Origin of the sequence: Tannerella forsythia, assembly GCF_003860135.1 — a bacterium.
In the GTDB taxonomy this organism is placed as follows: domain Bacteria; phylum Bacteroidota; class Bacteroidia; order Bacteroidales; family Tannerellaceae; genus Tannerella; species Tannerella forsythia_A.
This window is the reverse complement of sequence record NZ_RQYN01000002.1, coordinates 115343-172398: the sequence shown is the minus strand read 5'-3', so window position 1 is coordinate 172398 and position 57056 is coordinate 115343. Positions and strand designations below refer to the sequence as shown.

Below are 57056 nucleotides of genomic sequence, written 5' to 3'. Positions count from 1 at the left end.
ATATTAATGCCTACATGGCAGCAACAGCTTGGAATCTAAAGAAAATGCTGGAAAAGATTAAGGAAAATCTTTTGCGTTCTATTTTTCACGGGTTTCTGCCAAAGGAAAAAATATACTTTTATCCCTTTTTATTCAAGAAAATCAATTGTTAAGGAGGGACTATTTATCCACTTTTACGGGACAGTAGTAAAACCGACGAAATGATTACAGTATGTTTTACAACATGTTTTCCCGATTTTATAACACATACTAACGTCGATTCGTATAATCCCATACAAAAGCCATATCCGACTTCAATAATAATTGACTCAGATATGGCTTGTTTTACAACATTATTTTTTTCATTTTTATCAACGCAATATAACAATCCCTTTTCAATTTTTGTATCGACCTTCTTTCTTCAATTGATCGATAAATTTTTTCCATTCCGACGCGATGGATTGTCTGTTTTCGTTACGCAGTTTCTGTGCTTCCTGCGGGTCTGACAACACGGCCACTTCGGGATAACCATCCAACAAGTAATATTTGTTTTCCACCATATTGTAATAAAGCACCAGACTGTTAAATATCTGCGAATTGAGGCTGCTCACACAAATCATGGACGAAAACAAATATTCATTACCGATATAGATTTTTACCGATTGGTGAATGGAAATCACGTTTTTCATCGACACATTTTCTTGAAAACGAATTTCTTTTGTTGTTTCATTAAACCACAGGATATCGCTTCCCGTAAAAACGACCGATTCTCGTCCTTTATCTGCCACAAACGAACTTTTCATAAAAGTTTCCGCATGAGAAGCCCTTGCGATTATTTCGGATAATGTGGTATCCGGTTTGTCTTCCTCCAGCTCTTGTTCGCACCCACCGGATAAGAGGCAGATGACTGACAAGAACAATAAATACATCTTTTTCATACGATTGTTTTTTATTTATACGTTACGCGTTATACTATTATACCGTGCGAACGAGCCAATACCCTACCTCCCGGTTTTGAAAACGAAGTCTATCGTTCCGGCTTATGCAGCATCTTTATGGTTTTGTTTTCAACCGGTTCTTTTCTCGTTCCATGGTCAAAACGAAGACCGACTTTCAGCAGCAATGTCGGATGGTACGAAGATAAATCGGTCGTTGTTCTTTCTTTGTAGAGCGGTGTGTCCAGATATTTGATCCTGTCGTTTCTGACCCCGAACTCAATCGGCGGAATATAAGACAACATCACGGAGATACGATGATTCCACAGTTCTTTTCGTGCGGTAATACTCCAAAAATCCTTTCCCGACATGTAATAACCTTGCCAAAGAATATTCTTTTTCATATTTCGATAATATCCGAACTGTATCCCGGCCGCCCAATCCGGATGGTAGAAATTACCATCGGAATAAATCATCCATCCATTGACGGAATTCCGATTCGCCTCATATAACGCGTCCTGATGATAAAAGGTAAGGGTACTTTTCAAACGAAAATATCTTCCGAACGATTGATTATACGATACATTCAGGCTATATTCACGAAAATCGATCTGATTGAACGTACGGTAGAGTTTATATGCTTTTCTGTCATATACTTCACTGATACCATCGTTAATAAAAACAACTTGGGGCATAAGTTTCAATTTATCCCCCAGTGAAATCTCCATAAAACCATGGTGACGAACGGCAGAGGTTACATCAGGATTGCCAATCTGTGTCAAAAATGTATCGACGACAATACTCATCGGGCTAAGCTGGTAAAGAGACGGATAAAGGCTATTAGCCGTATATCCCGCAATAAGGCTTCCTTTTGAGGTGATTTTAACGTTCATCCATACATAAGGAAGTATCCGGGTAGTATGCTTTCCGGTTATTCCGTTATGTGAATATATATGCTCGAATGCGACACCGGCCCTCAAGCGCGTTCTATCTGAAAAGAGACGGGAAAAATAGACAGAAGCTCTATTCCTGTTTTCTTTATAGTTTAAAAAACCTATCCCCTGGCTGCTTTTAGACGCATATCGACGATATAGATTGGAATATCCTGCCTCTATCGACATGTTATGTGAAAGGCTGTATTTCCCTTCGAAATTCAATCCGGTCTGTTTCTTATATTCATTCCATAAGTCCGAATACCGGTAAACATCCTCTCCTCCCTGATGGTATTCATTCTTCATATCGTTATCGTAATAATTGTACGAAAAATCAGCGTAAACATGCAGACGATTGGCAAACTGACCTTTATAAAACAATGAACCTGTAAATGTATGTGCCTGTATGAGATTTTCCGTTTCGCTCGTAAAAGAGCGATCGTAATTATTCGACAGATCGGTTCGTCGCATCGTGTATTGTTGAAGCGTCTTAGTGCTCCCACGCGTATAATCGGACTGCATACCTAAGATTTGAAAAGGAGTCAGATGATAATTGATCCCTCCGTTTACGGTATGATGGTCGTACCGGTATCGATGCGCAGGATGAGAAACAGAATGAGAAACAAGTTTATATCGGTCGTATGTTAAAGATTTAGTCGCATGATAATTACTTTTTTCACGATCATATTCATACATTCCGAAAAAGTTCAGGCGATGAGTCGTATAGATAAATCCCAGAGAAGGATGATTTTCCGGCAAGCGACAGTTTTCGGCAGTCTTCGAAAGATTCATCCAGACAGCATTCGACGCATGCAAATCATATCCGGTATAATTTTTTTTAAGAACGAACTGAATAATTCCGGCATAATCGTCAGAAACAAACCGCCCCGACACGGCGTGAATCACCTCGATTGCTTCGATCCTGTCAGGAGAAAGATGTCGCAGATATGTCTCGGAATAGGGTACACCGTCTACTAACAACAAAATATTGGCATGATGATTCAACCAAACGGAGTTTGATGATTGATCAAAATATATGCCGGGGATTTTGTCCGACAGTTCCAGCGCATCATGTACCCCACGCAGCATCTGCGGAGTGATAACGTAAGTCGTATGGTGTATCTCCTTCGAAGTCTTTTCCGCTGCTACGACCACCTCACCCAATGGAATCATGCAATCATTCAGATGAATAACACCAAGATTTCCATCCACGTCGCGGATGTTTTCATATCGTGTTCGGTATCCCAGACTGCCGATTTTTATGCTTGCCGGAACACGTGATGTCTTGATTGCAAATTGCCCTTTATCGGTCGTAAAACCTGTTGCTATGGGAATACTGTCCGCATCCAATAAACTCACAATGGCATATTCCAACGGTTCACCGGTTGTTTGCGATACAACCGTTCCTTTAAAACTAAAAGGCCGAACTTCTATATTCCCGAAGACACGATCTGCAGGATTCTTTTTTTGATTATCGCACGGGATAATCACATATACATTTTTTATTCTCTCTACACGGAAAGGCTTGTCCTCGAGTAGCCACAATAATGCAGACTCGGGATTTTCAAACGATTTCGAGACCGATATATTATATTCCGACAACGTCCGATCATCAAACGACAACTCTAACTGCAGCCTGCTCAACACCTTGTTTAACGGCTCATTGTGCACATCCATTCTGACCGACTGCGAACAAACAGTCGCGGCCGTCACCCACAGGAATAACAAAATAATACCGGTCGGTCTCATTTATTCGATCCTGAATGTGATTCCAAAAGGCTTACCGATAATTTCGAGAATCTCTTCGGGCTTCTCGGTTTTCGAAAAGTTTCCCGAATAAATATGATGGGGATAAGACGCAGGAGTAACATGAATGTTGTATTGACGTTCTATTTCTGCAATAACATCTTGCAGTGGCATGGCGATAAATACGAATTTTCCTTGCATCCACCCAATCACGGTCGAGGATACGACATCACGATCAATACGGAAAGTCGAATCGTGAGTCGTTACCTGCATATTGGAATGAAGCACAACAGATTCTTTACCTGTATTTACCTTTACCTCTCCCGAAAGACAGGTCACACGATACATTCCGGAACGGGCATAGACATTGAATGCAGTACCTACTACTTTCACCGTGTGACGATCTGAATGTACGCTGAATTGACTGCCGGGTTTTACATCGAAATAGGCTTCACCTTCAAGGTCTACCTTTCTTGAAAAAAACCATGCAAGGGGTTTATATGATAATTTAGTCGCTGCATTCAACGTTACGGTTGAGTGATCCGGAAGTTTTACGGTCGAGTGCTCTCCTCTCTTTGCTTCTTCTGTCACTGTATAAAAATAACAAGCTAAAAGAACAGCCACTGCCAGACTCGCCACATAGCCCCATATAGGAATCCGTTTCAAGAATGTTTTCGGGAGCTCTTGTTCATCGATATTTTCAAAGACTTCATCCCAGATTTCTTCTTTACTTTTAGGCCAAGCGGGTTTCATCTTCATATTCTCCATCTTCATTTCACTTATAAAAGTCTCTTTTTTAAAAATCGTAATGCCGCACTTATGTACTTTTCGACAGCTTTTTTACTGACATTAAGACAATCTGCTATTTCCGCATACTTCATTCCGTCTTCCCGATTCATAAGAAAGACGATCCGCTGTCGTTCAGGCATCTGTTGCAATGCTTTGGCATATGTAACAGACAGCTCCCTGAACGATGCTTCATCTTCGGGCGAAAGCTCTCCATCTTTGTTGAATATCATCTCATGTTCAAAATTCATCCGGATTTGGTTCTTTCTGTAATAATCCGTACAACGATCCATAGCCATTTTATAAAGCAGGGATTTGACAGAATGGCTGTTCAACATACTTCTCTTTTCCCAGACCTTTAAAAACACATCCTGCGCAATATCCGAAGCCATCTCTATATCACCACACCGATAATAGATAAAATTTCGGATCGCATCAAAATGAACATAAAAAACTTCTTTAAATTCGTCCTTGTTCATCACGGCTCTTTTGTATTTTATGTGGGCACTTACAGTTGCAACGTAAAGATATGTATCGTTATTGTGTGTATGCTGTTCCGGTATTCCTTCCTTATTCTCTTCCGGCCATTCCATCAACCCACAAAGGCGTCCCGCCGAAACGGAACGCCTGTGGAAAGAGATCGTAAGATCGCGAAAATTAGCATCACTTTTCTCCTCTTTTTTTCGACGGTTGGGTTGCCGTATTGGCCTATGATCTTACGTCTTTTGCGAGATTTAAGCTATTTTACAGGCGACTTCTTCTTTCATCATGCCTGTCCGACCCATGACGAAAGGGCCGGGAGCGTCTGACTGATTGTCTCGAAATAGAAGCCGCTGTATTCTTTTACCGCCCAGACGCCGACGGCGCAAACGCCTACCAACGAGGCCAGCCAGACGAGAAGCAGAATCCATTTCACGGCCCCGGCCATCGGGCCTAAGTTCAACGAGCGTCTGAAGAGTCGGTACAACAACGCCATCAAAGGAATTCCGAGCAGTAAGATTCCGGAGATGCTTCCCCATACGGCGATATAGTTGGGCATCTCGGATACGAAGTACATATCCGAATCGACCCACGGCAGGTAACTGAATACGGCGCTCCACCCTCCGACAATCAGCGCAAAGACAACGATCAGCAGAATAAACAATACAAAGATACACACGGGAATCAGCAGGATGCCCAACAGCACGGCTCCTACTTTGAGCACGGCGGCAAAGAACGAAACGATAAAATCGGCGATCTTCTGCAACGGCGTGCGCGGCCCGTTTGTACGGATATAACTCCGCATATCGTCCGATACTTTCTCGAACCCGTCCGTCACCGTCCGCCCGATATTTTCGAGATTGACCGGTTCACCACGCATCACAAGTCGGTCGGTAGCCGTTCGCGCAAGCGGCAGTACGAGCCACAGTACGATGTATATAATCGTGATGGGAACCGTCATCGACACAATCAGGAGCAAGATCATGACCAGTCGCAGCAACGTCGTATCGAGTCCAAAATAAGCGGCAAGTCCGCTGGCTACTCCTCCGAGCATCTTATCGTCCGGGTCTCGCATCAGTCGCTTGCGGAACTTCCTGTCGGAAGCGCCGGACGTCGTTTCCGTAGCGGCAGACGATTCGCTTCCGGCATTTTTTTCTTCTCCGGCAAACAGTTCTTCGGGCTTCCCCATGCGCTGAATCACCTCTTCCACATGTTCAATCGTGATCACGCTAAAGCCAAGGCGTATCCGGTCGTTAAGCAATTCGGAAATACGCGCTTCGAAATCACTCATAATCTCGTCCGAGCCTTCTTCACGGCTGAAATGAATGCGAAGATTGGACAGATAGCTCTCCAATAATTGATATGCATCCTCGTCGATATGAAAGACGGTTCCGTTTAAATTCACGGTTAATGTTTTTTTCATTGTCTTATTATTTTATTCGTTATTTCTAATATGATTAATCGTATCGTTCAGCTCTTGCCACGAAAGCTCCAGCTCCTTCAGAAACGCCTCTCCCGCTTCCGTCAACCGGTAATATTTCCGGGGCGGCCCCTGCGTCGACTCGATCCATTGGTAACTTAACAGCCCGCTGTTTTTCAAACGCGTAAGCAATGGATACAATGTACCTTCCACAACAATCAATCGTGCCTCTTTCAACTTCTGAATCAGATCGGAAGTGTACGACGGCTCCTTTTTTAAGAGCAGGAGGATGCAATATTCCAAGATCCCCTTCCTCATCTGCGATTTTACATTTTCTGCATTCATATTGTTCTATGTTTTGGCACAAAAGTATGTATCGCAAATAACCAATGCAATACATAATACTGTATTTAAAATTATTTAACGCAATATTGATTCGCATCTTCGTGCTGTTTCGTTGTCTACCACCCTGTTTTTAGCTTTCGCCCGAATTTAAGGCCTGTGCCCGTCTGCCGTTTCAATTCTTTTATTTATCTTCGTCCGCTATTTCGGAGAACCGGAATAACCACGGACTAAGCGCCTTATAGAGAGCGCGTGTCCGAAACCGTCGAAAAAAAAGAAAAAGGAGAGACTGTCTGATGGAAATCTTGCGTTATACGTTTTTTCAAAATGCCCTCTGGGGCGGTTTATTCACGGCCATTGCCTGCGGTATCGTGGGGACCTACATCGTTTCGCGCCGACTGGTATTTATCAGCGGAGGCGTCACGCACGCTTCGTTCGGCGGTCTGGGGTTAGGTTTTTATTTAGGAGTTAATCCGTTTCTGACGGCACTCGGCTTTGCCGTGCTGTCGGCTTTCGGTGTGGAATGGATGAGTCGTTCACGGCGGGTGCGCGAAGATTCGGCCATCGCCGCCATCTGGTCGTTAGGCATGGCCATCGGCGCCATCTTTATCGTACTGACTCCCGGCTACGCCCCTAATCTCTCCTCTTATTTGTTCGGCAATATCCTGACCATCTCGCGAACCGACATTTACTGGACCGGCGGATTCGCAGCGATCCTGAGCCTGTTCTTTACCTTATATTATCGGGCAGTCCTGTATTCGGCCTTCGACCGTGATTTTGCCCGGACACAAGGGCTGCCGGTCAAAGCCATCGAATACGTGATGACGCTTTTTATATCGGTAACCATCGTACTGTCCATCCGGCTCGTGGGCATTATGTTGCTGATGAGCTTGCTCACCGTCCCGCAGATGACGATCAACCTCTTCACCTCCGATTTTCGCAAAATCATCTTCGGAAGCATCGGCTTAGGCTTTGCCTCGTGTGTTACCGGGCTGTACCTCTCGTATTTTCTCCAAATACCTTCGGGCGCTTTTATTATTGTCGTACTGATCGCGTGTTTTTTAGCGGCGAAACTCTTTCATCTCATCGCGCGTAAAAAATCCTCCGCGTCGGCAACATGTCCGGCTCCTCCTCCAACGCCTGCTGGTCGTTCGCGCTAAGAACCGGAGATGCCCAAGTCTCAACTTGCCGGAATTGAAAATTATCCCGTACATTTGTCCTAAAAAAAGCGAGAAAGAGAAGCATGGCCGAAAAAAACGAAACGGGAAAGACGGGCGAACACATCGCACGCACCTATCTGGAGCGGCATGGCCTGACGATTCTGCATACCAACTGGCGATTTCATCGATACGAACTCGATCTTATCGCCCGTACGCAGACGGAGCTGGTCGTGGTCGAGGTCAAGACCCGTTCGAAAGGCAGCCTGCTATCGCCTGAAGAAGCTGTCGACAGGAAGAAAATCCGTCGGATCGTCGCAGCAGCCGACGCCTACGTGCGACACTTTCAGATTTCTCTGCCCGTTCGTTTCGATATCGTCTGTCTGATCAAAAACGGCCATCGCTACGAGGTAGAACATATCGAAGACGCGTTCTACGCTCCCCTGAAACGCTAACCCTTTTTTCCGAAACGCAATGAATATAGAAGAAGTACGTGACTATTGCCTGACTCTGAAGCATACGACGGAATCGTTTCCGTTCGACGAGGTGACGCTCGTCTTCAAAGTCGAGAACAAGATGTATCTGCTGGTATCGCTGGACGCGGCGGAACCGCATATCGCCGTCAAGTGCGATCCGGATCAGGCCGAAGAGCTGCGAGCACATTACGCAGCTGTCGAACCGGCTTATCATCTTCACAAGAAATATTGGAACGGCATCTATCTGGAGCGGGATATGCCCGACGACGAAATCCGTCGCTGGATACGTCACTCCTACGAAGAGGTGCTCCGCAAACTGCCCAAACGAATCCGCGAAACGTATGGTCTCTGAAATACCTGCCCTCATCCGTCTGCGGGAGACACACTCGACGAACCGATACCTGCAGGAACAATTGCAGACGGGACACATACCGGCCGACGAGACGATCGTGATCACCGACTTTCAGACAGCCGGCCGCGGACAGACCGGCAACACGTGGGAGTCGGAAGCCGGACAGAATCTTACGTTCAGCCTACTCTATCATCCGGTATCGCTCCCGGCCAACGAATCGTTCCGGATCGCACAGATCGCCGCGCTGAGCGTAAAACGTACGCTCGATCGCTACGTTCAGGACATAACCGTCAAATGGCCGAACGACGTCTACCGGAGGGAGCAAAAAATCTGCGGCATCCTGATCGAGAACCTTCTATCCGGGAAATTCATCGCTCATTCCATCCTCGGCATCGGTCTCAATATCAACCAGCAGATTTTTCGCAGCGATGCCCCTAACCCGGTTTCGCTCGCGCAAATCACCGGGAGGACATACGATCGGATGACCATACTCGAAGCATGGCATACGGAATTCCGGGCATTGCGCCGACTGCTCGAGACGGGAGATGTCGCGGCCCTTCACGCCGAATACCTTCGTTCGCTCTACCGGCGCGACGGCTTTCATCGCTACCAAGACGCTTGCGGAGCCTTCGAAGCACGGATCGTCGATATCGAGCCGGACGGCCACTACGTACTCGAACGGCGCGACGGAACGCTCTCCCGCTATGCCTTCAAAGAGGTGAGCTTCATCTGACAACAACCGAATAGCGATCTGTCATATTTATAAAAGCGTTCCTTCCATGCAAAATTTCGAGGCGTGCTCTCCACAGAATCTCCGGCTTTTTCGCTAATTTTGCTCGCATGAAAAGCAGAAACAGCATGAAAAGCATGGCTTGTCGCGAGAAGTTACGCGCTCCGGCACCGTTCTTCTCCCGGATGATCGGTCTGGCATTCGGGGGCATAGTTTGTTTTTGCTGTATTACCTGCAAACAAAAGGAGCCGCCTCCAGCCGCGCAGACGGAGGGTGTGCAGATAAGGCTCGGTAGCGAGAAGCGCACGAACGACGTCACCCGATTCATCGACAGCGACGACCTCGAAAGCGATTTTCTTAATCCGCCCGCCTATGCGCAGCCACGTATCTGCTGGAGATGGCTCGAGGGCAACATCTCGAAAGAAGGGATCCGGCACGACTTGACGGAGATGAAGAGAGCCGGTATCCGCGGCGCGGTCATCTACGATACTGATTCCTCGTCGTACGTTCACGCAGGACGCACGGAACCGGGGGCCGGATTTATGAGTCAGGCGTGGCGGGATCTGTTTCGGTACGCCTGCGAAGTGGCAGACAGCCTCGATATGGAAATCAGCCTGAACCTCGGCAGCCGATGGCATAACGGTGGACCGTGGATTACTCCGGAGCTGTCGTCGAAAAAAATAGTCTGGAGCCAGGTCGATGTAGACGGAGGCAGACGCATCCAAACGAAACTGAGTCTTCCGGAAGGTCTGCTCACACGTCCCGGCTCGGACGAACTCTACTATATGCCGGTGGCGGTGCTGGCCGTCCGACTCGACGAGGAGAATATGTACACCGCTCCACTCGAGCGTTTTAAGATCAAGGCGCTCCATACGGTTCACGATATTCCCAAAATCAGCGGGCTGGGTTATCATTGGGAGGCTTTCGTAAAAGAAGAAGAATCGTACGACGATGATTTCAACACCCGCCTCAGCGATATTTACGACATCAGCCACAAGACGGATGCGGAAGGCAACCTCTCGTGGGAGGCGCCCGAAGGACGTTTCCGCATCTTCCGCTTTGTTTATACCGGGACGGGGCTCCAAGTTTCGTCGTCCGGATCAGGAGGACTGGCCATGGATTTTATGAGCGCCGAAGCGATGGACGTCCACTTCGACCATACCGCGACGATTTTGCTCCAAGACATGCAAGGCAGGCATTCCGACAGTTGGAAATACCTTCAGGATGACTGTTGGGAACCGGAGGCCGCGAACTGGACGGAATCGTTACCCCGGGAATTCAAAAAAGCCAACGGTTACGACATCACCAAATACTTGCCCGTCATCACGGGGCTGATTGTCGAAAACCGCGACGTGTCCAACCGTTTTCTGTACGACTTCCGGCGTACCGTCAGCGACCTGATCCGCAAAAATCACTACGGACGCTTCAAGGCGCTGGCGCGCCAATATCATCTGAGCATCCATCCCGAGAGCGGAGGGCCTCATCCGGCGCCGATCGACGGCCTGCAAAATCTCGGGCAGAACGACATCCCGATGGGGGAATTCTGGCTTCGCGCGACGACTCATCGCATCCGGCCCGAAGAGCGCTTCTTTGTCAAGCAGGCCGCTTCGGCCGCCCATATCTACAATCGCCGCTTCGTTGCGGCCCAAGGCCCGATGAGCATCGGCCCGATGTGGGAAGAAGACTTTCGTTACATGAAACCGACGTTCGACCGTGCGTACTGTGAAGGCATGAACCGTGTCGTGTTTCATGGCTTTACGCACTCGCCCGTGTCGGCGGGAAAGCCCGGCAACGCCTACTTCGCCGGCACCCACTTCAACACGAACGTGACGTGGTGGAAGCAGTCGAAAGCCTTTCTGACATGGACTGCCCGCAACTCGATGATGCTCGCGCAGGGCAAACCCGTCAGCGACGTCTGTATTTATTATGGTGACAACACTCCGAATCAGGCGTATCTCAAACACCTCATCCCCGGGCTGGGCAAAGGCTACGACTACGACGTCACCAACACCGAAGTGATCCTGAAGCGCATGAGCGTGCGAAACGGACGGATTGTCTTGCCCGACGGCGTCAGCTATCGAATCCTCGTGCTGCCCGACCGCAGAAGCATCAACGCCGAGGTGCTTGCGAAGATCAAGGAACTGGTAAAAGCCGGTGCGACAGTCGTCGGGCCGAAACCTCGAACGTCAGTCGGTTTACGCAATTATCCGGATGTCGTGAAGCAGATACAGGCCGACGCGGATTCGGTATGGGGCAAAGCATTCACCGGACAACATCGCTTCGGAAAAGGACGGGTAATCTGGGGCAAACCCCTGCGTGCCGTTCTGCAGGAGGCCGGCGTCGCTCCCGATATGGAGTACAAAAGCCGGCGTTACGGGACGCACATCGATTACATCCATCGCACACGTCAGGACGCGGAGATTTACTACGTGGTCAACCGCAAAGAGCAGGCCGAGTGGGTCAGCCTCACCTTCCGGGTGAAGAGAATGCAGCCCGAAATCTGGGACCCTGTCGACGGCTCTCTGACAACGCAACGTATTTTCACCGTCGAGAAAGACAAGCGCATCACTTTGCCCGTACTTCTCGAGCCGCACGGTTCACGATTCGTCGTGTTCCGCAAGCCTGTAACGGGCACTTATTTTACCGAGCTTTCGCGCAATGGCGTCTCGCTCTTTCCCCGTCTGCCGGCGCACACGCTCTCCGGCCCTCCGGTTGTTACGCTGCCGGATGGCTCCTTCTATTTCCTGTCGGGCAAAAAGTACGAGCTGAAAAAGCATACGGGACGAAGAATCACGCTCTACAATTATGAAACGGAGACGATGGTGATTCGCACTCCGTGGAACGTATCTTTCGATCCGGCCTGGGGAGGTCCTGAAAAGACAACGTTCGAACGGCTGATTTCATGGTCGCATCATCCCGATAAGGGGATCCGTTACTACTCCGGCACCGCCGTGTATGAGAATCGTTTTACACTGACGCCGCAACAGCGAAGAAGAAACCGGGTGATCCTTACGCTCGGTGAGGTGTACCACGTCGCCGAAGTGACGATCAACGGCCATGCTACGGGCATTTGGTGGAATGCTCCATTCGAAAAAGATGTGACCGAGTACGTCAAAAGCGGAGCGAATACCCTCGAGGTGAAGGTTGTCAACCTCTGGCCCAATCGTCTGATCGGCGATGTTCAGCTGCCGGAAGAGGAGCGGTTTACCCGTACAAACGTCCGCAAGTTCACGAAAGACGCTCCGTTGCTGCCATCCGGACTGCTCGGCCCGGTCGGATTAACCTTCCGACCGATTAAAAAAACATAAATACAAGGACTCCCGACAAAGACTTTATTTTCCATACAGCGTAATTCTTACGTTAAGATGATAGACTTCATCGGCGTGGGGGAGGAGGGAGGATAAAAAAAGAGTATGTCCGGATTTTCGACCGGACATACTCTAATCAACTTATTCCATGTTATGACGCTACGGTGCTTCTATTTCTTTTTTCGCACTGTCAGGCGTCGCCGTTTCTTCTTCCGTTGCCGGAGCTTTTTGCGTATCCGGCTCGGCGGGAGCGATCGGTTGCAGCACGACGGGAGCCGTCGTGTTTGTCTGCGGCGTGAGGATCGTCTGTAAGACATCCGCCGGAACGTTGGCGTTGTTCACTAATTGAAGCATCAGCAGTTTCTCGAGACGGTCCAAGCGTTGTTCCAGTCCGGCGTTGTATCTCCGGGCCAGCGCCTCGTCGATCAGTTTGCGCTTGAGCGCTTCCATTTTTGTACGCATCACCAGTTCGTCCAGCTCTCTCTGCCGGTCGATCGAATCGGCTTCGAGGGCTGCGGTGACCAGCTTGGTGACGAGTATTTCGGCCTGTTCGCGCGAGACCGGGATCAGCCGGTCTTTATCGCCGGCCGACAGAAGGCTCTGTCGACGCAGCGTATCCGGGCGCGAGGTCTCTCCTCCGTCTGTTTGCCGGGCTGTTGCCAACAGCGGTAACGAGAGGAAAAACGTTGCTATAATAAAAATCTTTTTCATCATCTAACGAAATTTACAGGGTTAGAATACGAAACGATAGCCTACCGAGAATTGATTGTTCTTGAAAAGATTGCGAATCGAATAGTCTACGAATAAGGCATTGTTTCCGAAGTTGAAATTCGTACCCACGATGATGTTCGAACCGGCTCTGAGCGTTTTGTACTGTTTGAACAGTCCGAGTCCCAAACCGACGTAGGGGTGAAGGGGAGCGTCTTTCTTGAGCTGGATGTTGTAGAGCACGTTTCCGGAGAGGCCGTATCCTGTTTTGCTTCCGAGAGCAAGGAAAAACTCGGGTACGAAGTCGAAATGCGTGTTGCTCACTTGCAGATAGCCTCTCAGACCGATGTTGGCCGTCACCTGTTCGCCGAAGTTCACGCCGAACATGGGCGCCAGTCTGTTATACTTCAGGAACGAGCCGCGGCCCGAGCCTGTACCGTCTTCTATTGCCATGACGCGCGAGTCGGCCACGTTACCGGCCTGATCGACCGTTACGACCGGCGTCTGCGTCGGCGTGATGATTTGCGTGCTCGGCTGCGAAGGAACGACTACGGTCGTAGTACCTCCCGCCGCCTGCGTCTGCGTGTTGGAGCGGAGCAGCGTTTCGTAGTTACGGTCCATTTTCGAGGCCAGCGCTTTGAGTTCGATCAGGAGCGCGTCGTTGGCCGGTGAAGTTGCGGCCACTCCTGCCGGTCTGTCCTGCCGAAGGGCTTCGAGCACCAATCCGAAATCGTTGTCCGAGAGCGTGCTCGAGGTGCGCGATTTTTTCTCCTTGAGCACTTTTTCGATCGTGCGGTTCACGAGATCTTCAAACTCTTCGGCTGTCATCGTTTCTTTCGTCTTGGCCGGTTCGCCGGCTTCGATGGCTGTTTTCTCTTCCGAGAGTTCTTTACGTTCTTCGAGCAGCACTTCTACGCGTTCGTTATCTCCTTTTTCGAGCGCTTCGGCCAGTTCGGCGTTGACGGCATTCAGTTTTTCTTCATATTCGGCACGCATCTCGTTGATCTTTTCGCGATTCTTTTCTCTTTCCGATTCCAGCGCCGAGGCATACAGTGCCGATCCGCTTTTCACCGGAGCGCCCAGATTGATACGCAGCCCGGCCGTGTACATCATGCTTGTTCTGATTTGCGACGGCTTCACGATGTCTTCGGGCGAAACGCCTTTTTGCGCCATCATCATCGCATTTCCCGTTCCGAAGAGCGCGAAATAGCGCGATACGGGAATCTCGATTCCTCCACCGAGTTGCAGGAAGAGGTTATTCTTATCGAAGTTCTCTTTTACCTGATCCGAGCCGATAAAGTTGTATCCTTTGGAATCCAGATAACCGCCACCGAACTGGAGGTAGGGCACGATGCCGCGCGGCTGGTTGAGGCGGGTAATCAAATTGAGCCCGTACATGCGCAGGTTATCGTTGAACTTGAACGAGAGCTTCGCCGGGTCTTCCGTTGCTTGGTAGTAGTATGCGCGAAGGCCTACGAGCGATGAGAAATCGACGCCAGCCGATCCTCCCACGAACCACTGGTCGGTGTACGGAAGTTTCTCGTTGAAATTGACGTAGGCCACGCCCGGTTCGAGGACGAACTTCAACCCGTTCACGAAGCCCGACGTATAACTGTCGCGCACCCGCTTGTCGAGCCGGCTGTTGAACGAACGGTTCGAGCCTCCCAAATAAATGTCGAGCGAAGCCATCGCGGCGTAGTTGGCCAGACGTTTGTCTTTGTTACGCATGTTGGGATTAAAGTATGCATTCTGCGGATCCATGTTGAATAGCAGCTGTTTGCCTTCTAACGAGAACACGATGCGCGGCGAGAGGTTGATCTTGATGCCGGCTCCCCACGAAGCGAAAATCTGTTGTTCCTTATAATCTCTGGCATCCAGTCCTTCGGTAAACGGGTCGTATTTGAAATACTGCACACCGGCGCCGGCCAGAATATACGGCGAAATGCCTACGCCCGAGAGAATGTTGAGTTTCGCTTCGCCGCTCAGTCGTGTAATATCGACCGTATGATCGGGAAGTTTGCTGATCAGGTCGTCGCTGATGTTCCATTTCGAACTTTTCAGTTTGCTTTGAATATCGAACGATTTTTCGGCCACAGCCCGAAGTTCGAAGTGAGGGCCGAAACCAAAGCCGGCGCGTACGCCGTAAAACATGTTGTCCTTTAAGTTGATATTCTTATTCCACCACTGATATTCGATCAAAGGCGATACGGTTACGCTTACATCTTTCACTTGTGCGTTCACAAGTCCCGACGTAAGAAATATCGTCAAGAAGAAGTAAGTCAAAATAAAATTACGTTTCATACTTTTTGAAGTTTAAAATTGTTGAGTAAATAGAGAAAATCGTTTTTTTTCTCTTTGCAAAGATAATATTATTTTTTTATTGTCCAAAATTCACGTGAAAATTAACACTTTTCTGTGATGTGTGATTTTTCTTTCTTTCCGTGGTTCCGTTGCCGATGCGTTTTTCTCTTTACAGACCTTCCCAACCAAAAAAAATCATCTTTTTTTTTGTCGTTAAGATTTCTTTCTTTTAACTTTGTCAACGTTTAAGAATAAAGAGTGTACGACGCGGAGTTTTGGCGATGGATTTTTAGAGCGATCTTTTGTACGGTACATAATATTTTTCTTTCCCGTCGTACCTCTTTTTACGAAACGCAAACAGCGCTCCGGCTTTTGATGAAACGATGAAAACGCACCGGGAATTCCGGACGGCTTTTTATTAAACGCTGAAAGCGTTGCGGGAAGTCCGGTCGGCTTTTCATTAAACGCTGAAAGCATCGCGGCAACTCCGGCCGACCTTTCATTAAACGATAAAAGCATGTCGGGAAGTCCGGGCGACCTTTCATTAAACGCTGAAAACGCGTCGGGAACTCCCGGCGGCCTTTCATTAAACGATAATAAACGAAGATGGAGATAGTATTTTTATAATGTGCAAACCTTAAAAACAGAAAAGATTATGATTTCGAAAGTAAAAACAAACATGCGGGCAGCGGCTGTTAACACGTTAACGGCACGCATCGTTGAAATGTACAGAACGAACGGCGCTCTGGCGGCCGATCCGTTTCTGGCCAATACGGTCAACCGCGCCGAAGCGCGGAACATCGATCTGACGACGGCCATCCGGCAGGACAAAGTCCTCTCCGTCATCGAAGAAGCCGATCTTCGGCGCGATGCTCCGGGACGCGCGCTTTTCCACTTCTCACGCGCCTATCTTCTGCTCGAAGATTTCGCGACCCCGGCCGCGCGCTATGCCGAAGTACTCGGCAAGTACGGCACACGCATCTTCGACGCGGCACAGGACGAAGAAACGGCTTATATCGATTCGCTGTTGCAAGACTTGAAGGCGCCCGACATGTCCGGCGTAGTAACGGCACTGCCCGGTGTTGAGAAAGCTGTTGAACGTCTTCGTTCGGCACAAGACGCGTATAAACATACCAAGGCGCAATATGCCCAGACGGTAGCCAGTGAAGCGGCGCGAAGCACGGCTTCCGAGATTCGTAAGGAGATTGTGGCGTTGCTCAATACGACGCTCTTCCCCTATGTCGACGCGCTGAGGTTGTCGAACCCCGGCGTCTACGGCGCGTTTGCCGAAGCGATAGACTTGCTGGTGGACGAGGCAAACGCACTCATCGCGCGGCGCGCAACGATCAAGGCCAAGCCCGACGGCGGCGAAACGCCCCCGCCGGCCGAAAACGAAGCCTGATTCTGATGAACGGTTCTTCCGAAAACAGATGAACGTCAACATTGCAATCGGTCTGCTTATCCCTTTTCTGGGAACGTTTCTGGGCGCGGCGATGGTCTTTCTGCTCAAAGACGAAATTTCGCCGCGCCTGCAAAAACTGATGCTCGGTTTCGCCGCGGGCGTCATGATTGCGGCCTCCGTTTGGTCGCTGCTTATTCCGTCGATCGAGATGAGCGAGAATCACCCCTCTCTTCCGGCATGGTTTCCCGCCGCCGCGGGGTTTATGGGAGGGATCGTCTTCCTGCTTCTGCTCGACAGCGTGATCCCTCACCTGCATATTCATTCCGATCAACCCGAAGGAATGAAATCGCCGGGGCTGAAACGGATGACGATGCTCATCTTCGCCGTCACGCTGCATAACATCCCCGAAGGGATGGCCGTGGGCGTTGTCTTTGCCGGCATACTCGAAGGATCGATGAACATCTCGCTGGCCGGCGCCATGGCGCTCTCGGTCGGTATCGCTTTACAGAACTTTCCCGAAGGAGCGATCGTTTCGATGCCCCTCAAAAGCGCCGGGCGGTCACGCATGAAAGCTTTTACGTATGGCGCACTCTCCGGTGCCGTTGAACCGGTTGCCGGAATCATCACTATTCTGCTTACGCATATCATGCTGCCCGTGTTGCCTTATCTTCTGGCCTTTGCCGCCGGAGCCATGATCTACGTCGTGGTCGAAGAACTGATCCCCGAGTCGCAGAGCGGCGTGCATACCGACATTGGCACCGTGGGCGTGGCACTCGGATTCGTCCTCATGATGGTGCTCGACGTGGCACTGGGGTAGATTTGCATAATTGAAAAATATCGTTTTACTTTGCGCCCTCAACTTTGCAGGAAGATTGTGATAACAAGTGCGAAAGGAAGAACCGTCATCGCAACGTTGCTGTTGGCCGCGTTGCTGCCCGTCTTCGTGGTGAAAGCGTTTCACCGCCACGATGCGTGCGGGCACGAGACGTGTTGCACGCACGAAGAAGACGCGCAAACTTCGTCGGACGACGATTGCTCCATCTGCCTCTTCCATCTCCTGCCTTTCACACAAAGCGAACTATACCGGATTCGCATCTTTACGCCCCTCACCGAACGTGAACCGGTGACGGCCGTTTGCGAAACCGTCTGCCCTCCTCTCTACGCTTACGCCCTGCGCGCCCCTCCGTGCGTTTAATAGTTAATTGTCAATAGTTACGCCCTTCGGAGGTTGAATTGTTGAGTCGTTGAGTTGTTTTCTGACGGCTGACGGCTGAATGCTGACAACTGATTAAATCCGAACGCAAATCACGCAAAGAGCGCAAATAAACACAAATGAAACTTTGTTGTAAAGCGAAAAACGAATAGTGAAAAACGAAAAATAACAAAGTTCTGACCGCTGATTGCTGACGGCTAACTAAAATTACGAATGACAAATTACGAATTACGCCGGCTGACTACTGCCAGCTGACGGCTGATTGCTGTTTCTGAATGCTGACGGCTGAATGCTGCCGGCTGACCACTAACATAATAATTTTGTATGAATATCAGATATAGTTTGCTGCCGCTGATTCTTTTTGCGGCGCGCTCGGCCGATGCCCGGAGCGAAGCGCCGGACAGCATGAGACACGTGGCCTTGTCCGAAGTCGTAGTCTCCGAATCATACCATCGGCAACAGCAGAAAACGACCGCTCTCACGCTCGACGTGGTGCGGAAAGACTTTCTTCACCGTCATTTCACGGGAAACCTCGTGCAGACGATGGAGAAGATCCCCGGTGTCCGTTCGATGGATATCGGCGCGGGCTTCTCGAAGCCAGCCATTCGCGGGCTCGGCTTCAATCGTATTGCCGTGTCCGAAAACGGAATCAAGCAAGAAGGGCAGCAATGGGGCAGCGACCACGGGTTGGAGATCGATGCGTTTAACGTCGAAGAAGTCAGGGTACGCAAAGGCCCGTCGTCGCTCATCTTCGGCAGCGATGCCATGGGCGGGGTCATCGAAATCGTGCCGGCCGCGTGGCCGTCCGCGGATCAGCTTTTCGGCGAGGCTGTCGTGCTCGGCAAATCGCTCAACGGCACGTTGGGAGGCTCGCTGATGCTCGGCCTGCGCAAAGGCGCGTGGCTGGTCAAGGCGCGCTTTTCGGAACAACATTACGGTGATTATCGCGTCCCGACAGATACGATTGTCTACCTGACGCGGAAGATTCCCGTTTACGGTCGAAGACTCAAGAATACGGCCGGCATGGAGCGTAACGCGTCGTTCTTCGGGGGATACCGGAAGCATCGCTATCGGATGAATGTGACCGTCAGCAACGCTTTCCAGAAGATGGGCTTTTTTCCCGGCGCGCACGGCGCCCCGGACTTGTCGCGCTTGCAGGACGACGGCAACAGCCGTGACATCGCATTGCCCTATAGCCTCGTCAATCACTTCAAAGTGATGACGCATCAGCAGTATACGCCCGACGATCTCATCCTCTCGGCCGATCTCGGCTATCAGTACAACCATCGCGAAGAATGGAGCGCCTTTCACACCCATTACGACGCGCAACCTCTGCCTGCTCACGACCCCGACAAGGAACTGGAGTTTCGTCTGCATACGTTCAGCGGTGCGCTCAAAGCGCGTCTGCTGCGTCATGTGTCGTGGGAGCATACGGCCGGGCTCGATGTGCAGGCGCAAAAGAACGACATCGCCGGATACGCCTTTCTCTTGCCTGAATATACGCGTTTTACCGCGGGCGGTTACTGGCTGTCGGCGTACCGTCCCACCCGTCAGCTTACGCTCAACGGCGGCGTGCGTTACGACTTCGGGAAGATCGATATCGCTCCTTCCGACGATCCTTTTCTGGCCGAATACCTGCGTCGTCAGGGACATACCGACGAGCAAATCAAGCGTTATGAGCGACGGAGCTATGCCGTGGACCGCACGTTCGGCGATTATTCCTTCTCGGCCGGCATCGTGTGGAATCCGTCGCCGTTCCATCTGTTCAAGGCGAACATCGGGCGCAGCTTTCGGCTGCCCGGCGCGAACGAGCTGGCCTCGAACGGTGTTCATCACGGCACCTTCCGTCACGAGCAGGGCGACGCGACCCTCCGCTCCGAGCGCGGCTGGCAATTCGACGCCTCCTACAGCCTCACACGGCCGGGTCTTGAACTGACCGTGTCGCCCTTCGTCAGTCTCTTCGATCGTTACATCTATCTTCAACCCACGGGCGAGTGGTCGGCGCTGCCTCATGCCGGGCAGGTTTATCGTTATACCCCCGCGCGGGCGTTGTTTGCGGGCGGAGAAATTGCGTTCGATCTCGATCTGCCGCACGGGTTGCACTACCGTTTCGTCGGTGAGTATGTGTATACCCGCAATCGCGATACGCATACGGCGCTCAGCTTTTCGCCGCCGCCTTCCATGCGTCAAACGTTGAGCTGGCGTTTTAAACGCTTCCACACGTATGTCGAATGGCAGAGCATTGCCGCTCAACAACGCATCGCCCGCAATGAAGACGCGACGGCGGGCGCTCAGCTGTTGCATGCCGGAGCAAGCGTAGACTTCGCCGTGGCAGGTACTACGGTCGAACTGTCGTTAAGCGCCCGCAATCTATTCGATACGAAATATTTTAATCATTTAAGTTTTTATCGGAAGGTCGAAATCCCCGAACCGGGACGAAACTTCCAGTTATTTATTAAAGTACCATTTAACTATCAATTAAAATGAGAAAAAAGTTTTCTTTTACAGCCGTTTGCCTGTTGGCGGCCGGTTTGTTCGTGTGTGCTTCCGCCGAAGATAAGGCGGATGTGACAAAACCCGTCATTCAGTTGAATGCACCGGAAGAAGGAGGAGTGCTGTTTATTGGCCGAGCGTATGAATATGTCGTTCATTTCGATATGGATATCTCGGACGATGTGATGTTGAAGTCGTATGAGATCGAAGTGAAAAGCGATTTCAAATCTAAAAAAACGAAGAGTGCCAAAGACACGACGGTGGTGCTCTCCTTCAAGCAGGAATATGATGTTTCGGGAAAGAATAAGGAGCATATCCATCATCACGACATCAAAATTCCGATTCAAACGAAGCCCGGAAAGTATCTTATGACGGTAATCTGTCATGATGCCGCCGGAAATGAAGCGCGTGAAGTGCGCCATTTTGTATTAAAAAAAGAAGAAGCAGTAAACCCTTAAACGTCGGAGAGTTGAATCCTCTAATCGGGACGAGACTTCCGAGAGTTTATTTTTGTATTATTTAATCATTTATTAAGATGAAGAAAAAGTTTTATTTTTCAGTAGTCTGCCTGTTGGCAGCCGGTTCGTTGATGCTCGTATCTTGCGACAAAGACGAGAAAGCGGATGTAACGAAACCGGAGATCGAGTTGAAGGCTCCTAAAGAAGGGGCTGTGTTAAAAATCGGCGATGAGCACGGTGTTCATTTCGACATGGATTTGTCGGACGATGTGATGCTGAAATCGTATCTGATCGAGATACACAGCAATTTCGACAATCATACCCATACGAAATCGGGCGATGGTACGGTGGTGTTCGCTTTCAAGAAAAGCTACGATGTGTCGGGGAAGAGAAACGCGCACATCCATCATCACGACATCAAAATTCCGGAGAATGCTACCCCCGGCAAATATCACCTGATGGTGTATTGTACCGATGCCGCCGGAAACGAACAGCGGATTCCCGAACGTAACATTGTGCTGAGCAAAGACGCGCCGGATCATGACGATCATCATCATGAACATTAATCGGGCGTAACGGTCAATAAACGTAGTGATAGCAGCCGTTACGGGGCTTTCGCCTTCGGGGGAGCTCTACGGCGGCTTTAAATAAAAAGAGCGGTGTGTCAAAAACATGATTTGTGGCACACCGCTTTTGCTTTATCGTTTCCAGAACCCGGGCAGGAGAATCGTCAGGACGGTAAAAATCTCCAAGCGTCCGATCATCATCAGAAACGAGAGCAACCATTTGGGAAATGCCGACAGGGTAGCAAGGTTCCCGTCGGCGTACTGTCCGAGTGCCGGCCCGACGTTTCCTACGGCACTGACCGATACTCCGAGAGCTTCCTCGAAGGTCAGTCCGTCAAAGAGCAATACAGCCCCTCCCAGCAGAATCAGTCCGACGTAAACAAACGCGAAGGTCGAAACCCGCTGTACAATGTGTGACGGAATGATCTGGCCGCTCATGCGGATCGGCAGCACGGCATTGGGATGCGTCTGCTTCTTGAACTCGTTGAACATGTTTTTGATCAGAATCACGAAACGTCCCATCTTCAATCCGCCGCTGGTCGATCCGGCACAGCCGGCCACGACCGAGACAAAGAGCACGATAATCGTAAAGAAAGCCCCCCAGTTTGCGTAATCGGCCGTCAAATATCCGGTGGTCGAGATCAGGGAGGCTACCTGAAAGAACGACTGGCGGAAAGCTTGTTCTATGCTCGTTTCATGATTCTGAACGAGCAACCAGACGGTTACAAAGACGGTGGCCGTGCCAATTATACCATAGAACCAGTGAAGCTCTTCGTCGTGTACGAGTTTATGCCAGTGCCTGCGTAGCGAGAAGTAAAGCAGTGTGATGTTTGTGGCGCCGATGCACATGCCGAAGCAAATGATGTACTCGATATAAGGCGATTGCCAATGGGCAATGCTTGCGTTTTTAGTGGAATAGCCGCCGGTCGAAACGGTCGTTAGCGCATGATTGATGGCATCGTAAGCGTCCATTGGACCGATCCAGAGCAGGCCGAAAACAACGCCTGTGATCAGCAGGTAAATCCCGAAGAGGCGTTTGGCCACTTGCGTGATACGCGGCAGGAAACGCTCGTGGGTGATGCTCGGCGTCTCGGCATCGAACAGCTGAGAGGCTGTACCGCCGAAAATAGGCATTAAAGCAACGGTAAACACGATAATGCCGATGCCGCCCTGCCATTGCGTCAGACTGCGCCAGAAGAGTAGCCCCTTCGGAAGGGCTTCGATATCGGTCAGGATGGTTGCTCCGGTGGTTGTGAAGCCTGACATCGTTTCGAAGAAGGCATCCGTCACATTGTCGATGTAGCCGCTTATCAGGTAGGGCATCATACCGAGGAAAGCAAACATTGTCCACATAAGCGCTACGCTGAGCATTCCTTCTCTGCGTCCGGAGCGATAATCGTTTCCTTTTCGCCCGATGAAGTATAGGAGAAGCCCCATACCGGACATGATTCCGCTCGAAATGAGCAACGGATAAAAGTCGCATCCGTCATACCAGAAAGCAACTCCGGTTGCCGCCAGCATAAAAAAACTTTCGAGGAGATGCGTCATCCCCAGTAGCTTGACAATGTACCGGACATTCAATTTAAACATTCCCGATCAGTTGAAATAGTCTTTGAGTTTACGCATGGCCGATTCGAAACAGAAAACCATCACACGGTCGTTGGCCTGAATCTGTGTACTGCCTTCTACCATCATCGGGACACCGTCACGAATCAACCCTCCGAGAGTCATATCTTTAGGCAGATGCAAACTCTTCACCGGTTTTTTTGTGATGCGTGATCCGGGTTTGGCCACCAGTTCGGCCACATCGGTGTTGGCAAAAGCGAGACATCGCACATTCGAGACGTCGGCATCAAGTAGAAACTGGTAGATATGGCTGGCTGCGATCAACTTTTTGTTGATGACCGAGCCGATATCCATCTTCGAAGCCAACGGGATGTAATCGAGATTTTCGACTTGCGCGATCGTTTTGTATACCCCGAACCGTTTGGCAGCCAGACAAGCCAAGATATTCGTGCTCGAATTTTCCGTCAATGCGACAAATGCTTGCGTATTAAGGATTCCTTCTTGTCGCAGCAGGTCGGTGTCGCGTCCGTCGCCATGAATAATCAGCACGTTTTTGGGAACTTTCTCCGAGATCTGCACACATTTTTCCCGGTCGGTTTCGATAATTTTGATATGAATATGATCCGGCATATATTGGCTGGCCCGGATGGCTATACGTCCTCCTCCCATGATGATGATATTCTTCACTTCCGGCTTTTGTTTGCCGGTTTGCATCCGTACCTCTTCGATCCATTCACGTGTAGTCGTGACGAAAATAAGATCGCCCGATTCGATATGGTCTCGTCCGCCGGGAATGATCATCTCGTGCCCCCGCTGAATGGCGACGATATGATAGAGTTTCCGGTTGTTCGATAACAGTTGCACGAGGGTCTGGTTGATGATGGGGGCATCGTCGCGCACCTTGATGCCCAGCAGCATCAGATTGCCTCCGAACAACTCCCAGTATTGGCGCGTCCACGGGCGTTTGATGGCTGCCACAATCTCTTTGGCTGCCAACATCTCCGGATAAATCATGGAGTCGACACCGATTTTTTCAAACAATTCTTTATTCTTGGGCAGGAGGTACTCGTAATTATTGATACGGGCAAATGTTTTTTGGGCACCCAGATTATGTCCTAACATGCAGGCCGTGATATTGGTCGACTCTTCCGGTGTCACGCTGACAAAGAGATTGGCCTTGTTGACGCCTGCTTCTTCGAGGTCACGGAGGGAGGTCGGGTTCCCGGTGAACGGCAGGATTTCCATGCCTGAACGTGCAAAAGCCAACTTGTGATCGTCCGTATCCATGAGAGTAATATCATGCTTTTCTCTCGATAGCATTTTGGCCAGATGGGTGCCGACCTCTCCGGCACCTGCAATAACGACTCTCATATTTCTATTATGGCTTCGGAGGTTTCTTTCCGGGTTAAACGAAGGGTTTGAAGAATGCTTTCGGCATCCATGCCGCATTGTCGAAACAGTTCCGGTATGCTTCCGTGTTCGATGAATGCGTCCGGAATGCCGATACGTCTGATGCGCGGTGTATAGCCGTGTTCACACATAAATTCGGCGACGGCTGTACCCAGTCCGCCCACAACCGTTCCGTTCTCGACGGTAATGATGTGCGCATATCGCTTACCTACTTCGTGTAGAAGGGCTTCGTCGATCGGTTTAAGGAATATCATATCGTAATGAGCGACCGATAGGCCTTCTTTTTCGGCCATCCTGATCGCTTTGATTACTTCGTTACCGATCGAGCCGATCGAGAGCACAGCCACATCGCTCCCCTCGTGCAGTTGTTTACCTTTACCTATAGGAAGCAATTCCATTGTATTTTGCCAATTCTCCAATTCTCCTTTTCCACGGGGATAGCGGATAACGAACGGCCCGTCCGGGGTCTGATACGCCGTGTACATTAAGTTGCGCAAGTCGATCTCGTTCAGCGGCGAAGAGATGACGAGATTGGGTATCGGGCGCAGGTAAGCCAGATCGAAAGCGCCGTGATGTGTCATGCCGTCTTCGCCCACCAGCCCTGCCCGATCAAGACAAAAAATGACATGCAATTTCAGAATGGCAACGTCGTGAATCACTTCATCGTACCCGCGTTGCATAAACGAGGAATAGATGTTGCAGAAGGGAATCATGCCCTCCTTGGCCAGCCCTGCGGAGAATGTTACGGCATGTCCTTCGGCGATACCGACGTCAAAAGCACGGTTGGGGAAAGCCTTCATCATAAAGCCCATTGAACAACCTGTCGGCATGGCAGGGGTGATTCCTACGATGCGTTTGTCTTTTTCGGCGAGTTCAACTAACGTATGTCCGAACACATCCTGATAGAGCTGCGGCTGCTTGAGTCGTTCGGGTACGATACGCCGTCCGGTCTCCTTGTCGAAACAGCCGGGCGCGTGCCACTCGATCGCAGATTGCTCGGCCGGTTCAAAGCCTTTTCCTTTCTTGGTTTTGAGATGCAACAGCTTAGGGCCTTGCATATCTTTGATGTCGTTCAGTTTCTGTACGAGGTTATTCACGTCGTGTCCGTCGACCGGACCGAAGTAGCGGATGCTAAAACCTTCGAACAAGTTGTGTTGGCGATTGATCAACGCCTTCAGACTGTTGTTGAAACGCAGGATATTTTCCCGCCGGTCTTCCGAGAGCAGATTGAGTTTTCGGAGTTTGCGATATACGTCATAGCGAATTTTATTGTATGTCTGGCTCGTGGTGATGTCGACGAGGTAGCGGCTCAGCCCACCGACGCTGTTGTCGATAGACATATCGTTATCGTTTAGGATAATCAGCAGATTGTTCGGACTGGCCGACGCGTTGTTCAATCCTTCGAAAGCAAGTCCACCTGTCATGGCACCGTCTCCGATGACTGCTACGACGTGGCGGTCGGACTCGTTGTTTATCTCAAAAGCGGTTGCCATACCGAGTGCCGCCGATATGGAGTTAGATGCATGTCCTGCGATAAAAGCGTCGTACTCGCTTTCTTGCGGATTCGGGAAGCCGCTGAGTCCTTTATATTGGCGCAATGTTTGGAATGCTTCGCGTCGTCCGGTCAATATTTTGTGTCCATAAGCCTGATGTCCTACGTCCCAAACAATCCGATCATAAGGTGTATCGAAGACATAATGCAGTGCCACAGCTAATTCGATTGTGCCTAAGTTCGCCCCTAAATGTCCGGGTGTTTTAGACAACACGTCGATGATATATCGCCGCAACTCTGTACATACGTCCTCGAGCCGATCAGCCGGCAATTTGCGTAGATCGGCCGGAGAATCAATCTGTTCCAATAAGCTTTCTGGCTTGTTTGTAGTCATCCTTTCTTTCTTTTTTTTGCAAATTTACGGAATTTAGTGTAGATAAAAACGACAAATTGTTCCGAAAATCGTATCAAGAGGTGTTCGAAAAGACAGATTAGACGGTGAAAATAAGCTGTACTGTTTTGCGAATGAGCTTGATTCGGCTTAATCCTCCACAGTCTTCGTCTTCTTTTTTCAGCTTCTTCCGATATTTTTCAGGATGATTTCTTTGATTTTTATCTTTTCGAAGCAAATTCAATACGGAAAAATTTCTTTATTCAAAAATCAAACCGTACTTTTGTAGCGTTCTGAAACGTTTTACTAACATAAAAATAAACAAGACTATGGGATTCTTAACGAACGAAAAACTGACGATTGTCGGTGCCGGCGGAATGATCGGTTCCAATATGGCACAGACGGCTGCGATGATGAAACTGACTCCGAACATTTGTTTGCAGGATGTGTATGAACCCGCTCTGGAAGGAGTGTATGAAGAGATGCGTCACTGCGGATTCGAGGGCATGAATTTCACGTATACCACATGTCCGGCCGAAGCTTTCAAAGATGCGAAATATGTGATTTCGTCGGGTGGTGCTGCGCGTAAAGCCGGCATGACACGTGAAGATTTGCTTAAAGGTAATGCCGAGGTGGCTGAACAACTGGGCAAGAACATCAAAGAATACTGCCCGGATTGCAAGCATGTGGTTGTGATCTTTAATCCGGCAGATATTACGGGGCTGATTACGCTCGTTTACTCCGGCTTGAAACCTTCGCAGGTAACGACGCTTGCAGGACTTGATTCGACACGGTTGCAAAGCGAATTGGCGAAGCATTTCAACTTGCCGCAGAGCGCCGTTACGGGATGCTGTACGTTTGGCGGACACGGCGAACAGATGGCGGTTTTTGCTTCGACGGCAAAAATCGACGGTACACCGCTGGTTGACCTGATCGGAACAGACAAATTGCCGGCCGAAGAGTGGGCTGCGTTGCAACAGCGCGTGACCAAGGGCGGTGCCAATATTATCAACTTGCGCGGACGTTCTTCGTTCCAAAGCCCTGCTTACGTGTCGGTCGAGATGATACGAGCTGCTATGGGAGGAGAGGCGTTCCGTTGGCCGGCAGGTACTTACGTGTCGTCAGGCGGATTCGACCATATCATGATGGCTATGCCTGTTGAGATCACGAAAGACGGATGTACATATAAAGATGTAGAGGGTACACCTTCCGAGATGGCCGATCTGAAAAAGAGCTACGAGCATCTGTGCGCGATGCGTGATGAAGTGATCGGATTCGGTGTCTTGCCTCCGGTGGCAGAGTGGAATAAAGTAAACCCTCATTTATAAAAGATTGATTGGCTCCCTAAAAGCCAGGTTTAGCGCTTTTGGGAGAAGGCAGAATCACAAAGGAGCAGTTTTTATGCTCAGCCATTGAGTGTTTTTGTATGCTAATGAAAATCCCTGTCTCTATGGGAAACCTGTGAGATAGGGATTTGTTCTATTCGGCGGGTTCGTAACCGAGCCGGGGATGGTGTTAAATGTCAGAGGGGTTGGTGGCTTCGTGTGGATTAGTGGTAACCAAAAAGGCTACCTTTTCTGTTGAGGAAAAAGCAGCCTTTTTTTGGTATTCGAAAAAATAGATCCTTATTTCGACATTGCTTTCTGAGCTGCCTCAGTCAGCTTCTTTGCAGCATCCTGAAATTTCTGAGCTTGTTCCGGAGTCAGGTTAGCTACTTCTTTCTGCAGGTCGACTGCCAGATTTTGCACTTTCTGACCGAGTTCAGCCATTTTCTGTGTTGCTTCAGCATCGCCGGCAGCTACTTTTTCGTACAAAGGCAGCATTTCGTCTACAAGACTCAGATACTGATCCAGAGCACTTCCTTCGGCAGGAGCCTGAGCCGCTTCGGGTGCAGGCGCTTCCGTTGCTACGGGTTCTGTCGTTTCACCTTCGGTTGTTTCAGCTTTTTTACCACCGCAAGCAACCATCATAACCATGGCCGAAGCCATCATAAACATTGAAATCTTTTTCATCTCTTTAAAAATTTAAAATCCTGATTGATATTTTTATTTGCGCGACAAAGGTAAAAAGAAAAAAAATGTTTTACAACATAAAATTTTTTTTTCTTTTTCTATCTGAAAAAAAAGTAGTTTTGTTCGCACGTGTTTCTTTGTTAAAACTTCTCGACAAGCAAGTCTCCGTCCAGCAAATCTTTTATGGTGTCGGCAAAAGCCTTAAAATGTTCGGACGAAGCATGTGCTTCGCATGCGGCAGTATCTTTATATTCTTCGTAAAAGATAAAGGCCGTGGGTTGTTCCGGCGACTGATACAGAGTATAGCTGATATTACCTTCTTCGGCGCGAGTGGCTTCGACCAATTTCTTGGCAACCTCAAGAAACGCTTTTTCTTTTCCGCTTTTTACGGTAACACGTGCCACGATGATTTTCTTTTCTCTCACCGGCTGAGCCGCGCGAATCGAATCGCAGGCTGCCTGTACGGCAACGGCTACTTTTTCGGCGCACAAGGCGTCGGCATCTACACTTTTTCCTCCATTGCACGACAGCGTTCCGAGCAGTACAACGGCCATCAAAAATAATCCAGTCTTTTTCATTATTATATATGTTTTAAAATAGTTAGTACAGGCGTAAAATATGAATCTTCCCTTTTTTGCGAACGAACTTATCGGTAGGACTTGAATCCGATGATGCGACGTACTTCATCGATCGTAGCCGCGGCGCTGACTGATGCTTTTTCGGCTCCTTCGGCCGCGATCTTGTCGAGATACGCTTGATCGGCCGCGATGTCGTTGATACGTTCGCGAATCGGCGCGCAAAACGCGTTGATATCAGCGGCGAGCTGCTTTTTCATGTCGCCGTAGCGGATTTCGCAATTATTATATTTCTCGTCGAAATAGGTATACGTCTCTTGAGTCGATACGATTTCCATCATGGTGAAGAGGTTCTGAATCACTTCCGGTTTCTCGCTATTGGGTATTGTGGGACCGGAGTCTGTTACGGCTTTCATCACTTTCTTATGGATCGTTTTTTCGTCATCGGCCAGATAGATGGCATTGCCTTCACTTTTTCCCATCTTGCCCGATCCGTCGAGTCCGGGAACTTTTACGGCCTTGTCGGAGAGGTAGAACGATGCCGGTTCGGGGAAGAAGTCGACTTCGTAGATCATGTTGAAGCGACGGGCGCATTTACGTGCCATCTCCATATTCTGTTCCTGATCTTTCCCGACAGGCACTTTGGCTGCGCGATGAATCAGAATGTCGGAAGCCATGAGGGTAGGGTAGGTCAAGAGACCGGCGTTGACGTTGTTGGGTTGTGTGCGTACTTTTTCCTTGAAGGTCGTCACGCGTTCCAATTCGCCCAGATAGGCGTTCATATTGAGGTAGAGATACAGTTCGAGTACCTCGTGCACATCGCTTTGCACATAGATGGTGGCCTTTTGCGGATCGAGGCCGCAAGCCAGATATTCGGCGAGAATGGTTTTTACGCTTTGGCGAATATGTTCCGGACGCGGATGGGTGGTGAGTGAGTGCCAGTCGGCAATAAAGAAAAAACACCGATACTCATCTTGCATGCGCAAAAAACTTTTAACCGCTCCGAAGTAATTGCCCAAGTGTAAGTTACCTGTGGGGCGGATGCCGCTTACTACTGTTTCCATATTTTTATGTTCATTTTTTATTTCATCCAATATAATAAGGCTACGATCCCGATGATCAGGAGGGTGATGGCCGTGAGTACAAGCACGGTGAGCATCATTCGTTTACGGGGCGACATGGTTTTGCCCAGATGTATACGCTGATCGAAGTGACCGTAGATGTCTTTTTTATTTTTGTCCCGATAGCTTGGGGAGAAGTCGACGAATCGTCTTTTGTTTTTGTTGCGTGCTTCGTGGCCGCAAGTGCCGGCGATGGTATTCTCGTACCATGCCTGTCGATCCTGATCGAATCCGGTGATGGCTCGTTGCAGGCTTTCTTCAAAATCGTCGAGGTTTGTGTAGCAGGTACTTACTTCGTACAGATCGACGTAGATTTTCATGTCGGCGAAGTCGGAGATTTGCAGGAAGTGAATCCACTCGTCGAACAGGGGCAGGCACGAGGTGTAATATTTTTCGATGTAGCTTCGTCGTCCCGTAGCCCGTGTGAGGGCTTTCAGTTTATCGAGTGCTATGCTTGTATCGTCGGGTATCGTACGGGTATGTGCCGCCTGTTTGATTTTTTTGCTGTAGTGCCGGATATCGTCTTCGCTTAAAAGCATGAGCCAAAAGAAGGGCAGGGGATTACCTCCTTCGAAGAGAGGGGCTTCCTGACCGTCTCGTTGTTTGGCAAAAACGCATGCACTTCGGCTTTCCATTGCGGTACGGATTGTTTTTCGAAAGATCGGTTATGGGTTGAGCTGCATCAGCTTTTGTACGGCAGCGTCGTTACGCTGTTTGAGCAGATCGATGGTTTTGCCTCCGTCGTATGCCATGTAATAGGCCAGATTGAGCAGGCGTTTTTTTACCAAAATGCAGTTGGCGGCGCTGATCACGGTCGATTCCTTACCGTCTTCCTGCCGGTATTTCATCAGCACGATCATCGTCAGTACATCGGGGTGGGGACTGTATTTCTCGATGATGGCAGGCTGTCCGATCATCAAGGTGTTATATACGTCTTCGACTTGCCGGCCGAGTTCCTGCCAGTTGGTGCCTACGAGGCTTTGTTCGAGTTGCTGTTGCATGAGGGGCAGGTCGGTCGCGGAGGCTTCGTAGTTTTCGCGATTGTAGTCACCGTAGAGCATGAAGTAATTATCGAACGAAAACGTTCCCAGGCTGTCGATCCGTTGATGTATTTTGTCGTTCAGATAGTATCCGAGCAAGGGGCCGCTTTCGCGATATTTCTGCGTGAAAGCCTGCACACGAGGGTGAAGGCGACATTCTTTCATTCCGTCGATGGTGGGGAGGCAGATGTTTACGTATCCGTACCATTCCGAATTGTTACAAGCGTCGTTTTTCCTGTTCCCCGACGAGGAGCATCCGATAAGCAGCACCAACGAAAGTACTCCGATGATCTTTTTCATTTTTTCTTCGTTCTGTTAATGCCCGCAAAGATACATAAAAAAGTTAAATCAGGGGGTTCTTGTCTGCCGATTAATTTCGTCGATATAATGGAGGATTTCTTCGCGTCCGTTCCTGTTTTCGGACGAGGAGGTAAGGATAGGTGGCAGCTCTTCCCACGTCTCGAGCATTTTTTGACGATAGGCGTCGAGGTTTTCCTGCAGGCGTCCTTTGCTGATTTTGTCGGTTTTGGTGAAGATGATGGCAAAGGGCACTTCGTTTTCGCCGAGCCATTCCATGAATTCGAGATCGATTTTCTGCGGTGCGTGACGGCAGTCGAGCAACACGAAGAGGCAGGTCAGTTGGGGGCGGCGCAGGATATACGATTCGATGATGCGTCGCAGGTTTTCGCGGTTTTCTTTGCCTCGCTGTGCATAGCCGTAGCCGGGGAGGTCGACGAGATACCAGTCGTCGTTGATGATGAAGTGATTGATCAGTTGCGTCTTGCCGGGCTTCTGCGAGGTCATGGCCAATCGTTTGCGTGCGGTGAGCATATTGATCAACGACGATTTGCCGACGTTCGACCGTCCGATAAAGGCATATTCCGGGCGTGTGCCGTCGGGGCATTTCTGCACGTCGGTATTGCTGATGACAAATTCCGCACTTTTGATTTCCATCATGATTTTCTTCGTTTATTTCATTCTGTTGTCGTCCGCTCTTTTCGAGTCGGGTTTGTATCTGCTTGACGGGGCAAAGATACGAGATCGGGGGGAATAAATAAAACGGGTGTCGAAGACTCACTCCCCAACACCCGTCGTCCATATTTAAACACACTCCACCCTAAAAAGGATATATTCAAATAGGTTGGTTGTTATCGTCCGGTGCCGGTGTTTCGGATGTTTTTCGATTACGCGGAAAGAATTGTTTCAGTTCTTTGCGTTTGTCTTCGAATCCGGGTACGGACGTTTTGGCTTTATAGCACGTATAGGAGTAATCGTCGAGGGCTGCCTGATAATTATCGAAATCGTGCAATGTCTTGTTGTTTTTCAGTCCTGTCACCAGATTTTGCAGCCGCAGAATCAGGTCTTCAATCGAGTTGCGTGACTGATAATCCCGCTCGAATTCCGCCCAATCTACATCGGGGCTGCACAACGACGGACTGGTTTGTGCATAGTCTCTGACTTTGTTGATCAGCAATTTATTCTGCTCGTTTACTCGTCCGTAACGGCTCCGGTCGTCTCCGGTCAGATTAACGATCAGTCCCGACAGTTCGTTTTCCAAATTCGTCATCAAGACATGGGTGCGTTCCAATTGCTCTTCGCCCGGATGCGCTGCCATTAAGTTTTTTATCGTGGCCATTTCTACCTCCTTTTCTTAATATTAGTAAAATTGATTTGCGCGTAAATATACGTCATGTTTTGTTCTTTTCCAAATAAAAATCGATTTTTTTTTGATTCCGATGTGTTTTTCTGATTTTCCGCCGGATATTTCTGCGGTTTCGGAATAGATGTCTTATGCTTCGTCCTATTCCGGAGATGTTCGATGATCCCTTTCGCACGTTCCGTTTCATGGTTTGGATGATTCGGAAGTGCTTTTTGAGGTTCCGTTTCACCTGTTTCGTGTTCCGGATGACCTTTTTGATCTTCCGGATCACGTTTTTCAGGTTCCGTATAACCTTTTTGACGTTCCGTTTCACCTCCGGGGGTGATCTGTTTCGTCTCCGTGGTGTTCCGTTTAATCAAAAAGGTCATATTTTTATTGTTCGAGGTGAAACGGAAGACCAAATTCGTATAACGGAACACCTCTTCGGGTGAAACGGAACCTCAAACAGGTGAAACGGAGCGTCCCGAAGGTGTTCCGTTTCTTACATGTTGTACTGTGCCATCAGAAATCCGGCATAATATGCACAACACATTGCGCTTAAAAAGATTGTAGTCGCCCCGCTCAGCAGTAGAAAGACTGCGGCAAACTGTTTCTGTGCCGATGAGCATTGCGATGCAAATTTCTTCTTATATGCTCTGTGAACGAGCAGATGGCTTGATGTCAGACCGGCAATGATGCCCAAAAATGTTTCCATATCGGTTTTGTTGTTATGTATTATTATTATTTCATCCGATTTGCTTATCTCTTTCGTGACTCGGATGGGTTTTTTGTTCAGCCGTTTACTTTTTTGTAGTCGGCCAGGAAGGTGGCCAGTCCGCTGTCTGTCAGCGGGTGTTTCAGGAGACCTTTGATGGCGCTCAGGGGGCAGGTGGCCACGTCGGCGCCGGCTTCGATACACTGTATGATGTGTTGCGTGTGTCGGATCGAGGCAGCCAGCACTTGTGTCTCGAACTCGTAGTACGCGTACATGTCTACGATTTTCGATACGAGTTCGATGCCGTCGCTCGAAATATCGTCGAGACGTCCCACGAACGGAGAGACGTACGTGGCTCCGGCCTTGGCCGCCAGCAATGCTTGTCCGGGCGAGAACACGAGCGTGCAGTTGGTGCGGATACCTTTCGTGCTGAAGTGTTTGATGGCTTTAATGCCGTCGGCCGTACAGGGCACTTTCACTACGATGTGGGGATGCAGCGCGGCCAGGACTTCGCCCTCGGCAATCATCCCTTTGTAATCGGTGGCAATCACCTCGGCGCTCACATCACCCTCCACGATCCGGCAGATTTCTACATAATGGCGGTGAATCGCTTCCTCTCCCTTGATGCCTTCTTTGGCCATGAGCGAAGGATTCGTTGTCACGCCGTCCAATACTCCCATGTCGTTGGCCTCACGGATTTGCTCCAGATTGGCCGTGTCGATAAAAAATTTCATACGATATTTGTTTTATTGAATGATACTTGTCCGTTATGCGTCTTCAAAATTATAACAAAATACGTGACCGGCCAAGCGGTTACTCGTTTTTTTCGTTCCGTTGAGCCGGTGAAACATGCTACTTCACGACGACCTTATGTCCCGTTCCGTTGAGCGTGATAAGGTAGAAACCTGCGGGCAAGGGGATGCGGGTCGTTCCGGCGCCGATGCGTTGGCGTTTGACCGGTTGTCCGCCGAACGTATAAACAGCTGCTTCTACGGTTTGTTCCGTTTCCACCACAGCGCCTCCTACGGTGCCGTAGACTCGTCCCGAAACCTTCCCGATCCGGATGTTGCTGTGAGGATTGCCGTCTTTGTAGAAGTAGAAATATCCGTACGAATCATACAGTTCCCATTGGTTTTCGCCGGTTCTTTTGTAGACGATTTCTTTCTTTAACCGACCTTTTTTGTCGAAGATAAAATCGGTTTTGGTACAAAAATCGGCACGCATACAATGTAATTCGGTATATCCGCTATCGGTGTATGAATAATAAAAATCGCCGATACGGTAACGTTGGCCGTTGTCGCCGGTGATGTATCGATCTTTTTCGTCTCGATCGATTACGCGAATGACCCGTCCTTTTTTGTCGAGTACGTATTCCGTCTTGTTTTTATCGATGTCTGATGAGGTCTGTTCGACAACATATCCGCTATCGGTCATCATATACGTGTAGTTATAAGCGATGTATAGCTTTTCGAGCGGCTGATCGTTATACCCCTTGCCCAAAACTTCCAGTTTAAGTAGCCTGTCGTCTTCTCCATACATGTATTTTGAGATAAGGAGTCCTTTTTGAGGCTTACTTTTGTTGATATCGAGAGGAATCAAAGTCTCTGTTGACAGATAGAGCAAGTGTCCGTCGGGAGTATATTTCTGGAAGAAAGTGGTCGTGTCGTTACGGTAGAATGTCACCGTATCGGTCAATCTGTCTTTGCTGTATTTGCAAATCGTTTTGGTGCGTGTGGACTGAGGTTTTCTGTTGCCTTCTTTCCAATAAGTTTCTTTGATGACAGAATCGGCCAGATGTCTGAACATATTCGGTTTCAAGGGATGATGTGGGCATTTGAATCCCGTAACCGTTTGTGCGGAAAGTGTTCCGGCCATTGCCCATAACAAGGCTGCTGCTGTAATTAATTTTTTCATGATGTATATGTTTTATTGTTAAAATACCATTTTGATTGTTCTCTCCTTTATTGGCACCTGTCTGTCGGCAGATTGCCCCCAAAGTTAGAGCATATTTTTTGAATGCTCCAAAGAAAATAGAAAAAAGTTTTGTGGATGAGGTTTTTATCTGGTTGGAATTGTAAGCTCGAAGCCGTCATTACTGCGTTTATACTAGTAAATGCGATAAAATGGTAGAGAAATGAAATTTTGAAAGGTGTTTGTGTAAAAAAAATAAATTTTTCGATAGGGTGTTTGCCGGAATTTACGTCAAGTATAAAAAGTAAAACATGAAAGAAACAGTCAACATAGACGAAGCCTATATATTATTGTATATTGAGGGCAAATTGTCGGACGATGAACGGCGAGCGTTCGAGTATCAGATGAGCCTCTCGGCCGATCTGCGACGAACGGTAGCCGACCTGGGTCGGTTATGGCACTTGTCGGGCCTTCGGAACGAGCAGCGAAATATCGATACATCTGCGGCGTGGCGAAGTGTGTCGCGTAAGATCGCTCGTTCTTTATTCCTTAGCAGGGCTTGGGACGTCTCTCGTACGGCTGCTGCCGTTTTACTTCCCTTGTGGCTGATTTATCAATATGTATGGATTCCGTGGCAGGAAAGTGCGCGTCCCGAAGAGACCGTAACCATCACAGCGGCGCCCGGTATGGTGGTACAAACAACCTTGCCCGACGGCAGCAAGGTGTGGCTCAATGCCGGCAGCACGCTTTCATACCCGAGTCGCCTTGTCGGTCGGGAACGGACAGTCAGGCTGACCGGAGAAGCGTATTTCAAGGTCACATCAGACCGGAAGAATCGGTTCGATGTACTTATCCCCGGAGAGATGAAGGTGAGTGCATACGGGACGGAATTCAATATCCATGCTCATGCCGGAGACTCGTGCTACGAAGTCACTCTGGCACGCGGTAACGTAGACGTCTCCTCTGTCGGTTCGTCGCGAATGCTTGCGTTGACTGCGGGACAGAAGGCCCTGTTCCAGCCTGAGAGCGGGACGATGTCGAAACAATCGGCCGATACGTATGCCGATACGGCATGGAAAGACGGGAAGATGGTGTTTCGTCGTCAGCACCTTGACCGGATAGCCGAGAAGCTCTCGCGCAAATTCGGGGTCACGATTCGGCTGGAGGACGATAAGCTGAAAGAGTATGTGTACACGGCTACGTTTACGGACGAATCGCTCGAAGACATTCTTGACTTGCTGAAACGTTCGGCTCCTCTGACGTATACGATTTCGAGACAGCGACAACTCGGTAATCATACGTATACCCGTCGGACGGTCACCATAAAGACCATACACTAAAATAATAAACTATAATAATCAATCAATAGGAGGGACGAAAAACAGAAACAGGTAGAAGGACGATTTTTTTCGAGCAGTGCTGCCGGCTCGAAAAACATATTGGGAAAGGCGGTGAAAAAGTATTTACATATAATCTAATAAGCGTGTGAAATATGGATGATTCAATGAAAAAGGCACTTGGGGAACGTGTCGTATTCCGTAAAATTCCCCGTTTGATCCGGGGCATGTCGCTCTTGTTATGTCTGCTGGTTGTTCAGGTAACCAACGTGCAGGCCGATCCTCAGAAACAAAAGATATCGATGGATATGAGCGATGTCACGATCGAAGAAGTTTTGCAGTCTATCGAGGAGAAGTCGGACTATTATTTTCTGTACAACAGTCGGCTGATCAACGTAGAACGCAAGGTAAACGTACGTGCGAAGAACAAGCCGGTGGCTGCGATTCTGGAGGATTTATTCGCTTCGGGAGACGTGGACTATGAGGTTAAGGGCACACAAATCGTACTCTCTCCCATGAGTATGCGTGCTTCGGCAAAGTCGGGAGCGAAAGAGATTCAACAACAGAAAACCGTCAGCGGTCGTATCGTCGACGAGCAGGGCGAACCGGTGATCGGTGCCAATGTCGTAGAGAAAGGTACGACGAACGGTACGGTAACGGATGCCGATGGTCGTTTCTCGTTGTCTGTCTCGCCGAATGCCGTACTGCATGTATCGTATATCGGGTATCTGGAGGAAGATATTCCGGTGAGCGGTAAAACTTCCGTAAATATTACCCTGCGGGAGGATACGAAAACTCTTGATGAAGTGGTGGTGGTTGCTTACGGTACGGTGAAGAAAAAAGATCTGACCGGTTCGATAACTTCTATCGATCGTACTTTGATGGCCAAACAGTCGAACTCAACTGTTACGCGTGCTTTGGAAGGAGCGGCTCCCGGTATACAGGTCGCCTCGGTCGATGGACAACCCGGGCTGGATATGGGGATCCGAATTCGAGGCGTAGGTTCGACGAGTCAGAATAATTCGAGTGCGCTGATTGTGATAGACGGTGTACCTTCACAAACGGCTAATACGTTGTCTTCCATAAATCCGAAAGATATTGAGAATATAACGATTCTGAAAGATGCTGCTTCTACGGCTCTGTATGGTTCGAGAGGAGCAAACGGCGTGGTGCTGGTCACTACCAAGAAAGGATCCAAGGGAAAAGCTCGTATTTCGTTCGAGGGACGTTTCGGGGTAAATCAGATGGGCCCGTTCAAATACAAAAAGATATCGAAGCCGAAAGATATCTACGAATATGCCTGGGCTGCGATCTACAATGCAGTAAGGTATAAAAGCGATGAAAAATATACGACCAATGTGGCCAATCCCAATATGTCTCATGACGAAGCGGCTCTGTTTGCCAGTCAACACCTTTTCGACTATGTGGGGTCGACTACTAACTTTAAAAAGAACGCTTTGGGCAACTATATGCTGTACAATGTGCCCGGAGCCGTCTATACACCTACCGGCGAAGGAGCTGAGGCCAGTTCGACCATGAGCGGAGCGTATTTGGTAAATCCCGATGGCAGATTGAACCCGAACGCCGTACTGTTGTACGAAGATAATTACGATAAGTTCTTTTTTGAGAATAAATTAAGACAAGAATACAATGTAAGTGCAAGCGGTGGGGCAGACAAAGTCGATTACTTCTTTTCGTTGGGCTATCTCGAAGACCCTTCGTACATACGCGGATCCGAATTTGAACGCTATAATGCACGTGTCAATATCAATGCGCAATTGCTCGACTGGCTGAAAGTCGGAGCCAATGTAGCGTATGCCAATCGCAGAACGCAGTCACCGGCCACTCGCTGGGGGCGTAATCCCGGTTCTGCGGTGGCCAATGTCTTCCGATGGGCTAACGGACAGAATCAATTGACTCCGCTTTTTGCGCATGATAAAAACGGTGATTTTATTTATAACGAAGACGGTTCCAAAAAAGTGAATGACGGCCCGGATAAAACTTATTCTCCTTTAGGACCTACCAACGGTCCTTTGACGAATGCCAATCTGATCGATATCCTAAATAAAGATAAAGATGAGACCGTATCGAACGACCTGAACATGCGCGGATATGCTGAGCTCAAATTTCTGAAAGATTTTACTTTTACACTGAATCTTTCGTACGATCGCTTTTCTCAGATCAGAACGCGGTACTGGAATAAGGAAACAGGGCAGGCCAAGAGTACGTCCGGTGCGTTGGGCAAAATGTATCAGAATTTTGCCGTATTGAACACACAGCAGCTATTGAATTATCACAAGAAACTGGACGGACATCAGATCGACTTTTTAGCCGGCCATGAGTTCAACAAGTTCAATTCCGACGGATTACATTACCGATCGGCCTATTCGCTGATCCCCGATTTTATCAGTTATGCGAACTTTACGGGCCGGTATGTGGGCGGCACATTTCTAGACCCGGGTGGCTCGTTAGAAAAAACGGCTATGGAGAGTTATTTCGGAAGATTGAATTATGCGTATAACGACAAGTACTATGCTGAGTTATCGTTAAGAACCGACGGTTCTTCCAAATTCAAACACAGGAGAAACAGATGGGGGACGTTCTGGTCGGTGGGAGCCGGATGGAGAGTGACCGGCGAATCATTCATGGAATCGACTAAAGAATGGCTGAATAACATGAAAGTCAGAGCCAGTTACGGTGTTATCGGTAATCAGAGCGGTATCGCCAATTATTCGGGATATCAAACCTGGTCGTATGGAGCGAATTATACCTCTACGACAGGAGGGACGGGAATACCGGCCGGTTATCGGTTATCTAAAGGCAATTTCGTGAACGATGCTCTCACATGGGAGAATGTGCATACGTTGGATGCCGGAGCAGATATCTCTTTGTGGAACAGGATACATGTCTCTGTCGATTACTTCCTTAAAAATACGGTAAACGCTTTCTGGAACCAACCGATACCGTATTCTTTGGGGCAGTCGTCTCTTGAAAGAAATACGGCTAAGTTGAGAAATCGCGGGGTAGAAATCGATTTGAGTTTCGATATTATCAAGAAGAAAGATCTGTATTGGAATGTGTCGTTGAACGGTATGCATTACAGAACGATCTTAACGAATGTTCCGCAAGGCGTAGGTACGGCCGAACTCAACGGTAACTGGACTGCCGGTATCGATGGCTGGAACGACATCGGGGGGGCTGCCACGGGACACATCTCTTATTTGAGAGGAGTAGGAAAAGATTACTATAATCTCTACTTCTTCAAATACGGAGGCGTGGATCAGAAAACGGGACTTCCGCTATTCCATGCTAAAGTGACCGAGCAGGATCACAAAAAAGGATATTTCAAGGAGTATAAAGTGGGAGAAGATGTTACCACCACGAATTATTCTTTGGCCGACCGGTACGAGATGGGAAGCGCTATCCCGAAATGGATCGGAGGTTTTTCGACGACGTTGAATTATAAGAATTTCGATTTCTCGTCGAGTTTAGCTTACCAGATCGGAGGGAAGTTCTTCAGCGTAGAATACGGATGGAGTTTGTATTCGAGCGAGAAAATTGGATCGGCATTATCGGCCGAACTGCTGGGCAATACTTGGACACCCGAAAGAACGGATGCTTATTTCCCGATGGTCATGTACGGCAATACGTATGGGAACGGCTCGAATATCGGCAGTTGGATGTACAGCGATATGGCATTGTTCGATGCTTCTTATTTGAATGTAAAGAATATCACGCTCGGCTATACCTTACCCGAACATCTTTCGAGGAAAGTGAATATCTCCGGTTTCCGGATATTTGCCACTGCCGACAATGTGTTTATGTTCAAGAAGCATGCCGGATTTGATCCGCGTATGTCGTTGGTTAGCGGAATGGAAGTAGGTGCTTATGCTTTTCCGTATATGAGAACCATATCTTTCGGGATTGATTTGAATTTTTAATTATTAAAACGTATAACGATGAAAAATAATATATTAACTATCGTGTTATGTTCGTTCGTGTTGTTTGGATGTGCAGATCAATTGGAGATCACGCCTCCAAATAAGATTACCGATGAACAGATTATGCAATTGCTGGAATCGGGAGATAACGAATCGATTAAACTTGTTTTGGGAAGTATGGCCAATGAACTGCCTCTTTTGTTTAAAAGTTCGGGGATACACGGACAGGGCAGTGCCGATGGGCGTTACTATACCTGCCAGGGATTGGATGTGATGAGGAATCTTGTGGGCAATGACATCGTCTTCGGAACCAAAGCCACGACAACTACATTCGGGGCTGATGAATACAATTTTCGGAATTTAACGGCAAGTTCGGTCGATAAAAATATTCCGTACTGGTATTATGCTTGGAAATGTATTTTTACTGCCAATAAACTGTTGAATTATATCACCGACGATCAGTTGGTGAATAGTAATGACAATCTGAAAGATTATAAAGCCAGGGCTTTGGTTATCCGTGCTTTTGCATATAATTATCTGATGGAGAATTATCAGGATGCTTATTTACAAGGCGGGAAGGATAAGTTGGGGATCATGCTGTATGATAAATATTCACCTACTCAGGAATTGAAACCTCGTTCTACTTCGCAGGAGACGTATAACTTTATCAAGAAAGATTTAGCCGAAGCGATTACGTTGTTTAAAGCGGCCAAAATAGAGTATACAAAGTCTACTACTGATATCGATTTGGGGGTAGCCAACTTTATTCTGGCAAGAGTAGCGCTTTGGACGGGCGATTGGAATACGGTGATTTCGAGTTGTAACGACATCTTAGACCGGTATCCCGTGTTGATGGATCAGAAGATGTATGGCGGTAAGAATACGGGCGACAGCGATAACCCTGTCTTTTTGCCTGAAACGAACGGATTCCTGAACAACGCCATTAACCCCGAGGTGTTGCTGGGCTGGCCCGTCGGAGAAGCGTTGACGGTGCACAATGCATGGATGAATCCTTTCGGTACAAGCTACGGAGGAGCAGCCGGAGAATATCAGCGTATCGATAACCGCCTGTATGAGAAAATCGCCGATAACGATTATCGGAAAGAGGTATTTCTTCAGGCCGATTTTGGGAACTATCACTATCCTCCCAACAATGCGAAAGGCCATATCCCGGCTTATACGAACATAAAATTTGCAGCTACGCATGGCATCGGAAGTCCGGTTACAGACCGGACTAAGGTCGGTACCGTCACTGATTATTATATGAGAACTTCCGAAGTCTTATTGATGAAAGCCGAGGCATTGGCTCAATCGAATAAAGAGACCGAAGCAAAGGAAACATTGAATGTATTGCTCAAAGCCCGAACGAAAGAAGGGGCTACTCCTTTAACTTGCGATAATTATCCGTCGATGCAAGGACTTTCGGTACTTCAGATGGTGCAGTTGCAAACGCGCATTGAACTGTGGGGTGAAGGCGGTAGAGAGTTTTACAACAATAAAAGATGGAATATTCCGGTCGATAGAAAATCGTCTTCTAATCATATCAATAAGCTCACATATAGTGTGAAAGATATGACACTTCAGATTCCGGACGACGAGATATTCTATAATCCGCTGTGCGAACAAAATTAACAATGAGTGCGCGGGTGCCTTCCTCCTCTTGTGAAGCATGTCTTCCCAGAGCTGGGAAGGCACCTTTCCCAGTACTGGGAATGGCGTCTTTACAGCAAGAGGGGGCAAGAAGTTGAAAAGATGGAACATTATAAATATTAGAGTTTCGTCAGAAGGGTGTAATTTTTCTACTTGCTTCTTGATACATAATTAATAAAGATGAAGATAAAAATAAAAATAATTGGGCTTATTTCTATCTTGTGGATGACGAATATGTATGCAGATGATTTAAATGATTTGCGTAGCGGTTTCCTCTCTCCACCAATAGATGGGCATGCCCAAACCTGGTGGCATTGGACAAGTCCATTTGTAACGAAAAAAGGTATCACGGCCGATCTTACCTCTATGAAAGCTATCGGATACAGCGGAGCCCATCTGTTTGTCACTAATTCGAGTCCTTATCCCGAAGGGTGTTATCCGGAAATGTTAAGTCAGGAATGGTTGGCGATTTTGGAACATGCTGGAAAAGAGGCGAAAAGTCTCGGATTAAATCTGGGGATTCATAATTGTCCGGGATGGTCGTTATCTGGTGGGCCTTGGATTAAACCGGAAAATGCAATGCAGATGGTCGTCTCTTCTGAAGTAAATATTTCGGCTGACACCTTACAGAAAATCGTATTGCCTCAACCGGAGACACATTACAATTTTTATCGGGATATTGCCGTGCTGGCTTTTCCAGATGTAAATATGCACGAAAAACCACAATTAGAAGCCGATTTTTCAATAAACGATCCAGATAAAATTCTGGATAATAATAAAGAAACTTTTATAAAGTTGCCGATTAAAGAAAAGGATACCAAGGCTGTCATAACGTTGAAATATGGACAACCGTTCGAAGCACGTTTTATAGAGCTGTCTTTCGGGGAAGTTCATTTATTCGTCAAAGGGAAAGTAGAAGCCTCTTCAGATGGGATTCATTTCCGAGAAGTTGCTGCTTTCGATTATAAAATCCGTACCGATCTACAGTCGCCGAAGTGTATTCGTCTGAAAGAAAATACCGGAAATTTCCAGTATTTCAGAATTACGTTTATGCATCGCCCTTACCGGGTATGGATGACTCCTGTCGACATCAGATTGAATGATATCAGATTGTTGACTTCATCGATGATTCCTGATGTGGATAGCAGAAATTCAGCGATGGAAGATAGTTATTCTTTTAAACCTTTTATGTCCGATTATATTTCTGAAGGTATCGATCCTTCTAAAATACTGGACTTGTCTGCTAAAATGCTTCCTGACGGAACACTGCTGTGGTATCCTTCTGAAGGAAACTGGACAATTTTACGCATAGGCTATACGACAACAGGGAAATGTAATGCTCCTGCAACTTTAAGCGGACTGGAATGCGATAAATTGAGTAAAAACGGATTAGATGCACATTGGCAGGGAATGATGTCGAAGATAATTGAACGAATAGGGTATTTGAATATATTGAAATATTGCATTATAGATAGTTACGAAGCCGGAGGACAGAATTGGACCTCAGGATTCGAAACGGAATTTTTAAAGCGTCGTGGATATTCTTTGCAACCTTATTTACCGATACTCGTCGGTTATGTAGTCGGAAAACCTTCCGAAAGTGCTCGTTTCTTATATGATTTCCAAAGAACTGTTGCCGAATTGTTTGCCGAGAACTATTATGATTATTTTACGGAGTTGTGTCACAAGAACGGACTGCTTTCTATAACGGAATCATATTTTGGGCCATTCGATTATCTACGTTGTGCCCGAAAAGCAGATATTCCCTCTGGCGAATTTTGGATCGGTGCTAAAACTCCGATATCGTGTTTGTATCGTTCTGCTGGACATTTTCACGGAAAAAAATATGTGGCGGCAGAAGCGTTTACGACTGATGAAAAACAGGGCCGATGGCTTCAACATCCTCAACAGCTGAAGGAATATGGAGACAGAGCATGGGCACAAGGTGTTTCCCTGCTAATCTCACATTCATTTGTTCATCAACCATATTTGAATGTTCGTCCAGGATTTACATTAGGCCGCCATGGAGCCCATTTGTCACGTACAAATACATGGTGGAAATATGGTAACGGGTGGATCGATTATATAAATCGTGCGCAATTTCTTTTACAATCAGGAAAACCTGTTGTTGATATCCTTATTCTTTCTGGTGAATCAGATCCTAATCAATATTTCCAGATACCTGAATTATCATTGGCTGGATATAACTATGATTATTGTTGTGTGGATGATTTGTACGACTATATTACCGTGCGACAACACCGCATTGCCTCTCCTTCGGGAGTTACTTATTCTTGTTTATCTTTGGGAGAAGAGAAATATTTTACAAAGAAAACATTAGAAACCGTATATCATTTACTTAGCTCCGGTGCTGTTATCTTGGGTAGTCGACCCTTGGGCTCTCCATCATTGGCGGATAAAGCAGATGAGTATAATGAATTAGTCGAAAAAATATGGGGATCGTCTATACAAGGAGAAATTCGTAAAGTCGGTAAAGGAAAATTGATTAATAGCACCGATTATCTATCTGTTATGAAGTGTCTGGGGATTCTTCCCGATGTAAAAACTCCAGCAGGAATCAGCACGCTTCACCGTCGGCAAGGGGATATCGATATATTTTTTATTTATAACGATAGTTCTAGAATGGTCTCACAAGATATAAAATTCAATGTTTGCGGGAATAAAATACCTGAATTTTGGGATGCAGATGGAGCTAAAATAGATACAATAGCTTTGTGGAAGCGAGAAGGAAATTATATTACGATTCCTGTAACAATGTTCCCTTATGAGTCGCGTTTTGTGATTTTTCATCCGGGATATGTTCCTCATTTGTCTATGATAAGAGACGAAAAAACACGCAAGGAAAATCCTTTCGGCGTGTCAGCACATATTATCAAAAATAAGGTTTGTTTGTTTTTTACAAAACCAGATACGGTAATTGTGGTGGATGATGATCGGAGAAATGAAAAAATAGGAGTCGGTCATGTATATCCTCCTGTAGATATAAGCGATGATTGGCAGGTAAGTTTCCCTCCTGCTTCTGGTACACCGGATACAATACATTTGAATAAGTTGAAATCACTTAGTGAAAATTTGTCGGATAGTATTCGATATTTTGCTGGTACGGCAACTTATCGACGTAAGTTCATAATAACTGAGAAGATGAAACATCGCTCTTTAAAAATTTTATTGCAACTGGGGAAAGTTCGGAATATAGCTGAAGTTTCCGTGAATGGGAAAAAGGCTGCACTTCTTTGGAAAGAACCTTTTTCAATAGATATTACGGATATGGCCTGCCTTGGAAATAATACGTTGGAAGTAGCCGTAACAACGCTATGGGTAAATCGTTTGATCGGTGATTTGAGGGATGAGACTGCTGTACCGGAAACAAATGGATGGCCAGATTGGGTGCTCGCCGATCAACCTGATTCTGGGGGTGGACAATACTCTTTTTCTACGTGGAGAGGGTGGAAAAAAGAGGAAGACTTACAGGAATCCGGATTAATTGGCCCTGTAAGGTTGGAATTCGTAGAAGTCCGATGAAAATTATTATAATTACGAAGAGAACAGGATAAAAATGATGAATCGAAGAATATTTATAAAGCGTAGTATACTGCTTCCTGCCGGGATGGTGGCTGACAAGGTATCGGCTTCCATAGAAGAAGGCATGGCGCTGGTCGAGCATCTTCAGAGGCCGTCCGGACTGTTTGCTTTATTTCAACATCCCGATTCGCGTTATGCACCGTTTGTGCGCTGGTGGTGGAACGGCAATAAAGTCGAGGCGCCTGAGATTGTTCGGGAGCTTCGTTTGCTAAAAGATGCCGGTGTGGGCGGCGTGGAGATCAACCCGATCGCTTTTCCTTCGTCGGGCGACGATCTGGGCAAGAAGTCGCTCACGTGGTTGAGCGATGAGTGGATCGATATGTTGCAAGTCGCTTTCGATGAGGCGAAACGTCTCGGAATGACGTGCGATTTGATTGTCGGGTCGGGATGGCCGTTTGGTGCCGAGACGTTACAGGGTGCCGAGCGAGCGCAAGTGGTGCTCGTTTATGCCGAGAAACTCGAAGGCCCGACGATGTACGAAGCGTCGAGGTTTCATCTCTTCAAGGCGGTTGATCCCGGTGTGACCGTGCCTAATCCGTCACGTACGTTCGAACTCCTCTCTCTGCAGGTTGTTCCCGATCCGATGAGCGGGCCGGAGCAATCCGTCGACTTCTCGGACCAATGTAAAGACGAAGTCATCCGCATCGATATCCCCGAAGGTAAACATGTACTTTACGCGCTGGTGAAGGTCGATTCCTTCGCATCGGTCATCAACGGTGCGCCGGGTGCGGCCGGACATATTCTTAACCATATGAACCGTGCGGCCGTGCGCAGTTACCTCGATCGTATGTCTGACACAATACGGAAAAGAACCGGCGCGCTTTTGAAACATCTGCGTGCGTTCTTCTGCGATTCGATGGAGTTGGAAGGATGTAACTGGACAGACGATTTGGTGGAAGCTTTTCGGCAACGTCGCGGCTACGATTTGATGCCTTATCTGCCGTTCATTCTGTTCAAGGTCGGACGGCTGGGGGCGGTTGTCGATGATACGTACGGGGCAGAGAAAACGCCCGAATTTGCAGATATACTGAATCGCGTACGGTTTGATTTCGAACTGACCAAAGCCGAGTTGCTACGGGAGCGATTTACCGAAACGTACCTGCAATGGTGCAAGGAGCAGGGAGTGCAATCAAGAGCACAAGCCTACGGACGCGGTTTTTTCCCGCTCGAAAGCAGCTTGGGTTTCGACATCCCCGAAGGTGAATCGTGGACAACGAACTGGCTCAAACATCGTCCCGGTGAAGAATTACCCGACGACGATTACCGCCGAGGAAGAGCTTACACCATGATCAATAAATTCGTCTCTTCGGCCGCTCACCTCACCGGTAAGCGGGTAGTGAGCTGCGAAGAGATGACGAATACCTACGATGTATTCAACGCCACGCCGGAGCTGCTGAAAATCGGATCCGATCATAGTATCATGTCGGGCGTGACTCATTCCGTCTGGCATGGATTCAATTACTCTCCGCCCGACGCGCCTTTCCCCGGCTGGGTACAATACGGTACGTATCATAACGAAAACAACAACTGGTGGCCTTACGTCAAGTACCTGAACCGTTACAAGGCGCGTCTCTCGTCGGTGCTGACAAATGCAGACATGTACACCGATATCGCCATCCTCCCCGCTACGTACGACTTGTGGAGCGAAATGGGCGTGCAGACCGATCCGTTCCCCGAAAAACTGAACGTACCCTACACGTCACTTGTGTGGGAGGCCATTCATAAAAACGGAGGCGGGGCGGACTACACCTCGGAGATCGTCCTCCGCGAGTCGACGGTCAGGAACGGAAAGCTCTGCTACGGTTCCAAGGCTTACGGTACGCTTTTCTTAGTCGAGGTGAGCGGAATCAATCCGGAAGTGTTGGCCAAATTGTATGATTTTGTGGTCGATGGCGGACGGATTTTCTGCATAGAGAAATATCCGGAGAAATCGCTCGGTTTGCAGGACTTTCATGAACGAGACCGGCAGGTGAAACAGTGGGTGGAGCAGTTGAAACAATACCCCGATCGTTTTGTCCTGCTTCGCAAGCCCGAAGACGATCGTTTCCTCGAATGGTACCGTGAGGTGATGCGACAATACCGAATCCCTCATTATCTTGATATTGAACATTCCGACCGTTTTGTGATGCAGAACCGCTATCGCAGTGACGCGCACGATGAGCTGTTTTTCTTTGCGAATACGCACCGTAATCAGGCCTATACGACGAACGTCACTTTTGCCGCCGAAATAACGGCTCGGCGATTCCCATGGGTATGGGATGCCGAAACGGGTGAACGCTATCGCATACATCCTGATGGAAATACCATAAGCCTCGAATTGGGACCGGCGGAAACACGTCTGATCGTGTGGAGCCACGAGAAGCACGGTAAGCCGTGGCGTCCCCTTCCGATAAGCGGAAAGGAAGAACGTACGCTTGACGGCGCCTGGGAGGTCGAGCTTCGCCACAGTCGCGAAGGATGGGTGAAAACTTTTCCGATGGAAACCCTGAAAGACCTCAAAGAGACCGAGTGGGTGAATTTTACGGGAACAGTTGTCTATCGCCGGACATTCGAGACGGACGGACGAAAAGATGTGTACCTGAATCTCGGTAAAGTGCACGGTGTTTCCGAAGTGTTTGTCAACGGACAATCGTTCGGGGTAAAGTGGTATGGTCGGCGGATTTACGCCCTCGGCCCGTCCCTGAAAAAAGGTTCCAATCAGCTCGAAGTACATGTCGTTACTACGATGGGGAATTATATGAAAACGCTCAAAGACAACCTTACGGCGCAGAAATTTACCGTACTTAAATCGAAAGACCAACCGATCCAGTCGATGGGACTGGTAGGGCCGGTTACCATGTATATCCATTCATAAATTATAAAAATATGCTTCCAATGAACATTCTGAAATCAATTATTTTCTGCCTTTCGGCTGTGTTGTGCAATCAACTCGCCGCAAAGGATTACAACGCTTCGCTGTTCGGTATCCGGTCCGACGGGGCAACGCTTAACACGCGCTCCATTCAAAAGGCCATCGACCATATCCACGACAAGGGAGGCGGAAGGCTCGTTTTTTCTGTCGGACGTTATCTCACGGGAACGATCTATCTGAAATCGAACGTTACGCTTCACCTGAAAGAAGGGGCCGTATTGCTGGGCTCGACCAATCCACTTGATTACGACATCGGTGAGAACTGGAACTGGACGGCGCTTGTGGTAGCGCACGAACAGCACCATATCGGCATCACAGGCCAAGGCGTGATCGACGGACGGGGGTACGAGGTGGCCAACAACCTGATTTCGCTGATCAATAACGGCATCTTTGAAGACGCGTTGTTGCTCGATCGTCCTCGCGAATTTCGACGTCCGCAGAACATCTATTTTAAGAGATGCCGGGATATTCATATACAGGGTATTCTGCTGAAAGATCCGGCAAGCTGGAATCAGCAGTACGAGCAATGTCGTAACTTGCTTGTCGAAGAAATTACGACCGACAGCAAAGCGTATTGGAACAACGACGGAATCGATATCGTGGATTGCGATAGCGTGATTATACGAAATTCATACTTCGATGCGGCCGACGACGGCATCTGCTTGAAGTCGCACAGTGCCGATCACGAATGCAGCAACGTTTACATTTACAACAATACGGTGCGCACAAGTGCCAGCGGCATCAAATTCGGAACTGTTTCGGCCGGAGGATTTCGCAATATCCGCATCGTCAAAAACACGGTCTTTGATACGTATCGTTCGGCCATCACTTTTGCCTCGGTCGATGGAGCGGTAATAGATAATGTGACGGTGGATAGTCTTGTTTCGATCAACACGGGCAATGTGATTTTTCTTCGTACAGGAACTCGCACGGTGCGTAACAAGCCCTGTCTGCGAAATATCAGGATATCCAATGTCTATGCCGAAGTGCCGGCCACCAAGCCTGATGCCGGTTATCGCTACGAAGGGCCGATTGAAGATCTGCCGCGCAACATCTCTCCCTGCATCATCTCCGGTATTCCGTCTATCCCCATCGAAAACGTAACGTTGGAAAATATCGAAATCCGGTATCCCGGAGGTGGTAATGCGCGGTATGCCAAAGTGGGATTGGATGAGTTGGACAGGGTTCCCGAGATGGAGAATAAGTATCCGGAATTTTCGATGTTTAAGGAGCTTCCGGCATGGGGTTTTTATATCCGGCATGCTAAGGGTATTCGGTTTAATCATGTGAAACTTGTCGCCCAAAAAGCGGATTATCGCCCGGCCGTCGTGCTTGACGATGTGCATGATGCCGTCTTTAAAAATATCGAGACTTCCATTCCGGAGTCGGCGCATAAAGACGAGATCGTACGTCACCGCTCGTCGGGGATACATGTTGAACCATAGATTCTCAAAAAGTTTACGCACCATGAACATACGTATGAAAATCGGAATCGTGATCGGTTATCTGGCAGTCACTGCAACGTTTAACGTGTTGGCGGGCGATTTGCTGCCGTACGTGAACCCGATGGTAGGAACCAAAAGCATGGGGCATACGTTCCCCGGAGCCTGCGCACCGTTCGGTCTGGTACAGTTAAGCCCCGATACGGAAATGGTCCCGCACAATATCGGCGGAGTGTATCAACCCGATGCCTATCGGTATTGCACAGGCTATCAGTACGACGATAAAACGATCGTCGGGTTTAGTCATACCCATTTTAACGGCACGGGACATTCCGATCTCGGCGATATTTTAGTGATGCCTGCAACCGGTGAGGTAAAACTCGACAGAGGTACGGCAGAGCATCCCGAAAGCGGCTATCGCTCGCGTTTCAGTCACGAGCATGAAAAGGCTGAAGCCGGATATTACTCCGTGCTGCTCGAAGATTACGGCATCCGTGCCGAGATGACCGCTACGGAACGGGTCGGCGTGCATCGTTATACCTTTCCGCAAGGTTCTCAGACAGGGCACATCGTACTCGACCTCGATTACGGCATTTACCACTACAACGGCAAAGTGTTGATGGCCAATCTTCGTGTGGAAGATTCGTGTACGCTTACCGGCTACCGCATCACCCGCGGTTGGTCACGGATGAGTTACACCCATTTCGCCGTGAAGTTCTCGAAGCCGATTGCCGCTTACGGTTGTCGCAATAACGAAGAGGTTCTTTATAAAGGATTCTGGCGCAGGTTCGACATGACGAAGAATTTTCCGGAGATGTTCGGCAAGCACCTTACGGCTTATTTTGAATTCGATTTCTCCGACGGTCGTCCGCTCGAAGTGCAGGTCGCACTCTCGCCGGTCGATTGTCTGGGGGCACAGAAGAATTTGGCCGCCGAAACGGGTGGAAAATCGTTCGATGAAGTTCGGAAGGCTACGCAGGCGAAGTGGGAGAAAGAGTTGAGTTGCATCCGTATGGAAGCCGACGACGATACGAAAGCCGTATTCTACACAGCCTTGTATCATACGATGATTAATCCTTCCGTATATCAGGATGTCGACGGACGTTATCGTGGCATTGACCACAATATCCATCAGGCGGCCGAAGGGCAAACCAACTATACGGTCTTTTCCGTCTGGGATACGTTTCGAGCTCAGCATCCGCTGATGAACCTGATTAAACCGTCGCGCAGCGTGCAGTTCGTTCATTCCATGCTCAATCATTACCGGCAGAGCGTACATCGTGCCCTGCCGGTCTGGTCGCACATGGGCAACGAAAACTGGTGCATGATCGGGTATCACTCCGTTTCGGTTGTGGCCGATGCCCTCACGAAAGGCTTGGAGGTGGATAAAAAGCTTGCATTGGATGCTTGCATAAACAGTTCGAATCTGGATTACTACGATGGTATTGCCGAATATAAGAAGCTGGGTTATGTGCCGCTCGAACGCAGCGGTTCGGCAGCTTCGGTCACGCTCGAATACAGTTACGACGACTGGGCGATCAGTGAGCTGGCTAAGCGGATGAAGGTCGCGGACGTAGAGGAAGAGTATGCCAAACGTGCGTGCAGTTACCGCAATATTTTTGATCCATCGCTGGGTTTTGCCCGTCCGAAGCATCAGGACGGGACGTTCAAGAAAGACTTTGACTTGCTCGATACCCACGGACAGGGTTTTATCGAAGGTAATTCGTGGAACTATTCGTTCTTTGTGCCTCACGATGTTAACGGATTGATGCGCCTGATGGGTGGGGAAAAACGGTTTGTGTGTCGTCTCGATTCGCTCTTCACAATGCACTTGCCTGCCAAATACTTTGAACATACGGAAGATATTAATGAAGAGGGATTGATGGGCAACTACGTGCACGGTAACGAACCGAGCCATCACGTACCTTATCTGTATAAATGGACGGACGAACCCTGGAAGTCGGAAGCGCGTTTACACGAGATTATGCGCAGGATGTACCGCAACCGTATCGATGGGCTGTCGGGTAACGACGACTGCGGACAGATGTCGGCATGGTACATCTTTTCGGCGCTCGGATTTTATCCCGTCTGTCCGGGAACGGATCAGTACGTTCTCGGTTCGCCTTTTGTGAAAGAAGCGGTTATGCAACTCGAAAACGGTAAGACGTTTACCGTGAAGACCAAGTATGCTTCGCCGAAAAACGTCTATGTCAAATCGATTACGCTCAACGGTCGGCCATATCGAAAGGCCTACCTCACCCATGCCGATATCCTCGGCGGCGGTGAAATCGAATTCGAGATGTGCGCTCGTCCGAACAAAAAATCGGCGGCTTACGAAAAACCGTATTCGATGACGAAGTGAGGATCATGAATGAAATAAATAAGCGGATTTTATCATGAGCGCTCGTTTTATGAAGGTGTTCATAATTGGAATGTTGCTGAAAAATGTGAGGAATAATTCTTTTTCTATACAAAAAAAATATACCTTTGCAGCGTTTTTTTTGGAGATTGTAGGCTTTGGGCAAATTCGGCGCATATTGGGTTGAGTTGAAAAATATGAATCCGGAAGAAGTTCGTACATACGAATACTTTTTGGATAATCAGTTTTTTACGGATATTGACGGGACCGAAGTACAGCGCGGTAAAGTAAATGTCTCGTTGAAAGTGGAGCGCAAAGTGTCTTCATTTGAGATGACGTTTCATTTATCCGGTATGGTGATCGTATCGTGCGACCGGTGTCTGGATGATATGGAACAACCCATTGAGTCGGATAATCGCTTGAGAGTGAAATTTGGCAAGGAATATGCAGAAGAAAGCGATGAAATATTAGTCATCTCGGAAGATGAAGGTCGTGTGAATCTGGCATGGTTTCTTTACGAGTTTGTCGCGTTGAATATCCCGATGAAGCATGTGCATGCGCCGGGAAAATGTAACAAGGCGATGTCGGCCCGACTACGCAAACACTCGGCACATCGGTCTGATGAAAGCGACAATGCGGAAGATGAGATGGAGGACGACGATAACATACTGTCGGATGAGTATGAAGATCCTGCGACAGATCCTCGTTGGGATGCTCTGAAAAAACTGAAGAATGAAGAATGAATTTAAAATAAAAATAAGATTATGGCACATCCTAAAAGAAGACAAGGAAGCGCGAGAACTGCCAAGAGAAGATCGCATGATCACGCAGTGACTCCGACAATGGCCATCTGCCCGAATTGCGGCGCATGGCATGTGTATCACACCGTTTGTAACGAATGCGGATATTATCGAGGCAAGCTGGCCATTGAAAAAGAAGTTGCCCTTTAATAGAAACACTTCGGACCAAATTTGATGTAAAAACGAAGAAAGATAGCCCTGAATCTTTAAGGGCTATTTTTTTAAAGAACCGCGATTATGGACAAGATAAATGCAGTGATTACAGGGGTCGACGGATATGTTCCGGACGATGTGTTGACAAATGCCGATTTGTCAAAAATGGTCGATACGACTGATGAATGGATCATGACACGGGTCGGAATCAAGGAGAGACGTATTTTGAAAGACCCCGAATTAGGAGCTGCTTATATGGGAGCACAAGCTGTCGGTCGACTCATCCGCAAGAAAGGAATTGATCCGGAAACCATAGACGGAATTATATGTTCGACGTCGACGGCCGACTATCATTTCCCGAGTACAGCCTCTATCATTGCGTATGAATCAGGTTGCAAAAATGCATTTGCCTTTGATATACAGGCTGCCTGTGCAGGATTTGTTTATGCATTGGAGACTGCCTCGAATTTCATCCGTTCGGGACGCTACAAGCGCATGCTGGTTGTTTCGAGTGAGAAGATGTCGGCCATTACCAACTATGAAGACCGAACAACGTGTCCGCTCTTCGGCGATGGTTGTGGGGTGGCTCTTTTAGAACCAACCTGCGAAGATTATGGGGTTCTGGATACGATTCTTCGTACCGAAGGTACCGGAAAATCTCATTTGATTATGAAGGCCGGTGGGTCTGTGCGGATGCCTTCGTACGAGACGATTGATAACCGTGAACATTTTGTCTATCAGGAGGGGCAGGCTGTATTTAAGCGTGCCGTTACCGATATGGCCGATGTGGCGGAAGAAATTGTCAAACGAAACGGATTGACGAAGAACGATATTCATTGGATTGTCCCGCATCAGGCCAATCTGCGCATCATCGATGCGGCGGCGCGCCGTTTGGGAGTCGACGACTCAAAGGTGATGGTGAACATTCGGAAATATGGTAATACCAGTTCGGCAACGATTCCGTTATGCCTCTGGGAATGGGAGAAGAACCTGAAAAAGGGAGATAACTTGGTACTGGCCGCTTTTGGGGCCGGTTGGACATGGGGCGCCAATTATGTGAAGTGGGCCTATGACGGATCGGAAGCATAAGTCCGGCTTTGTCAATATCATCGGGAATCCGAATGTTGGCAAATCCACCCTGATGAATCAGTTGGTGGGTGAACGCATATCGATTATCACGTCGAAGGCGCAAACAACGCGTCATCGTATTTTGGGGATTGTCAATACCGACGATATGCAGATTGTCTATTCGGATACGCCCGGAGTCTTGCGTCCTAACTATAAATTGCAGGAGACGATGCGGGAATCGTCGGAATCGGCCTTGGGCGATGCGGATGTCTTGCTTTATGTGACTGATGTAATCGAGAAGACCGATAAGAACGACGATTTCCTGCAACGGGTACGACAGGCGAAATGTCCTGTCCTGCTCCTGATTAATAAAATTGATTTGGCCGATCAGCCGAAGCTGGAGGCCTTGGTGGAAGAGTGGCATACGTTGTTGCCCGAGGCGGAGATTATTCCGATATCGGCTACATCGAAGTTCAATATCGAGCCGTTGAAGAAGCGTATCCGGGAATTGATTCCCGACTCTCCGCCTTATTTTGAAAAAGATGCGTTGACCGACCGTCCGGCGCGTTTTTTTGTCACGGAGATTATCCGTGAGAAGATATTGCTTTATTATCAGAAAGAGATTCCGTATGCTACGGAGGTCGCTGTGGAGCAGTTTATCGAAGAGCCGACGCGTGTGCATATCAAGGCACTGATTATTGTCGAGCGTGAAACGCAGAAAGGCATCATCATCGGACATGGCGGGCAGGCGCTGAAGAAAGTCGGTATGATGGCGCGCAAAGATATGGAGCGATTTTTCGAGAAGAAGATTTTTCTCGAGTTGTTTGTCAAGGTGGTGTCGGACTGGCGCAATCGTGACAATTTGCTGAAATCATTTGGCTATAAGCTGGATTAACATTGTGGGGCGCAGCAGATGCGCTCCTTTGTTTCTTCCGGCTCGTAATTACGAAACATGTAAATCAAAAAAGGATATGGGAAATGTGGTAGCAATCGTCGGACGGCCGAATGTCGGCAAGTCTACCCTGTTTAACCGCTTGACGCAGTCGCGTCAGGCGATCGTCAATGAGGAAGCGGGAACGACGCGTGACCGTCAGTACGGGAAAGTGGAATGGACAGGGCGCGAATTTTCGATTATCGATACGGGCGGCTGGGTTGTTAACTCCGAAGACGTTTTCGAAGGAGAGATTAACAAGCAGGTGCAGATCGCGATCGAGGAGGCGGATGTGATTCTTTTCGTCGTCGATGTGCAAAACGGCATGACCGATCTCGACGATGAGGTTGCTCATATCCTGCGTCGCAGCAAGAAGCCGGTGGTGCTTGTGCCGAATAAGGCCGACACTTACGACTGGCATGCGGTGGCAGCCGAATTTTACCGTTTCGGACTGGGTGATCCGTATTGTATCTCGGCGATGAACGGTTCGTACACAGGCGATCTGTTGGATCGTATCATTGAGCTGCTACCTTCTGAAGCTCCGGAGATGCTGGAAGAGGCGTTGCCGCGAATTGCCGTCGTGGGACGTCCGAATGCGGGAAAATCATCGCTGATCAATGCGTTTATCGGCGAGGATCGTCATATCGTCACCGATATCGCGGGCACGACACGCGATTCGATTTATACGCGATACAATAAGTTCGGTCTTGACTTTTATCTGGTCGATACGGCGGGTATCCGTAAGAGAGGAAAAGTGAATGAAGACCTTGAATATTATTCGGTCATTCGTTCCATCCGTGCCATCGAAAATTCCGACGTCTGTGTGTTAATGCTCGATGCGACACGCGGGATCGAGAGCCAGGACTTGAATATTTTTTCCATTATCCAGAAGAATAAGAAAGGGCTGATTGTTTGTGTAAACAAGTGGGATCTTGTGGAGGATAAGAGCACGGCTGTCATCAAGACGTATGAACGTGCGATTCGCGAGCGGATGGCCCCGTTTACCGACTTCCCCATTCTGTTTATTTCTGCGCTCACGAAGCAGCGTATTTTGAAAGTGCTCGAGACGGCTAAGGCGGTGTATGATAATCGCCGCCGGCGTGTGCCGACCCGCAAACTGAACGAGACGATGCTTCCGATTATTGAAAAGACTCCTCCTCCCGCGTGGAAAGGGAAATACATCAAAATTAAATATGTTACCCAAC

Annotated in this window: 45 protein-coding genes (1 of these 45 cut by a window edge); 24 read left to right on the top strand and 21 right to left on the bottom strand. The window is 48.5% G+C overall.

Translation table 11 applies throughout. The features are described 5' to 3' along the window. Nucleotides 1-374: 374 nt before the first annotated feature. The 6 genes from EII41_RS01380 to EII41_RS01355 all read right to left on the bottom strand — a co-directional run bounded on the left by EII41_RS01380 (nt 375) and on the right by EII41_RS01355 (nt 6623). Nucleotides 375-917 carry a hypothetical protein gene (locus EII41_RS01380; protein WP_124789120.1) on the bottom strand — a complete coding sequence of 181 codons (543 nt, stop codon included), beginning with the start codon at nt 915-917 and terminating at the stop codon, nt 375-377. Between the two features lie 89 nt (nt 918-1006). Further along, on the bottom strand, nt 1007-3595 hold the full coding sequence (locus tag EII41_RS01375) for an outer membrane beta-barrel protein (protein ID WP_124789119.1): 2589 nt from the start codon (nt 3593-3595) through the stop codon (nt 1007-1009). Further along, a complete protein-coding gene (locus tag EII41_RS01370; protein WP_260425428.1) occupies nt 3596-4360 on the bottom strand; it encodes a FecR family protein in 765 nt (254 codons plus the stop codon). It abuts the gene before it with no gap. Between the two features lie 11 nt (nt 4361-4371). Beyond that, the gene (locus EII41_RS01365; RefSeq protein WP_260425427.1) at nt 4372-4971 is read right to left on the bottom strand and encodes an RNA polymerase sigma-70 factor; all 600 of its coding nucleotides are present in this window, start codon (nt 4969-4971) and stop codon (nt 4372-4374) included. A gap of 173 nt (nt 4972-5144) precedes the next feature. Next, nucleotides 5145-6281 (bottom strand): PspC domain-containing protein, encoded by a 1137-nt coding sequence (locus EII41_RS01360; protein WP_124789117.1) that lies wholly within the window; start codon nt 6279-6281, stop codon nt 5145-5147. 12 nt (nt 6282-6293) lie between these two features. Next, nucleotides 6294-6623, bottom strand: coding sequence for a PadR family transcriptional regulator (locus EII41_RS01355; RefSeq protein WP_014224092.1), 330 nt, complete (start codon nt 6621-6623; stop codon nt 6294-6296). 293 nt (nt 6624-6916) lie between these two features. On the opposite strand from EII41_RS01355, the gene EII41_RS01350 reads away from it, so the two are divergent. The 5 genes from EII41_RS01350 (at nt 6917) to EII41_RS01330 (ending at nt 12643) form a co-directional block, all read left to right on the top strand. Then, on the top strand, nt 6917-7780 hold the full coding sequence (locus EII41_RS01350; protein ID WP_124789116.1) for a metal ABC transporter permease: 864 nt from the start codon (nt 6917-6919) through the stop codon (nt 7778-7780). Nucleotides 7781-7863: 83 nt separating this feature from the next. Continuing rightward, nucleotides 7864-8232, top strand: a complete 369-nt coding sequence (locus tag EII41_RS01345) for a YraN family protein (protein ID WP_124751482.1) — start codon at nt 7864-7866, stop codon at nt 8230-8232. 19 nt (nt 8233-8251) lie between these two features. Further along, nucleotides 8252-8605, top strand: a complete 354-nt coding sequence (locus EII41_RS01340) for an MmcQ/YjbR family DNA-binding protein (RefSeq protein ID WP_124789115.1) — start codon at nt 8252-8254, stop codon at nt 8603-8605. Continuing rightward, entirely contained in the window at nt 8595-9338 is a 744-nt protein-coding gene (locus EII41_RS01335; RefSeq protein WP_124789114.1) for a biotin--[acetyl-CoA-carboxylase] ligase, read from the top strand. Before EII41_RS01340 ends, EII41_RS01335 begins: the two co-directional genes overlap by 11 nt. A 125-nt stretch (nt 9339-9463) precedes the next feature. Then, nucleotides 9464-12643 (top strand): glycosyl hydrolase, encoded by a 3180-nt coding sequence (locus EII41_RS01330; RefSeq protein WP_185711792.1) that lies wholly within the window; start codon nt 9464-9466, stop codon nt 12641-12643. 159 nt (nt 12644-12802) lie between these two features. Here EII41_RS01330 and EII41_RS01325 read toward each other — a convergent pair whose 3' ends face one another. Beyond that, entirely contained in the window at nt 12803-13357 is a 555-nt protein-coding gene (locus EII41_RS01325; RefSeq protein ID WP_124789112.1) for a hypothetical protein, read from the bottom strand. Nucleotides 13358-13375: 18 nt separating this feature from the next. Beyond that, the gene (locus tag EII41_RS01320) at nt 13376-15652 is read right to left on the bottom strand and encodes a hypothetical protein (protein ID WP_124789111.1); all 2277 of its coding nucleotides are present in this window, start codon (nt 15650-15652) and stop codon (nt 13376-13378) included. Between the two features lie 655 nt (nt 15653-16307). Between EII41_RS01320 and EII41_RS01315 the strand changes: the two genes are divergently transcribed. The 6 genes from EII41_RS01315 to EII41_RS01290 all read left to right on the top strand — a co-directional run bounded on the left by EII41_RS01315 (nt 16308) and on the right by EII41_RS01290 (nt 21784). Then, the gene (locus EII41_RS01315; protein ID WP_124789110.1) at nt 16308-17054 is read left to right on the top strand and encodes a DUF6261 family protein; all 747 of its coding nucleotides are present in this window, start codon (nt 16308-16310) and stop codon (nt 17052-17054) included. A 28-nt stretch (nt 17055-17082) separates the two neighbouring features. Continuing rightward, the gene (locus EII41_RS01310) at nt 17083-17871 is read left to right on the top strand and encodes a ZIP family metal transporter (RefSeq protein WP_124789109.1); all 789 of its coding nucleotides are present in this window, start codon (nt 17083-17085) and stop codon (nt 17869-17871) included. 57 nt (nt 17872-17928) lie between these two features. Next, nucleotides 17929-18249, top strand: coding sequence for a hypothetical protein (locus EII41_RS01305; protein ID WP_124789108.1), 321 nt, complete (start codon nt 17929-17931; stop codon nt 18247-18249). 342 nt (nt 18250-18591) lie between these two features. Beyond that, entirely contained in the window at nt 18592-20754 is a 2163-nt protein-coding gene (locus EII41_RS01300; RefSeq protein WP_124789107.1) for a TonB-dependent receptor, read from the top strand. Next, a complete protein-coding gene (locus EII41_RS01295) occupies nt 20751-21218 on the top strand; it encodes a DUF4625 domain-containing protein (protein ID WP_124789106.1) in 468 nt (155 codons plus the stop codon). Before EII41_RS01300 ends, EII41_RS01295 begins: the two co-directional genes overlap by 4 nt. Before the next feature lie 77 nt (nt 21219-21295). Next, entirely contained in the window at nt 21296-21784 is a 489-nt protein-coding gene (locus EII41_RS01290) for a DUF4625 domain-containing protein (protein ID WP_124789105.1), read from the top strand. A 132-nt stretch (nt 21785-21916) separates the two neighbouring features. Here the strand turns inward: EII41_RS01290 and EII41_RS01285 are convergent, their stop codons facing one another. The 3 genes from EII41_RS01285 to dxs are packed head-to-tail and all read right to left on the bottom strand — an operon-like array spanning nt 21917 to nt 26646. Then, nucleotides 21917-23374 carry a TrkH family potassium uptake protein gene (locus EII41_RS01285; RefSeq protein ID WP_124789104.1) on the bottom strand — a complete coding sequence of 486 codons (1458 nt, stop codon included), beginning with the start codon at nt 23372-23374 and terminating at the stop codon, nt 21917-21919. A 6-nt stretch (nt 23375-23380) separates the two neighbouring features. After that, nucleotides 23381-24721, bottom strand: coding sequence for a Trk system potassium transporter TrkA (gene trkA, locus EII41_RS01280; RefSeq protein ID WP_124751469.1), 1341 nt, complete (start codon nt 24719-24721; stop codon nt 23381-23383). Further along, nucleotides 24718-26646, bottom strand: a complete 1929-nt coding sequence (gene dxs, locus EII41_RS01275; RefSeq protein ID WP_124789103.1) for a 1-deoxy-D-xylulose-5-phosphate synthase — start codon at nt 26644-26646, stop codon at nt 24718-24720. The genes trkA and dxs overlap by 4 nt, the downstream gene beginning before the upstream one ends. Nucleotides 26647-26972: 326 nt before the next feature. Between dxs and EII41_RS01270 the strand changes: the two genes are divergently transcribed. Next, nucleotides 26973-27971: a malate dehydrogenase gene (locus EII41_RS01270; RefSeq protein WP_124751467.1), complete on the top strand. Its 999-nt coding sequence runs from the start codon at nt 26973-26975 to the stop codon at nt 27969-27971. Nucleotides 27972-28268: 297 nt separating this feature from the next. Here the strand turns inward: EII41_RS01270 and EII41_RS01265 are convergent, their stop codons facing one another. From EII41_RS01265 to EII41_RS01220, 10 genes are all read right to left on the bottom strand, one after another. Then, on the bottom strand, nt 28269-28655 hold the full coding sequence (locus tag EII41_RS01265; RefSeq protein WP_124789102.1) for a hypothetical protein: 387 nt from the start codon (nt 28653-28655) through the stop codon (nt 28269-28271). Nucleotides 28656-28795: 140 nt separating this feature from the next. Then, a complete protein-coding gene (locus EII41_RS01260; protein WP_260425426.1) occupies nt 28796-29233 on the bottom strand; it encodes a putative quinol monooxygenase in 438 nt (145 codons plus the stop codon). Between the two features lie 68 nt (nt 29234-29301). Next, complete coding sequence (gene trpS / locus EII41_RS01255; protein ID WP_124789101.1) at nt 29302-30294, bottom strand: tryptophan--tRNA ligase; 993 nt, start codon at nt 30292-30294, stop codon at nt 29302-29304. A 17-nt stretch (nt 30295-30311) separates the two neighbouring features. Then, entirely contained in the window at nt 30312-30986 is a 675-nt protein-coding gene (locus tag EII41_RS01250; RefSeq protein WP_124789100.1) for a hypothetical protein, read from the bottom strand. A gap of 30 nt (nt 30987-31016) precedes the next feature. Further along, entirely contained in the window at nt 31017-31691 is a 675-nt protein-coding gene (locus tag EII41_RS01245) for a hypothetical protein (RefSeq protein ID WP_124789099.1), read from the bottom strand. Between the two features lie 48 nt (nt 31692-31739). After that, nucleotides 31740-32345 carry a ribosome biogenesis GTP-binding protein YihA/YsxC gene (gene yihA / locus EII41_RS01240; protein ID WP_124751494.1) on the bottom strand — a complete coding sequence of 202 codons (606 nt, stop codon included), beginning with the start codon at nt 32343-32345 and terminating at the stop codon, nt 31740-31742. A 178-nt stretch (nt 32346-32523) separates the two neighbouring features. Next, nucleotides 32524-33027 carry a hypothetical protein gene (locus tag EII41_RS01235; protein ID WP_221620687.1) on the bottom strand — a complete coding sequence of 168 codons (504 nt, stop codon included), beginning with the start codon at nt 33025-33027 and terminating at the stop codon, nt 32524-32526. Between the two features lie 505 nt (nt 33028-33532). After that, nucleotides 33533-33745, bottom strand: a complete 213-nt coding sequence (locus EII41_RS01230; RefSeq protein WP_124789098.1) for a hypothetical protein — start codon at nt 33743-33745, stop codon at nt 33533-33535. Nucleotides 33746-33822: 77 nt separating this feature from the next. Beyond that, entirely contained in the window at nt 33823-34479 is a 657-nt protein-coding gene (fsa, locus tag EII41_RS01225; RefSeq protein ID WP_124789097.1) for a fructose-6-phosphate aldolase, read from the bottom strand. A 118-nt stretch (nt 34480-34597) separates the two neighbouring features. Continuing rightward, nucleotides 34598-35659: a hypothetical protein gene (locus tag EII41_RS01220; RefSeq protein WP_124789096.1), complete on the bottom strand. Its 1062-nt coding sequence runs from the start codon at nt 35657-35659 to the stop codon at nt 34598-34600. 308 nt (nt 35660-35967) lie between these two features. Between EII41_RS01220 and EII41_RS01215 the strand changes: the two genes are divergently transcribed. The 12 genes from EII41_RS01215 to der form a co-directional block, all read left to right on the top strand. Beyond that, nucleotides 35968-36996: a FecR family protein gene (locus EII41_RS01215; protein ID WP_124751459.1), complete on the top strand. Its 1029-nt coding sequence runs from the start codon at nt 35968-35970 to the stop codon at nt 36994-36996. A 152-nt stretch (nt 36997-37148) separates the two neighbouring features. Further along, entirely contained in the window at nt 37149-40934 is a 3786-nt protein-coding gene (locus tag EII41_RS01210; protein WP_260425425.1) for a TonB-dependent receptor, read from the top strand. Between the two features lie 18 nt (nt 40935-40952). Next, a complete protein-coding gene (locus EII41_RS01205; RefSeq protein WP_124751458.1) occupies nt 40953-42566 on the top strand; it encodes a RagB/SusD family nutrient uptake outer membrane protein in 1614 nt (537 codons plus the stop codon). Nucleotides 42567-42764: 198 nt separating this feature from the next. Beyond that, entirely contained in the window at nt 42765-46127 is a 3363-nt protein-coding gene (locus tag EII41_RS01200) for a glycosyl hydrolase (protein WP_124789095.1), read from the top strand. A 37-nt stretch (nt 46128-46164) separates the two neighbouring features. Next, nucleotides 46165-49041: a glycosyl hydrolase gene (locus EII41_RS01195; protein WP_124789127.1), complete on the top strand. Its 2877-nt coding sequence runs from the start codon at nt 46165-46167 to the stop codon at nt 49039-49041. A 20-nt stretch (nt 49042-49061) separates the two neighbouring features. Further along, a complete protein-coding gene (locus tag EII41_RS01190; RefSeq protein ID WP_124789094.1) occupies nt 49062-50543 on the top strand; it encodes a glycoside hydrolase family 28 protein in 1482 nt (493 codons plus the stop codon). Between the two features lie 22 nt (nt 50544-50565). Beyond that, complete coding sequence (locus EII41_RS01185) at nt 50566-52902, top strand: GH92 family glycosyl hydrolase (RefSeq protein WP_185711791.1); 2337 nt, start codon at nt 50566-50568, stop codon at nt 52900-52902. A 155-nt stretch (nt 52903-53057) separates the two neighbouring features. After that, nucleotides 53058-53642 carry a YceD family protein gene (locus EII41_RS01180; RefSeq protein ID WP_124789092.1) on the top strand — a complete coding sequence of 195 codons (585 nt, stop codon included), beginning with the start codon at nt 53058-53060 and terminating at the stop codon, nt 53640-53642. A gap of 21 nt (nt 53643-53663) precedes the next feature. Further along, nucleotides 53664-53849: a 50S ribosomal protein L32 gene (gene rpmF, locus EII41_RS01175; RefSeq protein ID WP_124750234.1), complete on the top strand. Its 186-nt coding sequence runs from the start codon at nt 53664-53666 to the stop codon at nt 53847-53849. A gap of 87 nt (nt 53850-53936) precedes the next feature. After that, nucleotides 53937-54941: a beta-ketoacyl-ACP synthase III gene (locus EII41_RS01170; RefSeq protein ID WP_124789091.1), complete on the top strand. Its 1005-nt coding sequence runs from the start codon at nt 53937-53939 to the stop codon at nt 54939-54941. Further along, entirely contained in the window at nt 54922-55815 is an 894-nt protein-coding gene (gene era / locus EII41_RS01165) for a GTPase Era (protein ID WP_124750236.1), read from the top strand. Before EII41_RS01170 ends, era begins: the two co-directional genes overlap by 20 nt. Before the next feature lie 76 nt (nt 55816-55891). Then, nucleotides 55892-57056, top strand: the 5' portion of a protein-coding gene (gene der / locus EII41_RS01160) for a ribosome biogenesis GTPase Der (RefSeq protein WP_124789090.1). Its footprint extends 149 nt past the window's final position; only the first 1165 of its 1314 coding nucleotides appear in the window; the start codon lies at nt 55892-55894; its stop codon lies off the right edge, out of view.

What these genes read in the sequence shown, in the direction of transcription:
- EII41_RS01380 (WP_124789120.1), bottom strand. Translation starts at nt 917, where the DNA reads ATGAAAAAGATGTATTTATTGTTCTTGTCAGTCATCTGCCTCTTATCC.
- EII41_RS01375 (WP_124789119.1), bottom strand. Translation starts at nt 3,595, where the DNA reads ATGAGACCGACCGGTATTATTTTGTTATTCCTGTGGGTGACGGCCGCG.
- EII41_RS01370 (WP_260425428.1), bottom strand. Translation starts at nt 4,360, where the DNA reads ATGGAGAATATGAAGATGAAACCCGCTTGGCCTAAAAGTAAAGAAGAA.
- EII41_RS01365 (WP_260425427.1), bottom strand. Translation starts at nt 4,971, where the DNA reads ATGGAATGGCCGGAAGAGAATAAGGAAGGAATACCGGAACAGCATACA.
- EII41_RS01360 (WP_124789117.1), bottom strand. Translation starts at nt 6,281, where the DNA reads ATGAAAAAAACATTAACCGTGAATTTAAACGGAACCGTCTTTCATATC.
- EII41_RS01355 (WP_014224092.1), bottom strand. Translation starts at nt 6,623, where the DNA reads ATGAATGCAGAAAATGTAAAATCGCAGATGAGGAAGGGGATCTTGGAA.
- EII41_RS01350 (WP_124789116.1), top strand. Translation starts at nt 6,917, where the DNA reads ATGGAAATCTTGCGTTATACGTTTTTTCAAAATGCCCTCTGGGGCGGT.
- EII41_RS01345 (WP_124751482.1), top strand. Translation starts at nt 7,864, where the DNA reads ATGGCCGAAAAAAACGAAACGGGAAAGACGGGCGAACACATCGCACGC.
- EII41_RS01340 (WP_124789115.1), top strand. Translation starts at nt 8,252, where the DNA reads ATGAATATAGAAGAAGTACGTGACTATTGCCTGACTCTGAAGCATACG.
- EII41_RS01335 (WP_124789114.1), top strand. Translation starts at nt 8,595, where the DNA reads ATGGTCTCTGAAATACCTGCCCTCATCCGTCTGCGGGAGACACACTCG.
- EII41_RS01330 (WP_185711792.1), top strand. Translation starts at nt 9,464, where the DNA reads ATGAAAAGCATGGCTTGTCGCGAGAAGTTACGCGCTCCGGCACCGTTC.
- EII41_RS01325 (WP_124789112.1), bottom strand. Translation starts at nt 13,357, where the DNA reads ATGATGAAAAAGATTTTTATTATAGCAACGTTTTTCCTCTCGTTACCG.
- EII41_RS01320 (WP_124789111.1), bottom strand. Translation starts at nt 15,652, where the DNA reads ATGAAACGTAATTTTATTTTGACTTACTTCTTCTTGACGATATTTCTT.
- EII41_RS01315 (WP_124789110.1), top strand. Translation starts at nt 16,308, where the DNA reads ATGATTTCGAAAGTAAAAACAAACATGCGGGCAGCGGCTGTTAACACG.
- EII41_RS01310 (WP_124789109.1), top strand. Translation starts at nt 17,083, where the DNA reads ATGAACGTCAACATTGCAATCGGTCTGCTTATCCCTTTTCTGGGAACG.
- EII41_RS01300 (WP_124789107.1), top strand. Translation starts at nt 18,592, where the DNA reads ATGAATATCAGATATAGTTTGCTGCCGCTGATTCTTTTTGCGGCGCGC.
- EII41_RS01295 (WP_124789106.1), top strand. Translation starts at nt 20,751, where the DNA reads ATGAGAAAAAAGTTTTCTTTTACAGCCGTTTGCCTGTTGGCGGCCGGT.
- EII41_RS01290 (WP_124789105.1), top strand. Translation starts at nt 21,296, where the DNA reads ATGAAGAAAAAGTTTTATTTTTCAGTAGTCTGCCTGTTGGCAGCCGGT.
- EII41_RS01285 (WP_124789104.1), bottom strand. Translation starts at nt 23,374, where the DNA reads ATGTTTAAATTGAATGTCCGGTACATTGTCAAGCTACTGGGGATGACG.
- trkA (WP_124751469.1), bottom strand. Translation starts at nt 24,721, where the DNA reads ATGAGAGTCGTTATTGCAGGTGCCGGAGAGGTCGGCACCCATCTGGCC.
- dxs (WP_124789103.1), bottom strand. Translation starts at nt 26,646, where the DNA reads ATGACTACAAACAAGCCAGAAAGCTTATTGGAACAGATTGATTCTCCG.
- EII41_RS01270 (WP_124751467.1), top strand. Translation starts at nt 26,973, where the DNA reads ATGGGATTCTTAACGAACGAAAAACTGACGATTGTCGGTGCCGGCGGA.
- EII41_RS01265 (WP_124789102.1), bottom strand. Translation starts at nt 28,655, where the DNA reads ATGAAAAAGATTTCAATGTTTATGATGGCTTCGGCCATGGTTATGATG.
- EII41_RS01260 (WP_260425426.1), bottom strand. Translation starts at nt 29,233, where the DNA reads ATGAAAAAGACTGGATTATTTTTGATGGCCGTTGTACTGCTCGGAACG.
- trpS (WP_124789101.1), bottom strand. Translation starts at nt 30,294, where the DNA reads ATGGAAACAGTAGTAAGCGGCATCCGCCCCACAGGTAACTTACACTTG.
- EII41_RS01250 (WP_124789100.1), bottom strand. Translation starts at nt 30,986, where the DNA reads ATGGAAAGCCGAAGTGCATGCGTTTTTGCCAAACAACGAGACGGTCAG.
- EII41_RS01245 (WP_124789099.1), bottom strand. Translation starts at nt 31,691, where the DNA reads ATGAAAAAGATCATCGGAGTACTTTCGTTGGTGCTGCTTATCGGATGC.
- yihA (WP_124751494.1), bottom strand. Translation starts at nt 32,345, where the DNA reads ATGGAAATCAAAAGTGCGGAATTTGTCATCAGCAATACCGACGTGCAG.
- EII41_RS01235 (WP_221620687.1), bottom strand. Translation starts at nt 33,027, where the DNA reads ATGGCCACGATAAAAAACTTAATGGCAGCGCATCCGGGCGAAGAGCAA.
- EII41_RS01230 (WP_124789098.1), bottom strand. Translation starts at nt 33,745, where the DNA reads ATGGAAACATTTTTGGGCATCATTGCCGGTCTGACATCAAGCCATCTG.
- fsa (WP_124789097.1), bottom strand. Translation starts at nt 34,479, where the DNA reads ATGAAATTTTTTATCGACACGGCCAATCTGGAGCAAATCCGTGAGGCC.
- EII41_RS01220 (WP_124789096.1), bottom strand. Translation starts at nt 35,659, where the DNA reads ATGAAAAAATTAATTACAGCAGCAGCCTTGTTATGGGCAATGGCCGGA.
- EII41_RS01215 (WP_124751459.1), top strand. Translation starts at nt 35,968, where the DNA reads ATGAAAGAAACAGTCAACATAGACGAAGCCTATATATTATTGTATATT.
- EII41_RS01210 (WP_260425425.1), top strand. Translation starts at nt 37,149, where the DNA reads ATGGATGATTCAATGAAAAAGGCACTTGGGGAACGTGTCGTATTCCGT.
- EII41_RS01205 (WP_124751458.1), top strand. Translation starts at nt 40,953, where the DNA reads ATGAAAAATAATATATTAACTATCGTGTTATGTTCGTTCGTGTTGTTT.
- EII41_RS01200 (WP_124789095.1), top strand. Translation starts at nt 42,765, where the DNA reads ATGAAGATAAAAATAAAAATAATTGGGCTTATTTCTATCTTGTGGATG.
- EII41_RS01195 (WP_124789127.1), top strand. Translation starts at nt 46,165, where the DNA reads ATGAATCGAAGAATATTTATAAAGCGTAGTATACTGCTTCCTGCCGGG.
- EII41_RS01190 (WP_124789094.1), top strand. Translation starts at nt 49,062, where the DNA reads ATGAACATTCTGAAATCAATTATTTTCTGCCTTTCGGCTGTGTTGTGC.
- EII41_RS01185 (WP_185711791.1), top strand. Translation starts at nt 50,566, where the DNA reads ATGAACATACGTATGAAAATCGGAATCGTGATCGGTTATCTGGCAGTC.
- rpmF (WP_124750234.1), top strand. Translation starts at nt 53,664, where the DNA reads ATGGCACATCCTAAAAGAAGACAAGGAAGCGCGAGAACTGCCAAGAGA.
- EII41_RS01170 (WP_124789091.1), top strand. Translation starts at nt 53,937, where the DNA reads ATGGACAAGATAAATGCAGTGATTACAGGGGTCGACGGATATGTTCCG.
- era (WP_124750236.1), top strand. Translation starts at nt 54,922, where the DNA reads ATGACGGATCGGAAGCATAAGTCCGGCTTTGTCAATATCATCGGGAAT.